General features: G+C 36.0%; 43 protein-coding genes. 12 read left to right on the top strand and 31 right to left on the bottom strand.

What is annotated here, in order from left to right; translation table 11 throughout:
- Positions 1-115: 115 nt before the first annotated feature.
- Genes CDOM15925_RS08485 through CDOM15925_RS08465 form a run of 5 tightly spaced genes read right to left on the bottom strand, consistent with a single transcriptional unit; the run spans position 116 to position 4,725 of the window.
- Positions 116-1,447 (bottom strand): DUF945 family protein, encoded by a 1,332-nt coding sequence (locus CDOM15925_RS08485; RefSeq protein ID WP_169942984.1) that lies wholly within the window; start codon positions 1,445-1,447, stop codon positions 116-118.
- The gene (locus tag CDOM15925_RS08480) at positions 1,444-2,013 is read right to left on the bottom strand and encodes a DedA family protein (protein WP_169942983.1); all 570 of its coding nucleotides are present in this window, start codon (positions 2,011-2,013) and stop codon (positions 1,444-1,446) included. Before CDOM15925_RS08480 ends, CDOM15925_RS08485 begins: the two co-directional genes overlap by 4 nt.
- Before the next feature lie 9 nt (positions 2,014-2,022).
- Complete coding sequence (locus tag CDOM15925_RS08475) at positions 2,023-2,613, bottom strand: lipid-binding SYLF domain-containing protein (RefSeq protein WP_169942982.1); 591 nt, start codon at positions 2,611-2,613, stop codon at positions 2,023-2,025.
- An 8-nt stretch (positions 2,614-2,621) separates the two neighbouring features.
- On the bottom strand, positions 2,622-4,175 hold the full coding sequence (gene rny, locus CDOM15925_RS08470; protein WP_169942981.1) for a ribonuclease Y: 1,554 nt from the start codon (positions 4,173-4,175) through the stop codon (positions 2,622-2,624).
- Positions 4,096-4,725, bottom strand: a complete 630-nt coding sequence (locus CDOM15925_RS08465) for a 5-formyltetrahydrofolate cyclo-ligase (RefSeq protein ID WP_169942980.1) — start codon at positions 4,723-4,725, stop codon at positions 4,096-4,098. The genes rny and CDOM15925_RS08465 overlap by 80 nt, the downstream gene beginning before the upstream one ends.
- Positions 4,726-4,796: 71 nt before the next feature.
- Here CDOM15925_RS08465 and CDOM15925_RS08460 point away from each other — a divergent pair, with 71 nt between their 5' ends.
- Positions 4,797-5,450: a TlpA family protein disulfide reductase gene (locus CDOM15925_RS08460; RefSeq protein ID WP_169942979.1), complete on the top strand. Its 654-nt coding sequence runs from the start codon at positions 4,797-4,799 to the stop codon at positions 5,448-5,450.
- On the top strand, positions 5,450-6,319 hold the full coding sequence (gene ftsY / locus CDOM15925_RS08455; protein ID WP_169942978.1) for a signal recognition particle-docking protein FtsY: 870 nt from the start codon (positions 5,450-5,452) through the stop codon (positions 6,317-6,319). Before CDOM15925_RS08460 ends, ftsY begins: the two co-directional genes overlap by 1 nt.
- A gap of 287 nt (positions 6,320-6,606) precedes the next feature.
- Here ftsY and brnQ read toward each other — a convergent pair whose 3' ends face one another.
- Positions 6,607-7,938 (bottom strand): branched-chain amino acid transport system II carrier protein, encoded by a 1,332-nt coding sequence (brnQ, locus tag CDOM15925_RS08450; protein WP_169942977.1) that lies wholly within the window; start codon positions 7,936-7,938, stop codon positions 6,607-6,609.
- A gap of 231 nt (positions 7,939-8,169) precedes the next feature.
- Between brnQ and radA the strand changes: the two genes are divergently transcribed.
- Entirely contained in the window at positions 8,170-9,510 is a 1,341-nt protein-coding gene (gene radA / locus CDOM15925_RS08445; RefSeq protein WP_169942976.1) for a DNA repair protein RadA, read from the top strand.
- 40 nt (positions 9,511-9,550) lie between these two features.
- On the opposite strand, the gene CDOM15925_RS08440 is transcribed toward radA, so the two are convergent.
- From CDOM15925_RS08440 to CDOM15925_RS08410, 7 genes are read right to left on the bottom strand one after another with little or no spacing between them, the layout of a single operon-like run.
- Positions 9,551-10,078 (bottom strand): PaaI family thioesterase, encoded by a 528-nt coding sequence (locus tag CDOM15925_RS08440; protein ID WP_169942975.1) that lies wholly within the window; start codon positions 10,076-10,078, stop codon positions 9,551-9,553.
- An 8-nt stretch (positions 10,079-10,086) separates the two neighbouring features.
- Positions 10,087-10,980 (bottom strand): tRNA 5-methoxyuridine(34)/uridine 5-oxyacetic acid(34) synthase CmoB, encoded by an 894-nt coding sequence (gene cmoB, locus CDOM15925_RS08435; RefSeq protein ID WP_169942974.1) that lies wholly within the window; start codon positions 10,978-10,980, stop codon positions 10,087-10,089.
- Positions 10,977-11,147, bottom strand: a complete 171-nt coding sequence (locus CDOM15925_RS08430) for a hypothetical protein (RefSeq protein WP_249934722.1) — start codon at positions 11,145-11,147, stop codon at positions 10,977-10,979. Before CDOM15925_RS08430 ends, cmoB begins: the two co-directional genes overlap by 4 nt.
- 19 nt (positions 11,148-11,166) lie before the next feature.
- Positions 11,167-11,394 (bottom strand): hypothetical protein, encoded by a 228-nt coding sequence (locus CDOM15925_RS08425; protein ID WP_169942972.1) that lies wholly within the window; start codon positions 11,392-11,394, stop codon positions 11,167-11,169.
- Positions 11,391-12,413, bottom strand: a complete 1,023-nt coding sequence (locus CDOM15925_RS08420) for a DHH family phosphoesterase (protein WP_169942971.1) — start codon at positions 12,411-12,413, stop codon at positions 11,391-11,393. The genes CDOM15925_RS08425 and CDOM15925_RS08420 overlap by 4 nt, the downstream gene beginning before the upstream one ends.
- Positions 12,414-12,422: 9 nt before the next feature.
- Entirely contained in the window at positions 12,423-14,585 is a 2,163-nt protein-coding gene (gene flhA / locus CDOM15925_RS08415) for a flagellar biosynthesis protein FlhA (protein ID WP_169942970.1), read from the bottom strand.
- A 2-nt stretch (positions 14,586-14,587) separates the two neighbouring features.
- Positions 14,588-14,992, bottom strand: a complete 405-nt coding sequence (locus tag CDOM15925_RS08410) for an RrF2 family transcriptional regulator (RefSeq protein WP_169942969.1) — start codon at positions 14,990-14,992, stop codon at positions 14,588-14,590.
- A 138-nt stretch (positions 14,993-15,130) separates the two neighbouring features.
- On the opposite strand from CDOM15925_RS08410, the gene rpsO reads away from it, so the two are divergent.
- Both rpsO and CDOM15925_RS08400 read left to right on the top strand, forming a co-directional pair.
- Positions 15,131-15,403: a 30S ribosomal protein S15 gene (gene rpsO / locus CDOM15925_RS08405; protein WP_169942968.1), complete on the top strand. Its 273-nt coding sequence runs from the start codon at positions 15,131-15,133 to the stop codon at positions 15,401-15,403.
- A gap of 153 nt (positions 15,404-15,556) precedes the next feature.
- A complete protein-coding gene (locus tag CDOM15925_RS08400) occupies positions 15,557-16,504 on the top strand; it encodes an acyltransferase family protein (protein ID WP_169942967.1) in 948 nt (315 codons plus the stop codon).
- Positions 16,505-17,244: 740 nt separating this feature from the next.
- On the opposite strand, the gene CDOM15925_RS08395 is transcribed toward CDOM15925_RS08400, so the two are convergent.
- A complete protein-coding gene (locus CDOM15925_RS08395; RefSeq protein ID WP_169942966.1) occupies positions 17,245-21,699 on the bottom strand; it encodes a DUF4214 domain-containing protein in 4,455 nt (1,484 codons plus the stop codon).
- Between the two features lie 337 nt (positions 21,700-22,036).
- Here CDOM15925_RS08395 and CDOM15925_RS08390 point away from each other — a divergent pair, with 337 nt between their 5' ends.
- Genes CDOM15925_RS08390 through CDOM15925_RS08375 form a run of 4 tightly spaced genes read left to right on the top strand, consistent with a single transcriptional unit; the run spans position 22,037 to position 27,405 of the window.
- Positions 22,037-23,131, top strand: coding sequence for a SapC family protein (locus CDOM15925_RS08390; RefSeq protein ID WP_169942965.1), 1,095 nt, complete (start codon positions 22,037-22,039; stop codon positions 23,129-23,131).
- Positions 23,128-24,852, top strand: a complete 1,725-nt coding sequence (locus CDOM15925_RS08385) for a type I secretion system permease/ATPase (RefSeq protein WP_169942964.1) — start codon at positions 23,128-23,130, stop codon at positions 24,850-24,852. The genes CDOM15925_RS08390 and CDOM15925_RS08385 overlap by 4 nt, the downstream gene beginning before the upstream one ends.
- Positions 24,849-26,132: an HlyD family type I secretion periplasmic adaptor subunit gene (locus CDOM15925_RS08380; RefSeq protein WP_169942963.1), complete on the top strand. Its 1,284-nt coding sequence runs from the start codon at positions 24,849-24,851 to the stop codon at positions 26,130-26,132. Before CDOM15925_RS08385 ends, CDOM15925_RS08380 begins: the two co-directional genes overlap by 4 nt.
- Positions 26,122-27,405, top strand: a complete 1,284-nt coding sequence (locus CDOM15925_RS08375; RefSeq protein ID WP_169942962.1) for a TolC family protein — start codon at positions 26,122-26,124, stop codon at positions 27,403-27,405. Before CDOM15925_RS08380 ends, CDOM15925_RS08375 begins: the two co-directional genes overlap by 11 nt.
- Here CDOM15925_RS08375 and CDOM15925_RS08370 read toward each other — a convergent pair.
- From CDOM15925_RS08370 to ybaK, 12 genes are all read right to left on the bottom strand, one after another.
- Complete coding sequence (locus CDOM15925_RS08370; RefSeq protein ID WP_169942961.1) at positions 27,398-28,567, bottom strand: glycosyltransferase family 4 protein; 1,170 nt, start codon at positions 28,565-28,567, stop codon at positions 27,398-27,400. The genes CDOM15925_RS08375 and CDOM15925_RS08370 overlap by 8 nt on opposite strands.
- On the bottom strand, positions 28,557-29,429 hold the full coding sequence (locus tag CDOM15925_RS08365) for an NAD-dependent epimerase/dehydratase family protein (protein ID WP_169942960.1): 873 nt from the start codon (positions 29,427-29,429) through the stop codon (positions 28,557-28,559). The genes CDOM15925_RS08370 and CDOM15925_RS08365 overlap by 11 nt, the downstream gene beginning before the upstream one ends.
- On the bottom strand, positions 29,419-30,450 hold the full coding sequence (gene gmd / locus CDOM15925_RS08360) for a GDP-mannose 4,6-dehydratase (RefSeq protein WP_169942959.1): 1,032 nt from the start codon (positions 30,448-30,450) through the stop codon (positions 29,419-29,421). Before gmd ends, CDOM15925_RS08365 begins: the two co-directional genes overlap by 11 nt.
- On the bottom strand, positions 30,450-33,191 hold the full coding sequence (locus tag CDOM15925_RS08355; protein ID WP_169942958.1) for a glycosyltransferase: 2,742 nt from the start codon (positions 33,189-33,191) through the stop codon (positions 30,450-30,452). Before CDOM15925_RS08355 ends, gmd begins: the two co-directional genes overlap by 1 nt.
- Before the next feature lies 1 nt (position 33,192).
- On the bottom strand, positions 33,193-34,212 hold the full coding sequence (locus CDOM15925_RS08350) for a class I SAM-dependent methyltransferase (protein WP_169942957.1): 1,020 nt from the start codon (positions 34,210-34,212) through the stop codon (positions 33,193-33,195).
- Positions 34,209-35,411 (bottom strand): ABC transporter ATP-binding protein, encoded by a 1,203-nt coding sequence (locus CDOM15925_RS08345; protein WP_169942956.1) that lies wholly within the window; start codon positions 35,409-35,411, stop codon positions 34,209-34,211. The genes CDOM15925_RS08350 and CDOM15925_RS08345 overlap by 4 nt, the downstream gene beginning before the upstream one ends.
- On the bottom strand, positions 35,408-36,178 hold the full coding sequence (locus CDOM15925_RS08340) for an ABC transporter permease (protein ID WP_169942955.1): 771 nt from the start codon (positions 36,176-36,178) through the stop codon (positions 35,408-35,410). The genes CDOM15925_RS08345 and CDOM15925_RS08340 overlap by 4 nt, the downstream gene beginning before the upstream one ends.
- 82 nt (positions 36,179-36,260) lie before the next feature.
- A complete protein-coding gene (locus tag CDOM15925_RS08335; RefSeq protein ID WP_169942954.1) occupies positions 36,261-36,887 on the bottom strand; it encodes a sugar transferase in 627 nt (208 codons plus the stop codon).
- The gene (locus CDOM15925_RS08330; protein ID WP_169942953.1) at positions 36,875-38,005 is read right to left on the bottom strand and encodes a glycosyltransferase family 4 protein; all 1,131 of its coding nucleotides are present in this window, start codon (positions 38,003-38,005) and stop codon (positions 36,875-36,877) included. Before CDOM15925_RS08330 ends, CDOM15925_RS08335 begins: the two co-directional genes overlap by 13 nt.
- An 8-nt stretch (positions 38,006-38,013) precedes the next feature.
- A complete protein-coding gene (locus CDOM15925_RS08325) occupies positions 38,014-39,357 on the bottom strand; it encodes a mannose-1-phosphate guanylyltransferase/mannose-6-phosphate isomerase (protein ID WP_169942952.1) in 1,344 nt (447 codons plus the stop codon).
- Positions 39,358-39,361: 4 nt separating this feature from the next.
- Positions 39,362-40,732, bottom strand: coding sequence for a phosphomannomutase/phosphoglucomutase (locus CDOM15925_RS08320; RefSeq protein ID WP_169942951.1), 1,371 nt, complete (start codon positions 40,730-40,732; stop codon positions 39,362-39,364).
- A gap of 70 nt (positions 40,733-40,802) precedes the next feature.
- Positions 40,803-41,276, bottom strand: coding sequence for a Cys-tRNA(Pro) deacylase (gene ybaK / locus CDOM15925_RS08315; protein ID WP_169942950.1), 474 nt, complete (start codon positions 41,274-41,276; stop codon positions 40,803-40,805).
- 53 nt (positions 41,277-41,329) lie between these two features.
- Here ybaK and fliL point away from each other — a divergent pair, with 53 nt between their 5' ends.
- Genes fliL through CDOM15925_RS08300 form a run of 3 tightly spaced genes read left to right on the top strand, consistent with a single transcriptional unit; the run spans position 41,330 to position 42,641 of the window.
- The gene (gene fliL, locus CDOM15925_RS08310; RefSeq protein ID WP_169942949.1) at positions 41,330-41,851 is read left to right on the top strand and encodes a flagellar basal body-associated protein FliL; all 522 of its coding nucleotides are present in this window, start codon (positions 41,330-41,332) and stop codon (positions 41,849-41,851) included.
- Entirely contained in the window at positions 41,848-42,192 is a 345-nt protein-coding gene (gene acpS, locus CDOM15925_RS08305; protein WP_169942948.1) for a holo-ACP synthase, read from the top strand. The genes fliL and acpS overlap by 4 nt, the downstream gene beginning before the upstream one ends.
- Complete coding sequence (locus CDOM15925_RS08300; protein WP_169942947.1) at positions 42,189-42,641, top strand: hypothetical protein; 453 nt, start codon at positions 42,189-42,191, stop codon at positions 42,639-42,641. Before acpS ends, CDOM15925_RS08300 begins: the two co-directional genes overlap by 4 nt.
- Here CDOM15925_RS08300 and CDOM15925_RS08295 read toward each other — a convergent pair.
- From CDOM15925_RS08295 to CDOM15925_RS08275, 5 genes are all read right to left on the bottom strand, one after another.
- Positions 42,631-43,500: a fumarylacetoacetate hydrolase family protein gene (locus tag CDOM15925_RS08295; RefSeq protein WP_169942946.1), complete on the bottom strand. Its 870-nt coding sequence runs from the start codon at positions 43,498-43,500 to the stop codon at positions 42,631-42,633. The genes CDOM15925_RS08300 and CDOM15925_RS08295 overlap by 11 nt on opposite strands.
- Positions 43,497-44,489: an SAM-dependent methyltransferase gene (locus CDOM15925_RS08290; RefSeq protein WP_349644344.1), complete on the bottom strand. Its 993-nt coding sequence runs from the start codon at positions 44,487-44,489 to the stop codon at positions 43,497-43,499. The genes CDOM15925_RS08295 and CDOM15925_RS08290 overlap by 4 nt, the downstream gene beginning before the upstream one ends.
- Positions 44,473-45,636: an acetylornithine transaminase gene (locus tag CDOM15925_RS08285; protein WP_169942945.1), complete on the bottom strand. Its 1,164-nt coding sequence runs from the start codon at positions 45,634-45,636 to the stop codon at positions 44,473-44,475. The genes CDOM15925_RS08290 and CDOM15925_RS08285 overlap by 17 nt, the downstream gene beginning before the upstream one ends.
- Before the next feature lie 11 nt (positions 45,637-45,647).
- A complete protein-coding gene (locus tag CDOM15925_RS08280) occupies positions 45,648-46,265 on the bottom strand; it encodes a trimeric intracellular cation channel family protein (protein WP_169942944.1) in 618 nt (205 codons plus the stop codon).
- Between the two features lie 189 nt (positions 46,266-46,454).
- A partial coding sequence (locus CDOM15925_RS08275) for a sensor histidine kinase (protein WP_169942943.1) occupies positions 46,455-46,926 on the bottom strand: 472 nt, incomplete at its 5' end.

Here is a 46,926-nt window from a genome sequence, read left to right as displayed (position 1 = left end):
AAATTTTAGTTTAATTGTTGTTATCCGTTTTTGTGAAGCGGAAATTGAAGTATATAGAAATCACGCTTAAACTAAGATAAAAAATTAGTCTAAGCGTGCAAATTTATAAAATTTATTAAAACATCGTAGCTAAAAAAGTTTTAAGAGAAATTTTATTGTTAAAAATAATATCCTGAGTGCGTTTATTGTAGTTAAATTTAGATTCATAGCTATTGCCGTTTTGGACAAAAACTCCGCTATCAAGTAAGCTTTGATCGATCATAGCTTTTTGATCCTGCAAATTTTTAAACAGAAATTCCCCAGGCGTAGTGTCTATCTTGATATATCCGCTTAAATTCAAAATTCTCATAATGCTATACATCATAGAAAAATCTTGCCCATTTGAAGGATCTAATGAAATTTCTAAATTTGACTCATAGGTTTTATTGTCACCATTCTTAAAATTTAGCTTTTCAAACACGAGCTTAGGTCCTCTTTGAAGTATCGCTTGAAACATATTTTGAAGCTCTTGAAAATACAGTTCGTCATCTTTAGCTTTGGAATTTAAAATACCTTCTATGGATTTTTTATCGATATTCTCAACTCTTGTATCCATAACAAAATCAACAAGCTCTATATCATCATACTTGATTTTAGAAATTTTAGTGCTATCAACCTGAGTTATAGTTTGGCTGTCTGTTATCAGTTTAGTATCGCTAGATATATCGCTTATATCTAGAGAATTTTGCATAAAATTTAAGCCTATTTTTTTGATATTGGTCTTAGCGACATCATTGGCAAAAGTATAGTTTGCAAGACTTGACATATCAAGAGGTTTTTCGTATTTAACATCATAATGAATACCTTCAAGGGTGATATTCATAGATTCGTCATTAACTTTTATAAAGTCATTTGAAATTTTACTCTGCAAAACTTTATAAGCATCGTCAAGCTTAAAATCCATAAAAGTATCAGCCATATTAAATTTAACTCCATCGGCTTCTTTGTCTATCTTAACAAGCTCGAAACGTGCGTTTTTGTCCCCGCCTATCTTTTCGATCACCTTAAATTTAAGAGGCTTGGCGGTGTCAAAAATTTTATTTGATACATCTTTTAAATTTTCGCTTGCTAGCTCTACATCACCGATAGTTTCAATTCCATTTATCAAATTTGAAACTCCATGACTTATAGAAGAGGTGATTTTGAGCTTTAAATCCTCCTTAAGACCATCTTCTTTATTAAGAGCAAAAAGATTGTTTATGCTATCTTTTTTGATAACAACATCAAAATTTCCGTTAGAAGCAAAAAATCCTCCGCTAAATTTCTCATTTTCTACCGTAACAGCTTCTACATTCTTTATATTATTAAGAACGCTATAAAATTTCTCCTCCACTTTCATAGAGTAAAATTTAAGCCCTCCAAATATCAAAGCAGCCAAAACCACCACAAATATTAAAATTTTCTTCAATTTTTTTCCTTTTTTTTAGTTACTTGTTGTAGATAAAACCAAATAGAACCCAAAAGCACAAACATAATAATAGGCATAATCCAGCCGTGCGAGCCGAAATATGAGCCTATGTTCATAAAAATTTCACCCATATAAAAGCTTCCCACGCCAAGCGCAATAGCCCAGAGGATAGAGGCAAGCAAATTTAAAACACCAAATTTAACCACAGGATATTTCGTAAGACCGATAGCGATAGGCACCAAGGTCTTTATGCCATAAACAAATTTTTGCATAAAGATCACTTTATCTCCGTGTCTTTTCATCAAAATATGCGAGTATGCAAGCTTGCGTTTATGATTTGCAAGATAGGGTATAACGGCTTGTTTGTTGTAGCGACCTACATAAAAAAGCATCATATCGCCTATGGTGTTTGCCGCTGTCGCCACCACGATACTTACGCTTAAATCCATTTTCCCGGCATAACTCAAAACCCCTGCGGCAATGATGGCAACCATACCGCCACCAAGAGAGTACAAAAACAAAACTATATATCCATAAGTGGATAGCGATGTGAGCATATCTTGCAAAGGCTATCCTTAAAATTTAGAAAAAGCGTTCATCAAAGATGAAAAGCCGTATGAGTCCATCTTAGGAGAGCTTTTGTTGCTTTTTGATATTACTGCCCCGCCAAAGCTTGCTCCTGCGAAAAATCCATCATTGCTTGCATAGGCATATATGCTGCTTGAAAAGCTAAAATCGCTCATCTTAGCGTAGTTATCGCCTATATCTCCAAATGCAAACGAAGCTCCCGCCTCTATGGTTATCTTTCCTTGCTTGATATCTTCTATAAGGCTATCTTTCATTATAAATAGCACTAAAGAGCTGTTTTCATAACCTATCTGAAGCCCTATGCTTCCGCCGCTTATCTCTACTGGCACAAGCTCGCTTGGCGAGTAAGGATTGCCCAATACCATTATACCCTTGCCGTGCATACCGCCAAGAACCAGACCTATTTTTTTCACACTAGGAAATACAACTACCGCCTTTGCGTTTTGCATAAGCGCCTTTGTCGGAGCGGAGCTGTTTTTTCTCATCGTTAAGGTAAATGAATTTGAGGCATCAAGCACAAGTTCATCGTTTGCAAAGAGCAAAATCGCACTAAAAATTATCAGTAAAATTTTCTTCATCAAATACCTTACTTAGCGTAATCAACCGCACGAACTTCTCTAATGACATTTACTTTTATCTCGCCCGGATACTGAACCTTATCCTCGATCTCTTGCGCTATCTCTTTAGCTACAAGCACCGCTTCATCGTCGTTTATAAGTTTTGCATTGGCTATAACGCGAATTTCACGTCCTGCGTTGATAGCATAAGCTTGCTTGATGCCCTCTTTGCTTTTTGCGATATTTTCTATCTCTTCAACGCGTTTTAAGAAGCTTTCAAGAACCTCTCTTCTAGCGCCCGGACGCGCCGCACTTAAGCAGTCGGCCGCACAAACGGCAGCGCTCTCTACGCTTGTTGCTTCTTCGTGACCGTGGTGAGCGTATATAGCATTTATAACGACAGGGTGTTCTTTGTAGCGTTTGCAAATTTCAGCGCCCAAATCAACATGGCTTCCCTCGTATTCGTGAGTTAAAGCCTTGCCTATATCATGAAGAATTCCCGCTCTTTTTGCAAGCTTCTCATCTCCGCCCGTTTCTGCAGCTATGATACCTGCAAGATGAGCCACTTCAAGACTATGTGCAAGTGCGTTTTGTCCGTAACTAGCTCTAAATTTGAGCTTGCCTATTAGCTTTACGATCTCAGGATGCATCTTGCTAAGACCAAGGTCTATTACTATATTTTCGCCCTCTTCCATTATGCTGGCTTCAAATTCTTCACATACTTTTTTATGTATATCTTCAATTCTTGCAGGCTGAATTCGTCCGTCTTCCACCAAAAGCTCGATAACCCTCGTAGCGATTGCACGTCTGTAAAGATTAAAGCTGCTTAATATAATCGCGTTAGGAGTATCGTCAATTATGATATCAACACCCAAAACCATCTCAAGGGTCTTGATATTTCGCCCCTCTTTTCCGATGATTCTTCCTTTTAACTCATCGTTTTTGATATTTACGACGTTAATTAGTCTCTCAGCCGCAAATTCGCCCGCAAAGCGCGAAGTAGCCTGAGCAAGGATGTAGTTTACCCTCTTTTTAGCTTCCCTTTTAGCCTCTTCTTCATGTTTTCTTACGATATGAGCGATATCTGCGCGACTCTTTTCTTCAACCTTCTTAAGCACAACTTCACGAGCCTCTTCTTCTGTTAAACCCGCCGCATGCTCAAGTACCTTAAGCGCTTCTTGCAGTTTAGCTTGATAGCTTACCTTTAAATTTACGCCCTCTTCGTATAAATTTTTAGCTTCGGTTTTTGATCTTTCAAGCTCGTCTTTGCTCTCTTTTAAAATTTCTTGTTCGTTTAAAAGAGCTTGCTCTCTCTTGCCAAGCTCGTCAAATTTCTGCCCGTACTCTTTTTGTAGCTTAATTGTCTTATCGTCATATTTTTTCTTGGCTTCAAATTCAGCCTCTTGAACTGAAATTTTAGAGTTTTTAAGCGTTAATTCCGCCTCATACTCGATCGCCTTTGCCTTTGCTTTTGCCTGCTCTAAAAATATATTATAGTTTGCGTCATTTATCTTTTTGGCGACAAGATATCCTGCGCCAACGCCCACCGCACCTGCTCCTAATCCTACTAAAACTTCTATCATAAGTTCCTCTTTTTATATAATTTTTGGTAGGGGTAATGTAAAAATCACCTTGGATATCGTGATTTTGAGTGATGATTTTATCGATAAAATTCTCTTTAATCTGAACAAATATCACAATAGGTCGGTAAGGTAAATCACTAAAAAATCTATCATAAAAACCTTTCCCGTGCCCTATCCTAGCCATATTTCCGTCAACCCCAAGGACGGGAACGATAGCTACGTCTATCCGCTTGTTTAAAAATTTAGGTGAGATAGGCTCTTTAATCCCAAATTTTGAACGCTTTAGCGGAAGTTTTGATTTTACCATTTTTAAACTAATATCAAACATAAACGGAATAAAAATTTCATATTTTTTACATAATTTTCTCTTTAAAATTTGCAAATTCGGCTCGGACGGCAGAGGAATAAATATCAAAATTCGCTTAGGTCTTAACTCGTCAAGCAAATTTAAAAGCGGCTCAAACATCTTATAATGCGATGATTTAGCCTTGAATTTAAGCTCTCTTTTTAGTCTTGTTCTGCTATCTTTTCTAAAATTTTCTTTTTGCAAAATTTAACACTCATTTTATGAAAGTAATGTATAATTCACGCTGAACTTCAAATTTAACAACAGGAAACTATATGAAATTCAGACTACTCATTATAACATTTTTAATATTTTTTGTAAGCGGTTGCAGCGATACGGATAAAAAATCAAGCAGCAATACTGCAAGTGTGCAATCAGCCAAAACAAGCGAATTCAAAGAGATAAAACAAAGCGATAACCAAATAAATCAAGAAGTAAAACAAACAGAAATCAAAGAGGAACAAAAACAAGAAGCCAAAAAAGATGACGCAACTTCAAATGATCCATTTGAGCTTACATTCTTAAACGAAGAGAAGATAAAACTTCAAAAATTTGATCGCGGAGTCAAGGTTGAAGGAAACGATCAGGCGATACTTTTTAACTTTTTTGCCACTTGGTGCCCTCCTTGTAAGGCAGAGATACCGCACTTAAACAACCTGCAAGATAAATTTAAAGGCAAGCTTAAAATCATAAGCGTTTTGATGGAGGATAAGGCAAAAGACGAGATTGAAGCGTTTGCTAAGCATTATAAGGTAAAATTTGATATAACTTACGGTGCGAACAACTTCCACTTCGCAAAGTCTTTAGGCGGAGTTGTCGGCATACCGTACATGGTGCTTTATAAGCCTGACGGGACATACGCAACTCACTACGTAGGGCTAGTTCCTGAAGAGATGCTAGAAAGCGATATAAGTAAGGTGATTAACTGATGTTTGGGTTTTTTAAAAAGGGGCTTGACAAAACACTTGAGGCGATTCGCTCTTCAAGACCGGCGGATAAAAAAATTTCAAAAGAAATTTTAGAAGAGATGCTTTTAGAAGCTGACGTAAGCTACGAGATAGTCGAAGAGATCATCTACTATCTTCCGCCTCAAGACGAGGTTAAAAAAGATGATCTAAAGAGGATTTTAAAGACTTATTTCATATACGAAAATGTCGCGGAGATAAAGCCGGATAAGCCATTTGTGGAGCTTATTTTAGGCGTAAATGGTGCGGGTAAAACCACAACAATCGCAAAACTTGCAAATTTATATAAAACTTCTAATAAAAGCGTTATTTTAGGAGCTTGCGATACATTTAGAGCGGGAGCCATCGAGCAGCTAAAACAGTGGGCAAAACGCATAGAAGTTCCTATCATAGCTACAAACCAAGGGCATGATCCTTCAGCGGTCGCTTTTGATACTATCTCTTCAGCGCTTGCAAAAAACATAGATAACGTACTTTTAGATACTGCCGGCAGACTTCAAAATCAGACAAATTTGGCAAATGAGCTTAGCAAGATAGTTCGAATAAGCGCTAGGGCTTATGAAAACGCGCCTCACCGTAAAATTTTGGTGCTTGACGGCACTCAAGGCAACGCCGGAGTTGCTCAAGCTAAGGCGTTTAACGACATAGTTAAGCTTGACGGCGTTATCATCACAAAACTTGACGGCACACCCAAAGGTGGAGCGCTGTTTGGAGTAGCAAGAGAACTTGAGCTACCTATACTCTACATCGGAGTCGGTGAAAGCATGAACGATCTGGTTAAATTTGAGCCTAACGACTTTGTAGATACCTTAGTAGACGGGATGTATAACTGAAATTTTAGCTATCAAATTTTGTGCAAAAAAATAAATTGAGGCTAATTTTATTTACATGCCAAAATTAATCCTTCCTCTGCTAGCCATGGCTGCAAATATCTAAATTTGACTATAAATTATATTTTACGCAAATCTAATTAAGATCAATAAAATATCAACCTACTAAGCTTGTTTTAAAACGTAATTAAATTTTTATAAAAAGATTAATAATCTAAAAAAATAGATGAAATTTAAAGTTGATAAATTAATCATAAGAAGTAAAATTTAGCCGACAAATCGGCTAAATTTTAAAAGCTTCCCTCTCTTTTTTCAAACATCAGATAAGCAACGTAACTTATAGCAAACATCACAAGGCTAGGCACTATCCATCCAAGCATTGCGTCATAAAAAGGCATAGTTTTTACAAACGGAGTTAAAAGCGGTATAGATACGCCTATGATATCAAGCCCGTTTACTAGCCCAACGACAACGCAAGTATAGACGCAAGAGCGATACACAAGCTTGCTTGAGTCGATAATAGGATTAATAAGAGAAAGAATTATCAAGATAATGGCTATAGGATATATCGCTACAAGAACAGGAATGCTGCCTTTTATAATGGTAGTAAGACCGAAATTTGCCACGCCAAAGCCTATTAAACACCACAAAACAACCCAAATTTTATATTTCACTTTGCCGTTTGTAAGCTCCTCAAAATACTCGCTCGCAGAAGTTATAAGCCCAAGAGTAGTAGTTAGGCAGGCTAAGAAAAACGCAGAGCCCAGTATAACGACACCTATCTTACCGAAGTAATAATCGCTGACTTTTGACAAAAGAGCCGCACCGTTTATTTCAGTAGTATCCTTAAATAACTCGGCTGAAGTTGCACCAAGATATCCAAGCATAAGATATATCACCATCAAAATAATTCCCGCCATCATTCCGGCCTTAATCGTAGAAACAACCATATGACGCTCATCGTGAACTCCGTTATCTTTGATAGCGTTAATTACGATGATACCAAAGGCAAGCGAAGCTAAAGCATCCATAGTCTGATAACCCTCCACAAATCCCTTTGATGCGGCGTGATTGGCATACTCTCCCACTGCCGTTCCGAATTCTCCGATAGGGTATAAAAACCCTGCCCCAAAAAGCAAAAGTATAAGTATCAAAAGCAAAGGCGTAAGGTATCTTCCAAGGAGCTTAACAAGCCTTGAAGGATTTAAACATACGTAGTAATTGAGCGCAAAATAAGCCGCCGAATATACAAAGAGCCAAATTTGAAGATTACTAGCCTCTATAAACGGCTTAATCGCTATATCAAAAGGCATATTAGCCGCTCTTGGTATGGCAAAAAGAGGCCCTATCGTAAGATACAAAAGAACTGTAAAAACTATCGCAAAAACAGGATCTATGCGCCTAACTAAATTTTGCAAACCCTTAGCTCTTGCTATGCCTGCAACCCCAAGAACGGGCAAAAGAACCGCAGTAGCGCAAAAAAACATAATAGCTATATAAAAATTCTCTCCCGCATCCTTGCCTAAAGTCGGTGGGAAGATGAAGTTGCCCGCACCAAAAAACATGGCAAAAAGAGTTAATGAGATAACCAAAAACTGATTTTTACTTAATCCGGGTTTCATAAAAACCTCCATTTCAAAAACTTTAACCGTTAATTTTATTTTTATTAAGTTTAAAATAAATTTATTTTGGTGCTATTTTATTAAAATTTATTAAAACTATGTTTCATTTTGAAATAGATAAATAAAATTCGTGTAAATTTTGATTAAACAAATTTAAGAATACAAAAATTCAGATCCGTTATTTTAGTAAATTTTATAAAAGGTTAAGTATAATCGACAAAAAGGATAAAAATGGCTAAAGCAAAAACTATTTTTGAATGTCAAGCGTGTGGGAATCAGCAAAGTAAATGGGTAGGCAAATGCCCTGAATGCGGCTCTTGGGATAGTTTTTTAGAGCTTAGTAAGACTCAGATTAAGGCACTGGATGAAATTTCAAAAACATCAAATTCTCTAGCTCTAGCAAAAGAGATAAAAGATATAAAAATAGAGCAAATTTCACGCATAAGCACTCAGGATAAGGAGCTTGATTTAGTGCTTGGAGGAGGTGTCGTGGAGGGTTCTTTGGTACTAATCGGAGGAAGTCCGGGCACAGGCAAATCAACGCTTCTTTTAAAAATAGCTTCAAATTTAGCTTCTCAAAATAAAAAGACCCTTTACGTAAGCGGCGAAGAGAGCGCAAGTCAGATAAAAATCAGAGCAGATAGGTTAAATGCCGTAAAAGACGGGCTTTTTCTGCTCACTGAAATTTTACTTGAAAACATTATGGCCGAAATCAGAAAAAATGATTACAAGGTACTTGTTATAGACTCGATACAAACACTATACTCCGAAAAGATCGCTTCGGCTCCGGGCTCCGTATCGCAAGTGCGCGAGATAACTTTTGAGCTAATGCGCCTAGCTAAAAACGAAAATATTTGCGTTTTTATCATCGGACACATCACCAAGGACGGTTCCATCGCAGGTCCTAGAATTTTAGAGCATATGGTTGATGTCGTGCTTTATTTTGAAGGCGACGCAAGCAGAGAGCTTAGGATACTAAGAGGGTTTAAAAACCGATTTGGCTCAACTAGCGAAGTCGGGATTTTTGAGATGAGTTCTCAAGGATTAATCAGCGCAAACGATATCTCAAGCAAATTTTTTACTCGAGGAAAAGCGGTTAGCGGCTCGGCGATAACTATCATAATGGAGGGTTCGCGCGCACTAAGCGTTGAAATTCAAGCCTTGGTATGCGAAAGCAGCTATCCTAAACGAAGTAGCACAGGCTATGAAAAAAATCGCCTCGATATGCTTTTAGCGCTACTTGAGCGAAAGCTAGAAATTCCGCTTGGTCATTACGATGTGTTTATAAACGTTTCAGGCGGAGTTAAAGTAAGTGAAACGGCAGCGGATTTGGCGGTAATAGCGGCTATCATAAGCAGCTTTAAAAATCGTCCGATCAGCAAAGAGAGCGTATTTATAGGAGAACTTAGTCTAAACGGCGAAATAAGGGAGGTTTTTAACTTAGATCAACGACTCAAAGAGGCAAAAACACAAAAATTTAAAAACGCCATCATTCCTTCAAAACCGCTTGATAATCAAGGTCTTAAATGCTTCACAACAAGCGATATCACACAGGTTTTAGAGTGGATGTAAAGATATCAACAAAGACTGTAAAACCATTTAGAAATAAAGTTTAGCCGTTGGGTTGATTTTTCATCTCCTCAGCTCTTCTTATAGCGCTTTGCTTTTGTAGATTGTCTTTGTAAATTTTAAAGATATGATCTTCTAAAACAACTATCTGAAAAGTTCCTTCAAAAACTTTTATGTCTTTAGTTCTTCCAACTACTCTTACTTCACGTTTCTTGCTCTCGCCAAAGTGAGCGTGAGCGTCAAATTCTATCATCTCGTTAAGTCTAGTCGGGGCATAGAAGTGAATTTTAGCTCCTATCATCACGCTGTGAGTTTCATTTACGGAAGCAAGCGCCGCATAGCTAGCCGCAGAGAATACAAATCCGCCATGTATAAGCCCTTCACTGTCCGCCACCATTTCGCTGCTAGCGAAAAAATTCGTCTTGGCGTGATTTGGCTCAAGTGCCGTAACTGTTCCGCTTAAATTTAGCTTGATATTTGGAGATGTTTTAAGCTCGTTGCGAAACGGATTTTCATCCTCGGGCAGTATTACGCTTTCTTGCACACTGTCATCAAATATATTTTCACTCATACTTTTCCTTAAATTCCAAGTTTTAGATAGACTCTTTTTGGCGCAGGATACCCTTCGATAGTCAAATTCGGATCGTTTTCATCTAAGAAATTTTCCAAGCTCTGACCCAAAATCCAATCCGTCTTTCTCTGCTCGCTAAAATCCGTATCCTTCGTAGCTAAAATTTCAATATCCTTAAATTTAGCTCTTTCGCACCAGCCCGTTAGCGCATCTATAGTCGGCACAAAATATATATTTGGTATCTTTGAATATGTCTTTTTAGGACTCAGCGCAAATTCGCCGCGCATATCTATATACATCGTATCCAAAAACACCTCGCCGCCTTTATTTAACGAGCCTTTTAGCTCTTTTAGCATTTTTACCGGATCACTTCTATGATAAAGCACTCCCAAGCAAAAAAGCGTGTCAAATTTATGCTCATAATACGGCAAATGCTCAACTCCAAGCAGCTCATAATAAATACTCGAGCGCACAAAACGATTGATAAATTTAAACTGCATAAACGTATTTATGCTAGGGTCAAAACCAATCAATTTTTTCGGCTTAAAAGGTAGCATCTTAAATAGATAATAACCGTTATTGCACCCTATGTCGCCTACGATTTTACCCTCTAAATTCATATGTGGCTTTAAGATGTTAAATTTCACAAAGCTTCGCCACTCAGAGTCGATAAAGATATCATCTATCTTAAACGGACCCTTGCGCCACGAGCGTAAATTTAGCGCCATATCCAAGATATCAACACGCTCGCTTTCATTTAAATTTGTGCGAATTTCTACACAATCGCCGAAATTTAGTTCGCTTTCACGCTCTTTCATATCACAAATTCGCTTCCAAATTTCAGCGTTTGTTTTGCTATGAAGCTCTTTTAAGCGTAAATTTCTGATTTCGTCTAAGTTCATTTTGGCCAATCGACTATATTTTTCGGACAATCCTTGCGGTAAGTGCCCGTCGCATCATAATACTCTTTGCAATCATTATAATAATTCGTAGAAACTCCGCGCTCATTTACGAATAAGCACCCACCAAGCAAAATTCCAGCCGATATCAAAAGCAAAATTTGTCTCATAAGGCTCATCTATTAAAACTTATTTAAAAAATTTGGCGTATTTTTTCTTCATGTATTCAATTACTTCGATGACTTCATCAACACCCTCGGCTTCACTTGTTTCAAGAGCATCTTCAATGCACTCTATATAAGTTTCGGCTGCATCTTGCAAGCACTCTTTTTTCACGCCCGCGTAGTAAAGCATGCCCTCAAGCATGACCGAAAGTTCGTAACTTAACTCGTCTATACTTAGCTCTTCTTCTCTCATTTTTGCTCCTTTTGCATAGTTTTTTTAGTTATAAGATCAACCATCTGCGCTTTGATATTTTCATAATTAAAGCTATCTTTAAACGCAGCAAACAGCCCGCCGCTAGCGTTTACGTGTCCACCGCCATTTACCAGATGCTTTGCCATCGCGCTTACATCAACCTTGCCGTTAGCTCTGAAACTTAGCGTTTTTTTACTCGTAACATCGATGAAAAAATCAATATCATCATTTGCAACCAAAAAATCATTGCCTATCACGGAAGTATTTCCGATATTATAGGTTAAAATTCCTCTAAATTCGTTGTAGTTAATCGTAAATTTTTCTTTGTTTTCGCTTAGTAGCTTCACAACATAGCTTGATATAAGGTTACTTAGCGTGTCGTCTTTGTCCGCTCTAAAAAACTCTTTTTTAAACCCAAACACAGCCTCATCAAGTCCGATGTAGTCGTTTTTGTCGTTAAAAAACCCTCTTGCTCTTGAGATAAGGTAGCTTATATACTCAAAGCTCGCTTGCTCAAACATCACTTTGTTTATCTCTTTTGCATTTGCAACAAGCCCCAAGCAGACCTTACCCATCTCAAAATTTTCATCATCTTTAAGCCATATATCAACGGCATTTACTACATCGCTAAATTTCTTAAGGCTCTCGTCAACTCCGTAAATTCCTGCAAAAAAATCATGCGTTATCTTAGTGGCACACCTTGAGCTATCAAGGAAATACCAGCCAAATTTGCTGGCACACTCCGCTCCGCTTTGGTGATGATCAAGCAAGATCAGCTTGGCGTTTTTACCGTCAAGCGCTTTTTCGAATTCTTCGCATTGAGTAATGGTTAAATTTAAATCCGTTATCAAAACAATCGCTTTTTCGTCATTTAAATTGGCCAAAATTTCACTAAATTTCTCATCGATCTCACGCCCGTAGTTTGAGTTATAAAATTTCACATCTTTAAAATAGTGCGCCGTGATAGTCTGCGCACCGTACCCATCAAGATCGGTGTGAGAGAGGTGGTGTATCGTCATCTTTTTCCTTTATAAATTTTCAATCTCAATCGTGCCAAGCGTTTCAAAAGGCGTATTTGGCGCAACCTCGGCGAAGCTAAGCACCACGATATCTATGCCAAAATTCGTGCAGATATCGGCTATAAATTTTCTAAGACTTGGCTCAACGCAAAGCACCATAGCTCCGTGCTCCGAAAGCGCACGTCTAGTCCTTGCATCCCTGAGGGCTTGAACGATAGCCGAAGTTTGAGCGACATTTATCATCAAATGATAAGCTCCGTCTTTATACTGCACGGCGTCTATTAACTTTTGCTGTGCAGAAGCTTCGATAATATAAAAATTTAGCCTTCCGCTCTCATCTACATACATCGAAGTTATCGCGCGAGCCAAATTTGAGCGCACATGCTCGATAATCATGTCGATATTTTTACTAACCTCGACTATATCACTAAGAGATTCAAGTATACTAAGCATATCTTTTATCGGAATTGAGTCTTTTAAAAGCGCTTTTAAAACCTTTTGTATAAGCCCGATAGGCGCTATTCTAAGCGTATCTTCAACGATAACGGGATACTCTTTTTTAAGCTTGTCAAGTAGGTTTTGCACCTCTTGACGGGTTAAAAGCTCGGCTGAATTTTGCTTGATAAGCTCGCTCATATGCGTTGATATCACGCTTGCAGGATCAACTATCGTATATCCGCTTAAGATAGCGTCTTCCTTCACGCTTGAATCAATCCACAGCGCATCAAGCCCAAATGCAGGCTCTTTAGTAGCGATTCCTTCGATAGTATCGCTAACCAGTCCGCTATCCATGGCTAGAAATTTATCCGCGTAAATTTCACCCTGACCTATCACGATGCCCTTTAGCTTAAAGCGATACTCGTTTGGCGGAAGCTGAAGATTATCTCTTATACGAATTTTTGGCATTAAAAAGCCAAGCTGGGTAGCGATATTACGCCGCATAGCACGAATTCTCTCAATCAGATCGTTATCGGCTAGTTTTAGTAAGCCATAACCAAGATCAAGCTCTAAAATTTCAAGCTTTAATATATCATTTATCTTTGCTTCCTCTTCGCGTGCTATCTCCTCATCACTCTTTTTAGGAATCTTTTGAGCAGCGGCTTGCTGAGCGGTTTGCTCTTGCGTGGCCTGTGTTTTTGAAGCAGGCAAGATAGAAATTTTACCCTCTTGCGTCTGCTTCATAATGTATCCGATACCCAAAAAAAGCAGTCCCATAAAGCCAAGCGAAAGCGTAGGAAGTCCCGGAACCAAAGCAAACATAAACAGTATAAATCCAACAATCAGCAAGGTTTTGTATTCGCCTAAGAGCTGTGTGAGAACTCCCTCTGCGAAATTTTCTTCATCTTTACTAGCTCTGGTTATGATGATAGCGGTTGCGGTTGATGTGATGAGTCCCGGAATTTGACTTACAAGCCCGTCTCCTATGGTAAGTATAGTGTATGTTTGAGCCGCGCTTGCCATGTCCATATCATGTTGAAAAGCGCCGATTAAAAAGCCGCCGATGATATTTATAAGAGTGATGATAATGCCCGCTACGGCGTCGCCCTTTATAAATTTAGACGAACCGTCCATCGCTCCGTAGAAATTCGCTTCGGCGATTATGGATTCGCGCCTTTCGCGCGCTGTTTTTTCATCGATGAGTCCCGCGTTAAGATCGGCATCTATAGCCATCTGCTTGCCGGGCATCGCATCAAGAGTAAAACGAGCCTGCACTTCCGAAACGCGAGTAGAGCCCTTAGTAACGACCATAAAATTTATAAGCACTAAAATAGTAAAAATGATAATACCGATTACGTAGTTGCCGCCTACGACAAACTGTCCGAAGCTTGAAATGATTTCGCTAACCGCGTCAGGACCGTTGTGTCCTTCGCTTAATATCATTCTTGTCGTTGCGATATTTAAAGAAAGCCGAAAGAGCGTAACGATAAGAATTAGCGTCGGAAAGGTGCTAAGGTCGGTAGGTTTTGGTATGTAAACCGAGATTAAAATTATCAAAACAGAGATGGATAGCGAAATCGCAAGGAAAAAATCAAGCACCGCACTTGGAAGTGGAACTATGATAATAGCTAAAATCGCCATTATCACGCCTACGATCGCTAGACCCTTAAGCCTTAATATAGGCTCAATAAACGGCGCAACTAGAGTTAGGATATTACGTTTTTTTTGAGCCAAGGCTACTTCTTAATGATATGTGACAGTTTTATCGTGTCTAAAAAATCATCGATTTGAATTTGAAGAGTGTTAAACGTCGACCAAATTTTACACATAGCGCCTTGATTGCTAGGGCAATCCTCAAGCGACGAAGAGCACTCAAATACTGCCGTTTTGCGCTTTTCCGCGCTTTCAAATATACGCTTAATACTTATATTTTCAGGAACATCGGCCAGCAAAAATCCTCCGTTTGCGCCTTTAAAAGATATCAAAATTTTCTCTCTGGCAAGCCCTTGTAAAATTTTTGCTAAAAAACTTTTTGAAATTCCAAGCTCGTTTGACATCGTATCGACATCCACGGGAGAGTCCTTTTGAGAGATGTATATAAGCGAGAGCAAAGCGTATTCACTGGCTTTTGTAAAAAGCACAAATTCTCCTTTTTTGGTTGTATTTTATAAAAAACTATCTGCAAATTTGATTAAATAGTAATTTTTGAGATATTTTAGCAAATTTTTAAATTTTATGATATAATCGACTTTTTTAATTTCACCAATCAGGAGGTCATTATGGCTTTGGATTCGGCTAAAAAAGCAGAAATAGTTGCGAAATTCGCTAGAAAAGAAAACGACACAGGTTCGCCTGAGGTTCAAATAGCGCTCTTAAGCGCGAGAATTGCTGAGCTTACAGAGCACTTAAAAGTATTTAAGAAAGATTTTTCTTCAAGACTTGGTCTTTTAAAACTAGTCGGTCGCAGAAAACGTCTTTTAAAATATCTTAAAAACAAAGACTATACAGCGTATTCAAAACTTATAGCTGAGCTTAACTTAAGAGATAAATAATTAATAAGCCCTTTTTAAAGGGCTTATCTTGCTTCAATTTAAAAATTACAAAATATCAAATTCAAATAACACGAGCAAAACTTAATTTCAAAGATAAATTGGTCGTAATATTGTATTATTTTACAAATAATCTCTACAAATGAGGACGCTTAATTGTTCGGATATATTAGATTTATACTGGCTTATATGGTACTTCTTTCTCACATGAATTATAAATTTTTAGGATACAATATCGGAGTATTTGCAGTTGTGTTTTTCTATATCTTAGCAGGGCTTGTTACATCCAAAGTATTTATCAAAATAGCGCCAAAAGATTCTCAGATTAGTTATTTTATCAAAGACAGATTTTTGCGCATATACCCTACATATCTATTTGCACTTTTAATTACGATTTTATTTTTTTGCGCAACCAAATATCTTGAGCCAAATTTTAGCTTTAAAAATTTATTTTATCACTTAAGTATTATCCCGTTAAATTATTTTTTCTGGCTTGATGTGCAAGTCTTTAATGCTCCTATAGGATTAAATTTCCTAATTCCTCCTGCATGGTCGCTAGGGGCGGAGCTTCAAGCATACTGCCTGCTTGTGATAGCAATTAAATTTAAAAGACTTGGGTTTATGCTAGCCTTTATATCTTTCATTGTTTTTTGCGTAGCAAATTTAGGCTATATAAACTCCGATATCTATGGCTATAGAACCGTTTGCGGCGTATTTTTTATATTTTACACGGGTTTTTTAATATACCAAAGAAAATATAAGACTTTGGCACTTTTTTATATTGGTATAATTTTACTGTTTACATTTTTGATTTATAAAAACAGATTTGGAATTTTTAGTATCGAGATCATTATTGGATACTTGCTTGGAGTTTTACTTGTGCTAACTCATGAAAAATTCAAATTCAAACTCAAATTTAATGAAATTTTAGGTTCACTTTCATACTCGCTTTTCATATCTCATTTTCTGTTTATTTGGATCAGTGAATATGTTTTTAATATACAAAATTTATATTTTATCACGCTTGGATCAATTGTGTTTGGACTTATAAACTACTATTTATTAGAAAACAGAGTAAATAAAACAAGATTTCACAATAGATAAAAAATTTAAGTCATTTTTTAAATAATTTATCCTATATTCCGTGTAAAATAATTTTACATAAATCCATTTTACCAAATATACCGCTATATTTTATACAAACAAGATTGTTTGTATAAAATATCTTTTTAATTATCATTATTGTAATTTTAATATTTCTTAAAAAATATCTAGTTGGCAAAACAGGGTATCAATCTTAAAAGCAAGCTTAATATGATTGTTACTCAAATGATTTATCTGATTTTATCGTATAAATTATGTAAAACTTAACTCGCTACCATCCAAATACTATATAATTCATAGTTAAAAACAAATCAAAATTATTAAATTTAGTAAAATACTATTTATCAATAAAAATAGTTGTAGCCAAGTATCGTTTGTTAATTCAAATAAATTTTTCAAATCTTAAAGCGATGATTTGTTTTATTCTCAGCAATCTTAATTACTTTGTCAAGTAATCTACATATAAAATATTTGCATAATTTGATAAATATATAATCAAATCTGAATACAACTTAGAAAACTGATTATATTTAATCCTAGTAAAAATAATAACCGCAACAAATCAAAGTGTGATATGGATTATTCTAATTATTAGATAAGCTAAAATTTCAAGAAGTTTTATTTGTGTATTTCACTTTTATAATATCTATATTGTAAATAATAAAATTTTAGATAGAAAATAAAAAGCCTCTCCATAAAGGAGAGGCTTAAAAGATCAAACTCTATAAGTTGTATTTTGATTAACCGATAGAGATAAGACCGTCAGCTGTGCCTGCAAGAGCTTGAAGTCCTGCTTTAGCATTTGTAAGACCGCCTGATTCCATAGTTCCTACAAGCTCAACTACAGTATCTAGGTGTCCATCTTGGAATACAAATATGCTGTCCGCATCTGTATATTTACCATCGCCGTTTCTATCGTAAGCGAAAGCCACGGTTTGGTTGCTTCCGTCAAAGAATTTAGCTAGGTAAGCTAAAGCGTCGGCTAGATTTTTCTCGTTGATTATCATAGCCTTACTTGCGGCATCATATTTACCGGCTGTTAATGTATTGTTAAGAGTTCCGTCGGTGGCAACTCCACTTGTACCAGCATTAACATAATTGCCTTCAGTTCCTGGATTGCCAACATCACCATTATCAACACTAAAGAATGTGATAAAGTTTGTAGCTGATTGAGCGTGAGCTTTTATCTTACCGGCATCGGCACCATTTATTACAGTATTTGCAGCATTTGCAGTAAGAGCCGTAAAGCCGTTATCAAGATCAAGCGCATCTCTGCCCGCTGTTCCTGCTTCACTAGCATCAGCTAAAATTGTAGCTGCAGTTGCGGTAGTTACGTCAAATCCATAAACTACGTCATGGCTTCCTGCAAGAGAGTCGCCGTCGGCTATTTTAACATTATCTACATATTTGTCTTGTACGGTTTTTTCTCCTTGATCATCTGTATCACCATCACTATTAAGATCCACTGGCAATTCTTTATTCTTCGTGTTTTGCATTACAAATACGTCGGCATCTTTACCGCCTATGAATAGGTCGCTCTTATCTCCGCCGACTGCAGCATCGTTACCGTCTCCACCGTTAAATTTAACCGCATTGCCGTTACCGAACTCTATAAATACATCATTTCCGCCATTACCGTTAACTACAAATTTGGTTGCAGTTCCCGTAACTTTACTAATGAATAGATTAGCATTAGCATCGCCTGTTCCCGTAGCGCTTGCATTAGTTAATTCTGTCGCTCTAGCGCCGTCAAGAACGGTTCCTTCAGCTTTTAGAGTAGAACCCTCCCATTGAACTTTAAGTTCTGAGCCCTTGCCTACAGCTATCCATTGGTCAACATCTACTGTATCATCGCCATCTATATCAAGCTCAATTGCAGCTGCACCAAATTCTTTTGTAACTGCCGTAGTAGCCTTAGTAGCATCAAGAGCTGTTCCTTTGTTGTCAACAAAGCTATCATAACCTTCGCCTAGAACTATGGTATCGTTACCGTCTTTTGCCTCAACTTTATCATCACCGTTTCCTACGGTTACTACGTTGTCGCCTCTATCGGCTTTAACAACGTTATGTCCGTTGCCTGTGGTTATAGTGTCTGATTGAGCAGAACCTTCGATTTCATTATCACCTTTTCCTGCTGCGATATTGATAAGTTTACCGGCTGAGTTAAGAGCGCTAAATACGTTATCTCCATCGCCTAGTTTAACTTCCGCATTGTCTCCAAGAGCTATAACATTAGCTTTAAAGTCTCCAAGAACTTTGGTAGCATCTACAAGAGTAATGCCTCTGTTTTGAGCATCCGCCGTAACTGTTTGAAGATCAAGGTTTCCTTTAGCGTTTGCAACCAAAGTCTTGATATCTTTACCGTAGATGTTGTGGATAAGAGTTTCAGAACCTTTTTTATCTTCGTCACCAACATTTATAGTGATATTTTTTGAACCGTGAACCGTGATTTGTCCAACTTCATAATTTGTAGCACCATCTTTAACACTGTCAAGACTTGCATTGATATTAATTGCAAGATCCTCGGCTTTGTTGTCTCTAAGAGTAACTCCGTTGAATTTTTGAGTCTTATCTTCATCTACAAACGGATCAGCTTCTGTTCCAGCTTGATCAGCACTATCAAGGTCACCGAAGAAGTTAAGTTCTTTTAAGTTAGAGTTTTTAAATGTAATTATATCAGTTACATCTACGTCCGCAGTGATGTTAAACGGCTCAGGAGTAAGTTTTGACTTATCCGCGCTAGGTTGTCCATCAACTGCCTTATCAGACATAATGATAACTTTCTCAACATTAGCCTTAGCCACGTCAAGCTCAACATTTTTAGTAGCTACTAAGTGAAGCTCTTCTATGCCATCAAGTGTAAGAGCGCTATCTTTACTAAATGCTGCTCTAACCACATCATGCCCGCCTGCATCAGTAAGAACGTCTTTTGCATCAAATCCATCAAGTTTAGAGAATGTAAGAATATCGTCACCTTTACCTAGCTTAATAGTTTGACCTATATCTGCAGGTTGATCTTGAACACTTAGTCTAAGATCACTTAGTTGCATACTTGCGTCTAAAGTTTTAGCGAAGATGTCGCCATCAACTGTGTAAGTAAGTTTTTCAGTGCCGCCTTTTAGGGTTATAGTTCCGATATGGTCAGAGACATCTAAAGCTCCTACTTTATGAGTAGCCATAAATTTAACTACGTTATCTTCAGTATCTGAGTCAATAACGGTTATGTTTTCAACTTTTTGATCTTTTTTCATACCGTCAGCGTTAATCTCGTAGTTGAAAATTTTCTCTGTATTGTTCGCATTTACAACTTCTACCGTAACAGTGTCATCTTTACCGCTAGCGTCTTTTAGATTAACTTCTAAATTTACGTCTTTGATAGCGCCTAGTTTCTTTTGGTTTTCATAAGCCTCGGTAGTGCCTGTAGTAGCAGAGTGCTCTATAACAATCTTGCCTTCTTTAGCAAATTTTTCTGTAACATTGTCAAGTTTAAATTTGGCAATTACAGTTTCATCTAGTGGAGTTAATGGATCATCTCCGACATTTGCGGCTTGAGTTTCATCGCGAACAACTACCGTATTTAACGCATCGTCAAAAGAATCAAAATCAACTTTTTGACTTCCTTTTGCCGCACCCTGTGTTCTTAGCTCCAAAACTTCTAAATTTGTAATTTTCTCACCGTCATTAGGAATGTCGGCAGAAATTAAAACAAATTTATCATTTCCGGCGCCGGTATTTAGTTTAGTGTTTTTACCCGGTGATTTTGTTGAGTAGAATACATCGTCGTTTCCACTTCCTATTATATCAACAGGGATATCTTTACCTGAGCTAAATGGATTTGTTTTAGGATTGATAACTTCTGATATATCAAGAGTTAATTTGCCGTTAAATCCTGATGCATCAAGTTTTGTAAGACCAGTAGAGCCTGCCGCAACTATACCACCAGCTTCAACTTTAGTGAATTCAGGTTGGTTGGCATCATTTATTTTAAGGTTAGCTATTTGAAGTTTTCCACTTCCTTTGATAGTAAGCTCTTGCAGTTGATTTACAACAAGCTTATCTATATCAACATTGCTCTTAGATGTTAGATCTAGTTTTTCATAGCCTTCCGGAGTTGCCGATTGGCTATCAATAATAACATCTTTGGCTAAAACTTGATTAAGTTCTAAAAGACCTTTATCTGCTGTTCCTGCCAGTACTCCTTCTTTAAACTGGAAGTTAATATTAGCAGTTTCTTTAGCAGCATTAGCTACTCTCATACCTTCAAGCTTTGTTCCTATGTTAAGAACTTTAACATTATCACTTGCGTTTAAAGTTACTTGATCAACATTAACTTTAGTTAAACTGTCAGCATATCTTAAGTCAAGTTTGTTTACATCGCCTGTTACTTTAGCATTAAGATACTGAATGTTTTTAAGAACCGGAGTTCTTGCGTCGCCTGTTCCTTCATTAGCATTTTGCATACCCAATGTAACGTTTAATGTATTGTCTGTTCTACCGGCAGTACCTGTCAATACGTCTTCATCTTGAAGAGAAAGAATTCTGTCTGTTCCTGCAGGATTGTATGTCATAGGAGCGTTAAACACGTTTGCAGTGGCTGTATCAGTATGGTTAGTAAGAGTGAAAGTCTCTCCCGGAGTTGCCGGAGTAGAAACCCAATCAGTGCTTGTATCTGCAGCAGCATCTGGTATAGTATCTACGAAAGCTTTAGCCGTAGCAATTGTAGCAGGATCATGAGTAACTTTACTTAATGCATCAACAAATGGTTTAAGATCAGCTGCTGAAGCCGATGCTACATTTTGTACTTTGCCAGCTGTATAGTCAGAAATAGCCACTTTATTGTTAAATAAATCTTGTGCTTGACCAGCATTTTTAGGATCTACAGCAGCCTTAAGAAGCTCAGAAGCTATAAAGCCACGAGAATTTCCAGCATTTAATGCATCAACCCAGAATTTAATACCTGCAGCATCCTCTGCAACAGTTTTATTTAGGGTATTTTTATAGATGTGCTCTATAAATTTTTGGTTGTCATCCATAGATGTGCCAAAATATGTCTTAGCAGCAGCAGTGTCTAGCATCATTTGCGCTGCAACCGCCATGTCTGACTGTGCTTGCCAGTATTTGTTTCCCGAACCTTCAGATGCTCTACCGAATAGAGTAACATAAAGTTGAGAAACTTGTGTTTGTGTTAAAGCCATAAGGACTCCTTATAAAATAAAATTTGGTAGTTGTAAAGACCATGTCTAGTAGAACCAACCGAGATAGGGTAATCGCAGATGAGCCTACTAGATTTGCTCTCTGTGCTACCTACTATCGATAGTACTTTTACAAATACTTAAGAGCTATTATAACACAAAAATTTATAAAATAGTTTAATTTTGAATTAAAAGTAACGTAAATTCAATATAAAGTATCAAAAATTTAATATATTTTTTAATTACTTTGGCACTTTTTAATTTAATATTAAGAATAAAGTATTAGAATTGCGTTTCTAGAAAGTATTTTTAATTTTAAATAAGGAAGATTGAAGCAAATATGGGAAGAAAACCAAGAGAGATATCATCAGGACTAGTTCTAATAAAACAGAGCGGTGATTTTTGCCAAAATGATGATGAAATAAAGATATATAAAACAAAACTTTTAGATATAGCGGATCGCTACGATACTAAAATTTACGGATACTATATAGGAAAAAACAATATAATACTATATATAGAAAGTAAAGACATAGTTAAATTTATGCAAATTTTAAATAGCTCTTTTGTAAGAGAGAGAAATAAAAATAGAGAGAATAAAGACGAAAACGGAAAGATATATAGATACAGTGTAACATTGGTTGGAGATAACGAAAAAGACGATATAGCTAAATTTATAGAGCAAAACGGCGGAACGATTTTTGTAAAAAGTAGCAAAAGCATAAGTATAGATAAAAAACATAATATAAAAAATATCAAAAAAAGGAAGAACGTGAATATAGTAGCTTTAAACTCACAAGAGCACAAAGACTTAAAATATCTAGGAGGAGATATACCAAATACTCCAGTAGCTAAAATAACAGTAGCAGAGATGAAAAAATGCGCTGAAAATTTCTGCATAGTATTTACAAACGAAGTAGTGCCTACCATGGTAGTTCTTTTAGGACAAACTGATAATGTTATGATAGATGAAAATTTCAAAGGATATGTGCCAGCTAGCCTTAAAAACTATCCGTTTTTATTGGGTAATGCTGACGGTAAAAAAGTTCTTTGCGTAGATATGGACTCAAACCAATTAACAAAGAGCAGCGAGGGTGAAATTTTATTTGACCAAGAAGAAAATAGAAGCGAATTTTTAAAAAGAGTTATATCCTCACTTAAAAACTATGATGCGGATTTTGCAAGAACGCAAAGCATGATGCAAGAGCTTAAAAAATCACGTATATTAGTTGAAAAAGAGCTAAATTTAAAAGTAGCAGATGAAGAGTATGTGCTTATAAAAGGATTTTGCATAGTAAGTAAAGCTAAATTAAACGAACTGGATGATAAAACTCTTGCGATGTTTGTAAGAAACGGATATATGGATCTTATCAATATCCATTTAAGCAGCCTTTCAAATTTTCAAACTCTTGCTACAAGGATACTTGAAAAATGAAAGATAAAAAAGAAAATGAACTAAAAAGCATACTTTTAAAATCAAAAAAGTGCCTTATATATGCGGGCATCTTTAGTATGTTTGTAAATATCTTGATGCTTACGCCGCCTTTGTATATGCTTCAGCTTTACGGGCGCGTAGTTACATCAAGAAGCCTTGATACACTTACTATGATTACGCTTATAGTGGTGTTTTTATTTGTTACGATGGGTGCATTTGAGATATTAAGATCAAGAGTGCTGATAATCTTTGCAAATCAGATAGATAGAAATTTGTCGGGCAGAATTTATGACGCTATATTTAAGCTAGCTGCAAAAAATCCGTCAAAGACTACATCACAGGCAATGAGAGATCTAAACACTATCAAGCAATATCTAAGCGCAAATGGAGTATTTGCATTCCTTGATGCACCTTGGATGCCTATATATATTGGCATACTTTTTTTGTTCCATCCTATGTATGGCTGGTTTAGTATATTTGCGGCAATTTGTCTTTTTATACTAGCGCTTCTTAACGAAAAGGCTACCAAGGATGGCCTTAAAAACTCAAATGATAGCTATTCTAAAGAGATGAGATTTGTAGATCTTAACCTAAGAAATTCAGAGACCATACAAGCTATGGGTATGAATAAAAATTTAAGAAAAATTTGGGAAGCCAAACACGACGAGTTTTTAAATTCTCACTCGGAAGCCAGTGCAATGGCCGGAATTTATGCAAACATCAGTAAAACAGCACGCGTAACATTCCAGTCCTTGATGCTGGGTCTTGGTGCCTATCTGGTTGTAAAAAATGAACTAACTCCGGGCATGATGATAGCAGGTTCTATCATCATGGGTAGAGCCCTTGCTCCACTTGATATACTAATAGCCAGCTGGAAAAACTATAAAGGAGCAAAAGAAAGCTATGAAAGGCTGGATAAATTCTTAACCGAATTTCCGGCAGAAAGCAACAAAACAAGACTTCCTGATCCGAGCGGATATATAGAATGTCAAGGTATCTCGGTGCTTCCTCCTAACTCAAAAAATCTCTCTTTGATAGATGTAAGCTTTGGCCTAAATGCAGGAGATATGTGTGCCATCATAGGACCAAGCGCTGCAGGAAAAAGCTCATTAGCGCGCGCCGTGCTTGGTGTATGGCCTTTGTTTAAAGGCACTGTAAGGATAGACGGAGCCGATATAAATCACTACGACAGTGATCATCTTGGAGAATTCGTAGGATACTTGCCTCAAGATATAGAGCTGTTTGAAGGAACGGTTGCTGAAAATATAGCAAGATTCGGCGAGCTTGACTCAGAAGAGATAATAAAAGCGGCAAAAATGGCAAACGTCCATGAGATGATACTAAATTTACCGGATGGATATGATACCAGACTAATAGGCGGAGGCTCGGGACTAAGTGGTGGACAAAGACAAAGAATCGCCCTTGCAAGAGCTTTTTATAAATCTCCAAAGATAATAGTACTGGATGAACCAAACGCTAGCTTGGATGAAGCCGGAGAAAGAGCGCTTCAGCAATCGCTTCTAAATATGAAAGGAAAGTCTACGATAATACTCATAACTCACAAGCTAAATATACTGGGTATAGTTGATAAGATAGCGGTACTTGCCGGCGGCAAGCTAGCGTATTTTGGCGCAAGAGATGCGGTCTTAAGGGAGCTTACCAAAAATCAAGCCCAAGTTAGACAAGAGGCAAAACCTGAATCCATAGAGGAGAGCAAATGATACTATCTGACGAAAGAGGAACGATTAGAGCGGGATTAGTCTTTATATTTTTGCTTGTCGTGGTTTTTGGTGGCTGGGCCGCACTTGCTCCGCTTAAAAATGCTGCCGTTGCAGTAGGCAAGGTAAGCGTGGTCAACGATAAAAAGGTAGTACAGCACCTAGAGGGTGGCGTGATAGATAAAATTCACGTTAAAGACGGAGACAAGGTAAAAGCAGGAGATGTGCTAATAGAGATAAAAAACGCAAGACTTCAAGCCGAACTTGAGATAGCCCAGAGTGAATTTTTGCAAAATAGCGTGGTAGAAGCCAGGCTAATAGCTCAAAGAGATGATGAAAAGGAGATAAAATTTAGCGATGAAGTAAGAGGCATGAAGGGGTTTGAAGAGGCTGCAAAAGGTCAAGTAAGCATATTTAAAGAGCAAAAAAAGTTGCTTGAAGACGAAAAAGAAATTTTAAATCAGCGCATAACTCAACTTCGTAAGCAGATCGATAGCTTAAATGCTATTATCGCTTCAAGAAAGCTAAGATCAAATTCTCTTGAAGAGGAGATAAAAGAGTGGGAGAGGCTTTATAAAGAGCAATTAAGTGACAAGATAAGGCTAAGGGATTCTAAACGCGAAAAAGTTGCGGTTGATGGCGAAATCGCTTCAAGCGTCGCAGATATCGCAAGGCTAAATGTGCAGATAACCGAGACAAAATCTCAAATCATTTTAAGAGAGAGGACATTCAAGGAAGACGTATTAAAAAAGCTTGAAGACGTTAAAAAAGTTATAACCGATCTTAGATCAAGATATATCGCACTTAACGATCAGCTAGACAGAACCATGATAAAAGCGCCAATCGGCGGTACCGTAGTAGGGATGACAGCTCATACTGTAGGCGGAGTTGTCAGATCAGGAGAGGTCATAATGAATATAGTGCCTGATAGCAGCGAATATCTAGTGGATGCAAAGATGAATTTGACAGATGTAGACAAGGTTACGATAGGATTGATTGCGGACGTAAGATTTAGCGCATTTGAACTCCAGCAAGCTCATGTAATAGAGGGCGAAGTGATATATATCTCTGCTGATAGCTTGCAAGATAATCAAGGGCATCAGTTTTACGAGATAAAGATAAAGCTTACCGAAGATGGCATAAAAGAGCTTGAAAGAAATAAATTCTTTTTAATCCCCGGTATGCCGGCAGAAGTAATGGTAAGAACGGGTGATAGAACTGTCTTAAGCTATATCTTAAACCCATTTACGAATATGTTCCAAAGGGCTTTCAATGAAGATTAAAATTTTAGCCTTTTTAGGTTTGCCTGCACTAATTTTAGCAGAAAGCATAAGTCTCTCACAGGCATACCATATGGCGCTTGAAAACGATCAGGAGTATAGATATTATATATATACGAATTTAGCTACGGCAGAGAAGTATAAACAAAGCGTTTCGCAACTATTTCCTACCGTGTCCGCAGATGCAAGCTATAGAGGAGACAAGTATGATAGATACAAAAAAGAGGTTGATGAAAGCTATAGAAGCTATGGAGTTACACTTAGACAGCAAATTTTTCAACCCTCTTTATACTATCAAAAAGATCAAGAAGCTTTAAGAAAAGAAGAAAGCAGGCTAAATTTAGAATTAAACAGGCAAGAGCTTGCCAAACGTGTTGCAAAAGCTTATTTTGATCTTGTTTATACAAGCGAGAATTTAAAACTAGCTCAAAGCTACAACGAGGCGAATAAAGCAAGACTTGAGCAGATGGAAAAATCTTTATCCTTGGGTCTTACGAACAAAATGGATATGCTTGAATCAAAGGTAAGATATGACGAGTCTATACTTGGAGTAAGTAAGGCTCAAAGAGACATAGATATAGCAAGAATCGCCCTTAATAAACTAATAGGAAAAGATGTAGAAGTAAAAAATCATCTTGCAAATTTGGATATAAATTTCTTTAAAAATATCGCTGTGGCTAAATTTAACGACACAAACAAAAACATACAATATCAGCAAAGCCTAATAGGAACCCAGATAGCTGAAAAAGAGTACTCGAAGAGAAAGAGCGAACATCTTCCGACGGTTGATTTTTCTATAGGATACTCAAAAAACGACTATATAGATAATAAAAATTTTGGAGACAAAGAAAACCGTGTGGAAACAATGATAAGGCTTAGTATCCCTATCTTTTCAAGCGGTCTTACGACATATAGGGCTCAAGAAGCCGAATTGCTACGACAAGCAAGCATCGCAAGACAAAACGATATCCAAAAGAGCGTTGATATCTCGCAAAGACAAAAGATAAGCGACTTTCAAAACTACATACAAGAGTATGATATAGTCTTGCAATCTCTTGAAAATGCTAAAATTTACGAACTTTCCATCGAAAGAGGATATCAAGAAGGCTTGAAAAATATAGTTGATTTGCTTGATGCCAAAGCAAGAGTACACAAGATCAGAAATGACGCTCTTACAACCGCTTATAACGTGGTGTCCTCATATCTTGAACTTGAAGGCTTAGTAAATAATATCACCTCTGAAAGCATGAATAATCTGGAAAATGCTTTCAAATAGAATTTTTCAGGCTTAAAAACAGATCGGAGTGCGCCTTAGCGGATTTTGCCCAAGTAAATTGCTTACAAAATTCTAATCCGCACTCCGCAAGCATTATTTGCTCATTTTTATCGTTTAATAAGTCACTCAATTTTAATTTCAAATCCAATTCATTTAACGTGTCAAAAAAGATTGCCTTAGAGTCATAAATTTCTCTAAAAACTTCTATATCAGAAAGTATCACCGGACATCCGCAAGCCATCGCTTCAAGCGGAGGGATACCGAATCCTTCATAAACGGAAGGATAGACAAAAACGGTTGCGGCACTATAAAGAGTGGCTAAACTCTCATCATCTATATAACCTAGAAATTTGATATTTTTATTTTGTTTTATAAGTCCGTGAATATCGGAATTTTGCCAGCCTTTAGCGCCTACTATAACCAAATCAAACTTATCTTGCAGGCTTTTATCCAAAATATTATACGCCTTAATAAGTGTTTTTAAATTTTTTCTAGGCTCGATTGAACCGACAAACAAAATAAACTCTTTTTTTAAATCAAGCTCATCTTTTAAGCTTGTTTGAGCAATTTTATCTCTTTTATAAAATACGTTTTCATCATAGCCGTTATATATAACCTCTACATCCTTGCTATCTATTTCAAGAGTAGCAACTATCTCTTTTTTAATAAAATTTGAAACAGTTATGATTTTATCGGCTTTTGAAATATTTTTCACAAAAAATTTATCAAAAAATTCAATTCTATCTTTTGGATGAAACTCTTTATGCTTGATAAAAGCAAGATCATGTATGGTAACTACTATAAATTTTGCATTTACGTCAAGCGGTATAAAATTTGGCTGAAAATATATATCAAATTTGTATTCTTTTAGTCTATATTCGTTTAATTTTTTTAGCACGACTCTTGTGATGGTCTTAAACCATGTCGGAAAAAAAATAAAAATAGCTTTTAAGGCTCTTGTAATTTTTTTTCTATATAAATCTTTTACAGACAAAGCATCTTGCTTCTTAGGCAAAATGATCTCTTGCGATATAAAACCGTAATTAAAATAAGCATCAAATTTATCCTTATCAAGACCTCTTGAAACCTCATAAGCATATCTTCCTACACCGGACAAAGAAGAAAGTAGTGACTTTGTATCAACTAAAATTTTAGCTTTCATACATCCACTTTAAAATCTCTTTTATATCGCTTTTACAAATATTTATACCAAGCTCTTTTAGCCTTGAAATATCGGCCAGCAAAATTTCAGCCTCATCGCTTCTTATAAATTTTGGATTTTGAAGGATATTAATGTTATGTCCTGAAATTTCTTGCATAAACCTTACTATGTCGCCCACGCCATATCCGACTCCAGAACCTATGTTAAAAATTTTATGCTCGCTTTTTGCATGAAGCAGTTTTTCATAAATTTTAACCACATCCAAAACGCTATTATACTCCCGCTTGGGAGTTAAATTTCCTAATTCGATAGTAGATTTTTTTTCTTTAAAATGAGATACTATTTTAGGTATCAAAAAGCTTATAGCTTGCCCTACTCCCGTATAGTTAAATGGACGGGTGATAATGATATCAAGGCTACTTTTTAGAGCCGTTTGCTCCATTTTAAATTTGCTCTTTGCATAAGCCGAAAGTGGATTTGGCTCTAAATTTTCAGATAAAATTTCACTACTTTGCGCCCCATAAACAGAAGCCGAACTTACCAAGATCACTCTTTTTGGTTTTTTTTCAAGCATCTCTAAACACTCAAGCAAATTCTCGCTTCCGCCAACATTCACTTTATCTATGAGATCCGGATCACTTGGAGCAAAGGATATTGCGGCGAGATGTATAACAAATTCAGGATTTGTATGATTAAGAGCTATCTTTATGCTCTCTTTATTACATATATCACAATACACAAAACCTTCTTTTTGTTTTTTTATTGAGGCTTTAATGACTTCATATCCTGATTTTTCCAGATAGTGTGATAAATAAAAACCTGTAAAACCATCGGCTCCCGTAATAAAAACTTTAGAACTCAAAACCGCTCTCGATCTTTTTAATATCCGCTTTTACCATCATTTTGCAAAGCTCTTCAAGTGAAGTTTGCGCCTCCCATCCAAGCTCATTTTTAGCCTTTGTTGCATCGCCTATTAGAAGATCAACTTCAGCAGGTCTATAAAATTCAGGGTTTACTCTTACCAGCACGTTGCCACTCTTGTCAAGCCCAATTTCACTCTCGCCCTCGCCTTCAAATTTAAGCTCTATGTCAAGCGCTTTAAATGCAAGCGATACAAAGTCCCTTACAGTAGTAGTCTTGCCTGTTGCAAGCACAAAAGTATCAGGCGTATGATGCTGTAAAATTTTATACATTCCTTGAACATATTCATAAGCATATCCCCAGTCGCGCTTAGCATCAAGATTTCCAAGCTCTAATACATTAGCCTTTTTTAACGCTATTTTAGCGGCAGTGTTTGTAATCTTTCTTGTTACAAATTCAAGTCCTCTAAGAGGGCTTTCGTGGTTAAATAAAATTCCACTGCTTCCAAATATACCGTAGCTTTCCCTATAATTTACCGTTATAAAATGTCCGTAAAGCTTCGCAACTCCATAAGGAGAGCGCGGATAAAACGGAGTATTCTCTCTTTGTGGAACCTCTTGAACCAAACCAAACATCTCAGATGTGCTTGCTTGGTAAAATTTAATATCTTTATCTACTATTCTTATGGCTTCAAGCAAATTTAATACTCCAAGAGCGGTTACATTTGCCGTATGAAAAGGCTCTTTAAAGCTTACTCCTACAAAGCTTTGAGCGGCCAAATTGTAAATTTCATGAGGACGAATTTCTGAAACTACGCTTATAATATTAAAAGCGTCTGTTAAATCCATCTCGATAATTTTCAAATTTGGATTTTCAAGCACTCCAAGCTCTTCAAGTCTCCACAAATTTAAACTAGCCGTTCTCCTACATGTACCATAAACCAAGTATCCAAGCTCTAGCAGATACTTTGCAAGATACGCACCGTCTTGTCCGGTTACACCCGTAATCAAAGCTTTTTTCATTAAAAATCTCCTGTTAAAATTTTATATGCCTGCATAGCACTTTCCTGCCACGAAACAAGTTCAACTCTATCTGATCTAATATGCCTTGACTCCTTAAAATCCTCCAACCATTTGGCTATTATGCCAGCCAAATGCTCATCGCTTGAGAAAAATGTAGCAGAGCCATTTGAAACTTCTTTAAAGACATCAAGATCTCTTGCTATTATAGGAATTTTATGCATCGCCGCTTCAACAAGTGGCAAGCCAAAACCCTCGGCTCTACTTGCGGCTATTAGGCAACTTGAGTTTTTATAAATTTCATCAAGCATCTCATCACTTACAAAATTTAGATAAATTAGCTTATTGTCTTTTTCGTGATGATTTAGCACCATGCTTTTCAAAGAATCGACCATCCAACCCATCTTGCCAACAATAACTAAATTTATATCATAACCTTTTTGCCATAGCATATCAAAAGCTTTAATTCCGGCATCATGCCCCTTTCTTGGCTCAAGTGTGCCTACCATCAAAAATGTAGGCTTTGATGATATCTTTCTTAGAATTTCTTTCGATTTAACATCAAGTCCTAGCGCAGGCAAAGATGATTTAATATCACATCCAAGCTTCATGCTTTTGATTATAGGCGGCATATTTAAATTATTTTCTTTTATATACTTTTTAACTTCTCCCGCCACACTTTCTGATATGCAAATAAGTCCATCTGCAAAGCTTGTTATCTCTCTTAACCACAAAACATGGTCTTTGTGTATTTCTGGCGGAAAGAAATAAGGATGAGATATAGGAATATTATCATACACAACAAAAAATACTCTTGCCCCCTTGGCTTTAAATTCTTTATAAATGCCATTTTTATGTGCATTAACAGAGTTTGCCGGTATATAATCAAGCCCATAAAATATATCGCCTTCATGAATATCTATGATCTCATTTTTACAATTTAACTCTTTTAAGCCGTAAATTTTCTTCATGAAGTCTCTTGCGTAAAAATAAGAAGAGTGTTTTTCATCATAATAGACAGGCTCAACTCTATAATCTTTAGTGACTTGTAAAAGCATAAGAAGTTGAGCTCTAACCACTCTTTGAATACCTGTTTTTAAGTCATGAGTATATACTGCCGTAATGTCAATAAAAATTGTTTTTTGTCTAAAAAGAGGTTTTTTAACTGACGATATGGCCTTTGAAAGCATTATCAAATCACTGTTTGAATCTTTAAAATCTTTAATCATCTCTTTTAAAATAGGCTTTTTTGCATAAATTTGCTCCACAGTCTCATAATACATTTTGGCACAAATTTGAGGATTGTGAACTTTATCAAGATACTCTTTTGAGTTGCTTGCAAGCTCTTCTCTTAAAGCACGGTCGGTATAAATTTTATTAATTGCTTCAGTAAGCTCATCTATACTAAACTTTTCTTCTATAAAATATGCGCTATCTCTTGGAAGATCTCTCATGGAACCGTGATTATTTATAATTGTAGGCAAAGAGTAGTTAAAACAATCAAGAACAGCAGCAGAGCTCTCTCCTCTAGAGTCGCTTCTTAACTGTATAGCCAAATCAGTAGCATTTAAATAATCTTTGTAGCTCTCGTTGTCGCTCCAGCCTACAAATTTAACATTTTCTTGTATTGAATTTTCAGCTACACTGTTTTTTATCATATCCATATAATGATCGCTCGTACTTTGACCAACTATAAGCAATAAAGAGTTATCTTTAACTATTGTATCTAATTTTGAAAATGCTCTTACAATCTCTAAAGTAAGCTTTGTAGAGCCTATATACCCAAAAGTTGAGATGATAAATTTATGCTGAGGTAAATTTAGCCTTTTTTTGCTCTCGTTTTTTTCAATACATTTAGCAGGTTTTCTTAATAAAGGAATAAATGAAAAAAAATCATCGCTAGGTCCATAAAGCGAATCAAAAATCCTCTTTGGCTCATTAGAGTGAGTTATTATGCCAAGAGAATTGTCGATAAGCATTAAATTAGCAGGATAATTTAGTATAGTTTGACCCAGCCCACTCTCTTTTAAAAAATCAAAAATTTTAAATCCGTGTGAGTAATAAAGCTCGTCATAAAATAAGTGTGTATACCGCAGATCCCCAGAATAATAAAGCTGAGACATATAAAAATCATGAAAAACAACAACACCTTCAAACTTTTTTATGATCTCATACATATAAAGATGATAGGATGAACCGCCTATTTGATAGATGATACGATCGAATCTATCTGCATTTTTTAAGAAATAGCCAACTTCTTGTACATTATATATTTTTTTTAAATCTTCTCTTATATTCGATAACTTTTCAACAATTATAGTTATTTGATAATAGTTGACAAGCTCTTCTAGCAACTCTTCACTATAAAGACTTACTCCTGTTTTTTCATTTGGGATTGGAGAAAAAAATGCAAGCATAGGCTTAATATTTAATTCTCTTTCAGTGTTTAGTATTATATCTTCTTGGATTTTTTTGTCTATAAATTCATCATATGAAACAATTGAAATCGAATTTGTATTTTTTAAAAAATATCTTTTTAACTTGTTTATTTCATTGATATCGCTTATATGCAATGTTGGTTCAAATATATACAATTTAAATTTTTTTAGTTTTTTTCTCAAATTTGAAGTATCGACATCTTTATTTGAACATATTAAAAACTCTATATCACTACTACTAAAATCTTGAAATTTTGACATGTCTATATCATTTTTAAAGCCTAGATCAATCAAGATAGACTGCATACTATTTCCTTTTTAGTCTCTTATAAATTTCAAGCTCTCTACTAGTTAATACATTAGAATAACCGGAGTCAAAAAAACTTTTTAAATTCATATTTTTTAACATAGCATAGCATCTTGCAGAATAACTTTTGGCTCTTGCTTTGGCAACTCTAGCAATACCGGCTATTGATCTTAGCGGCTTGGTTATGCGCCAAGACCTGCTATTTTTCATATCATTTATCTCTTGCTGAGTGGAGATAATTTTACTTTCAAATTCATTATATATTTGCCTAGTATAATTTCTTAAAGAATTAGAATAAACATGAGATATTTGATCCAAATTTATGCCGTAAGTCTCCAAAAAAGCATTATCAAATAGCTTTATACTATCGCCATCTTTTTGAGCTATAATCGCATAATCAGGGCTTACTTTTTCAAACACATCAAAAAGATCCATTGAGTTTTGACTTTGATCTATCTCTTTTTCATTTAATCTTAATATAAAATTTCTTTTAAATCCGTGATACTCGGTAGCAAAAGCAAGAAGTTGGCACGGGATGGGATTTTTATGTGTTGCATCAAGATAAAACCATTGAGTTGAAACCATTATATTTTCAGGATTCGGCGTCTCAAGAATTAAAATTCCGCATGGAGTTAAGACTCTCATAGCTTCTTTGCAAATTTCAAGCACATCATCAAATTCTATGTGCTCCACAACTTGAAAAGCACTAATAATATCCACACTATTATCTTCAAGAGATTTTAATTTCGAAATAGCATCGCTTTTTTCTACGTCAAATCCCTTGCTTAAAGATAGCTCGACCATATCATCATCTATATCTATACCTTTTGCTTTAAAGCCATTCTCTAAAAGCAAATCAAGCCATTCGCCTCTTCCACAACCTATATCAAGCGCATTAACTTCATTTTTTATATCCTTTAAAGGAGTAATAAATTTAAGATACTTTTTTTGTCTACTTTTTATAAGATCTTCATCTCCTCTAAATTTATTTTCAAAAGCCAGATAAAATCCCTTGTTCATATATTTTCCCTTATCAACACATTTGAATTTAGCCTGCAAATTCCTACAAAATCACGTTTATTCGCATTGACAACTTCAAATTTATATACATTATCTATCCAGTGATAACACTTGTCCATATGTGTTTCGCCTGCATGCAAAGCTACAGTTACCGTATATAAACCCGCTCCTATATTAAGATCAGTATTAAAATCTACAATGTATCTTTTGCCGGCTTGAGAATCAAAATTTAACCCTAACATCTTTGTATTGGCGCCATAAATATCTTGTCCAAATTTGTCTTTTATCAAAATTCCAAGAGAGATATCATTTAAGGTTTTATTAGCCATTACTTCTATCTGAAATTTAACTTTATCTCCCGATGTTGCCACCGATATCTCTTTATCTTGTTTTTTCATGCTAAATTTAACTATTTCAACCTCTTTACCACCATAATCCTTGTGATAACTCTTTACTTCATTATCGTCTTGCGATGCTTGAGATATAAGATAATTATACTTATCCATAACATCTTGAGGGTTGCCTTCCTCAACTATTTCTCCCGATTTTAAAAGTATAATGCGATCGCAAAGTAACTTCAACGAATTTAGATCGTGCGAAACAAAAATAATGCTTTTACCAAACTCTTTTACCTCTTTTAGCTTCTTAATGCATTTTTGAGAAAAGTGCGCATCACCTACGGAAAGTGCTTCATCTATTATAAAAGTTTGAGCATTTGAAAAGATCGCAATAGAAAAAGCAAGTCGCACGACCATACCAGATGAATATGTACTAATCGGCAAATCTATGAAATCATTCAATTCACTAAAATCTATAATGTTTTGCAAATTTTCATCTATATACTCTTTACTCATTCCAAGCAAGTAGCCGTTAAAATAGATGTTTTCGACTCCATTTAAATCATAATTAAAACCTGTACCAAGCTCTAATATCGCAGCAATGGAACCTGATTTTGTAACAGTGCCTGAAGTCTGAGCCAAAACTCCGCTTATAATTTTAAGAAGAGTCGATTTACCAGCTCCATTCATACCTATGATACCAAGACTCTCGCCTGCGTGTAAATCAAAGCTAATGTCTAAATTTGCAAAAAATTTCTTATGTAGCTGCTTTTTGTGAAAAATTTCTTTCAGTCTATCTCGCTGGCGCTCATAAATTCTAAATTCTTTAGTCAAATGTTTGACACTTAAAACAACACTCACAGATTATCTCTTACGGAATCAATTAATTTTACATAAAAAAACACCCCTATAAAAAGTGATGCAAAGGCTATAATTACGGGCGCTACAAAATCGCCAAATTTTATACTATTAAATAAAAATATGTCCTGATACGGTTTTATAAAATAATAAAGCGGATTTATATACAGCAAAAATTCGGCTTTTTTCTCAAGCACATACGCAGGATATACTATAGGAGTCGCCCAAAATAGTAGCTGAAGCATTATGGGCGTAATCTCTTTTATATCTCTAAAAAATACCGAAAATACGGAAAATAAAAGCCCGAGCCCAAAAACAAAGATAGTCTGAAGTATCATAAGAGGAATAATCATCAATAAACTAAAATTTACCTCTTTAACAATCAATAAAAAAACAATGCCAATCATCATAGAAAACATAAAAATTATAAATTGTATAATAAGCGGACTTAGCTCAAACACATAAAGAGGAGTATTGATTTTCTTTAAAATTCCAGCCTTTGCAAACGGAACCTCCATCATTATACTTAAAGTATTGGAAAATGCCGAATAGGCAAAAATTCCGGGAATTAAATAGATACTATACGAATAAGCGTGGTTGCTCACACCAAGTCTTGCATTCATGAAGTCAGAAAAAATAACCGTATAAATAAACAGCATCACAATAGGTGAAACAATATACCAAATTTGACCCAAGCCTGTCTTTGCATAGCGGCTTTTAAAATCAAATTTTACTAGTTGATAGATGCTAATAATATCTTTTTTAAACAATCGTTGCAAACCATAATATAAATTTTTATTATTATATCCAAAAGAGATTAAATAAATATTACCCATTACTTTAAAAACTTAATCAATTTTTAAAAATTATAAAAACAGTTTTAAAGATAATCAAGATATCTTTGACAATTGAGACATTCTCTACATATCCCACATCCATTTCAACTCTCTCTTTAAATGAAATATCATTGCGTCCGCTAACTTGCCAAAGTCCTGTAAGTCCCGGCCTGACACTTGTTATTTTTACAATATTTTTACCTATTTTTTTCTTTTCCGATATCATATAAGGTCTAGGTCCAACCAAGCTCATATCCAGCTTTAAGATATTAAAAAGCTGAGGCAACTCATCAAGAGAAGTTTTTCTTATAAAATGCCCTACTCTTGTTATTCTAGGATCATTTTTGTATTTATGATATTTTTTATAATGCTCCACTTCATCAGGGTTTTCTTTAAGATATTTAATTAAAATTTCATTGCCGTGCTTACACATAGACCTAAATTTATAGCAATCAAAAGGCTTGCAAAACCTTCCTATACGCTTCTGTTTAAAAAATACGCTCTCGTTTGGGCGCGAAATTTTTATAGCCATAGCTACTACCACCATAATCACCGACCAAATAGGTAGAGTAATTAAAATAATACAATAATCAAAAACAACCTTAAGAGCTACTCTATCTCTTAGCCTCATTATTTTCGCCAACCCTTACCGTCTATAAATTTCTCATATTCGATTTGCACAAACTCTTTTATCTCTTTTTCAAATCTCTCTTTTGAGAATTTTTGAGCATGCCTATAAATAAAACTAAGATCAAATTTATCAAACTCTTTTTCAAATTTATCAATGGCTTTATTTAAGCTTTGAACACTTTGATTTTCAAAATAAACTCCACTAAGTCCATTTAAAACACTCTCTTTTGCTCCACCTTGACCATAGCAAATTACCGGAGTGCCGCAAGCTTGAGCCTCAACAGGAGCTATACCGAAGTCTTCAAGAGCACAAAATATAAAAGCACGCGCCCTACTAAGCATCTGAGATATCTTTTTATCGTCTAAAAAGCCTAAAATTTCAACATTCGGTTTTGCTATACTCTTTATCTTTGACATCTGAGGTCCATCGCCTATGACGACTAACTTTTTACCGTTTATATTAAAAGCCTCTACGATAATATCAATCTTTTTATAAGGAACAAGCCTTGAAACGGTAATATAAAAATCTTCCTTTTGATCTTTGAACTCAAATTTTGAAGTATCTACAGGCGGATAGATAACGTGAGCTTTTTTACCGTAAATTTTGTCAATTCTTCCTGCGACATAATGAGAATTTGCAATATAGCTATCAACTCTGTTTGCACACATCAAGTCCCAAATTCGAATTTTATGCAAAAAATATCTAAGAAGAAGCGACTTAAGTCCTCTTTTTGCATTATTTTCTTCAAGATAGCTAAAATACATATCCCACGCATACCTCATCGGAGTATGAATATAGCTTATATGAAACTGATTTTGATGGGTTAAAACTCCCTTTGCTACAGCATGAGAGCTTGAAAGAATAATATCATAATCCCTTAAATCAAACTGTTCTACAGCAAATGGGAAAAGTGGCAAATAGTTTCTAAATTTACTCTTTGTAAATGGCAAATTTTGTATAAAACTAGTTTTTGCACTCTTGCCTTTAAGAATTATCTCTCTATCTTTCGGTTCTAAAAAATCAACAAGAGCAAATATATCAAAATCATCCCATATATTTGTAAAGCTCTCTACGCACCTCTCCGCACCCGCATATACACTAAACCAATCATGCACCAAAGCTTTTTTCATGAAAATGCCTAGGACCTTTTATAATCGTCATTAAGCCTTACGATATCATCTTCACCCAAATATTCGCCTGTTTGAACTTCTATAATGATAAGATCTGAATTTTCTTGATTTTCAAGTCTATGAATTTGACCCTTTGTTATATAAGTTGATTCGTTTTGTTCAAGATAAAATTTCTTATCGTTTATCGTCACTAAAGCTCTGCCGCTAACAACTATCCAGTGCTCATTTCGCTTAAAGTGCTTTTGCAAACTTAGTCTTTTATTTGGATGAACTATTATCTTTTTTATCTTGTACCCAAAACTACTTTCAAGCACTTCATAGCTTCCCCAAGGACGAAAGACCTTAGTATGCGAATCGCAAATTTCGGGCATATATTTTTTAAAGTATCCATAGACCTCTTTTACTTTTTGACTGCTGCCTTTCTTTGCTACCATTAAGGCGTCTTTTGTATTTACGACGATTAAATCATTTGCGTCTATTAAAGCTGTAGGCTTATTTGTAATAACAAAATTGTTTTTAGAGTCAATCTCGAATAATTCTTTGGAATTTTCAATCTTCTTGCCAAGCTCGTCAAAACTTCCCACATCGCTCCATCCTGCATCAAGAGGAACCATCTTTATCTTTGTGCTTCTTTGCATAAGAGCATAATCAATACTAATATCTTCTATCTCATCCATTTTGATCGGGTTTATCTTAAGAACATTATCTTCACTCCAAGAGTCTTTAATCGCACTCTCTACGCTATTTACTATATTTGGAGCAAATTTCTTCATCTCCTCAAGAAAAACTCCGGCTTTAAAGCAAAACATACCGCTATTAAAATAATATCCGCCTTCTTTAATAAACTTAACCGCGTTTTCTAAATTCGGCTTTTCTACAAAACGTTCAACATCCCCGTTGCTTTTTGATTTTATATAACCATAACCGGTATTGGGCTCGCTCGGATTGATTCCAAATGTTACTAAAAATCCATCCTGAGCATACTCTTTGGCTTTGCCAAGAGATTTTTTATATTCCGCCTCATCTTGTATCATATGGTCACTCGGAGTAACCAATAAAATTTCTTCTTTGTCACAATTTAAGGCGGCAAAAGTTATAGCAGCAGCGGTATTTTTGCCAAACGGTTCAAGTATAAATTTATATATCTCTTTACCGCTACATTCGTCAAGAGCTAAAAAATAATGCTCTTCATTACAAACAATAATACTCTTTTCAAATTCAAAATTTCTCTTAAGAGTAAGACTGAAAAGAGATTCACCGTTAAAAATTTTAACAAACTGCTTTGGCATAAGAGTTCTTGAAAGCGGCCAAAGTCTAGTGCCGGATCCTCCACAAAGTATCACATTTACCATAAATTTACACCCTATTTTTTATATTTTCTACTAAGTTTAAAAAAGCATTTTGAAGTTTTGCAAGCGTTTGCTCATCCTTAGCTTCAAATCTAGTAACGATAACCGGAGTAGTATTTGAAGCGCGCACAAGTGCCCAACCGTTATCAAATCTAACGCGAACACCGTCTATATCGATAATTTCTTTTATCTCAGGAAGCTCTTGCAAGTTATCTTGAAGTCTGATTTTTAAATTTTCAATTATCTTAAATTTTTCACTCTCTGTCGTGTTAATCTTAATCTCGTCCGTGCTGTAAACCTTTGGAAGTTTATCAAGCTCCGCGTCTAAATTTATGCCCTTTTGTATAAGTTCAAGCACCCTAAACATGGCATACAAAGCGTCATCAAACCCAAAATATCGCTCTTTAAAAAATATATGACCACTAACTTCCGCTGCCATATCGATATTTAGCTCCTTCATCGCCTTTTTGATATTGCTATGACCGGTTTTGCCCATAAAGCTTTTGCCGCCGTTTTTATCAATCTCATCATACATATTTTGCGAGCATTTTACCTCTCCCAAAACGCGTGGGTTTTTCATGGCAAGCGAGTATAGATAGGCTAGCTCATCGCCTTTTATGTTGCGATTTTTAGTAAGCACGGCTATACGATCGCCGTCCCCGTCAAAGCCAAATCCTATCTCAAATTCGCTTCTTAAGGCCTCTTTGATATCTTTTAAATTTTTCTCTTCACTAGGATCTGGGTGATGATTTGGAAAATTTCCGTCAGGGTTTGGGTATAAAATTTCAGCATCTAAATTTAAACTCTTGCAAATTTCAGGAAGCACAGCCCCTACGGCTCCGTTTGCACAGTCCATTATGATTTTTAGCTTCATATTTTTTAAGTGGGCAAACTGATCTATGATAAATTTCTTATACTCGCTTGCGATATCGAATTTAACGGCTCTAAAATCATCTTTTATCTTCGTTTTAGCCTCTATCGTAGAGATAACATCATCTTTTAGCCTCTGAAGATCGGCGCCAAAATAGCTGTCCTTAAAAATAGTAATCTTAAATCCGTTATACTCTTTTGGATTATGAGAGCCGGTTATCATGATATTTGCGTCAAATTTGTCGTTAAACACACTAAAATAACCAACCGGAGTAGGAAGCAGTCCAATATCAAAAACTTCTATGCCAGCACCGTTTAATCCGCTAACAAGCCAGCCGAAAATTTCATCCGCGCTAAGTCTAGCATCATATCCCACGCTTACGTTTTTAGCGCCTCTTTTTAGCATTTCGCGACCTAAATTCAGACCTATTGCTTTTACGCTAGTTTCATTTAAATCCCTATCAAAAATACCGCGTATATCATACTCTCTAAAAATTTCTTCCAACATCAATCACTTCTCTTTAAAATATAATAAATTTAAAAAATTAAAGCCGATTATATCATCTTTTTATTAATTATCATTTAGCTATTAAGGCTATTTTCATACTCACAGCCTCTATCAAGTCGCAAGGATTGAGCCGCAACTGCTTACCTCTAACGCCTGCGCTTATATAAATGAAATTTTGCTTTAAAGCTCGTTCATCGATAAATGTATCAAAGGTCTTTTTCATACCTATCGGAGAGCAACCGCCCCTGATATAGCCTGTTATTTTCTCAAGATCTTTTAAATTTAAAAGCTCGCAACGTTTACGCCTGCTAGCTCTTGCCAAAGCTTTTAGATCCAAGCTTAAATCACCCTGTATACAAGCCACCACAAAGCCTCTTGGCTCACACTCGCACACTATCGTTTTATAAACTTGAGTTATATCGGCTCCACATTTTAAAGCTACGTTAACGGCGCTTAGATCACTCTCATCAACCTCATACTCAAACAGCTCATACTCTACACTCTTACCGTCCAAAATTCTTGCCGCATTAGTTTTATGTATCATATTTTCTCATTTTTTAAATTTTGTTATATAATTATACAAAAAAAGGAGTATTAATGGCTGAAGAGATGGAAGAAAAGCAAGCCAAAAAGGGAAATAGCTTCATTCTCATAATAATAATTATAGTTTTGGTATTGCTTTTAGTTATAGGAGGTCTTATCGCGTATCTTGTATTAAGCGGTAACGATCAACCAAACAGTATGCAAGACGGACAAACCCAAGGACAAATGGTTTCTAAAAACGCTTCTATCAAGCGCTCAACCGACTATATAAACATGGGTCCTGTCTATCCGATGGATCAATTTATCGTAAATTTGTTAAGCGACAGCGGGTCAAGATTTCTTAAAACAAAGGTCGAGCTGGAGCTAAACGCCGAGGCATTAACCCCTGAAATAGACAAGAAAAAACCCCTCATCAGAGATATAATAGTAAGGACGCTATCGTCTAAAACTTTTGAAGAAGTAAGCACGATAAAGGGCAAAGATCGCCTAAAAGATGAGATCGTAGATCGTATAAACGAAGTGCTTGCCGACGGTCATCTTAAAAATATCTACTTTACCGACTTTGTAGTTCAATGATAGGGATTGATATCGTTGCCATAGAGAGAATTTCAAGACTTAAGAAGCGTTACGGCGAAGCCTTTGCTAAACGCTTTTTAAATGAAAACGAGATGATTTTAGCAAAAACCGATGCGACTTTAGCAGGGTTTTACGCACTTAAAGAAGCCGTTAGTAAGGCTCTTGGTTGCGGTATCGGCGATGAATGTTCGTTTTTTGATATAGAAATTTATAAAACTGAAAAAAACGCACCAAAAATCAAACTTTCAGAGAAAATTAAATCTAATTTTAAAATCTCACAAGCAGATGCAAGCATAAGCCATGACGGGGGCTTTGCTATTGCGGCAGTTATATTAAAATGAACTCGCAAAATAGCTCAAAGCTCTTATACAGGCTTGATAGCAGAAATAAAACTACTTTATTTATAGCTTGCGCGCCCATACTCTTACTTCTTATATTTCCGACATCCTTTATGCTCTTTAACGATGGAGCGAAGCTTGTCATGGGAGCAGTTTTAGCTACAGTTTTGCTTTATAATCTTTTTGATAAGTTAAATTTCAGATATATTGAAATTTACGATGACAAAATTATCATTGCAAAGCTTTTAAAGGAGATAAGCTTAGCAAAAGATGAAGTTGTCTCATGTCACTTCAAAAGCCTTCCTTTTATGCCGTATAAAGTTGATATCATAGTCAAACAAGATGGAAATAAACGCAAATTTTACTCAATAGACGGATTAAATTTTAGCCAAAGCAAGCATATATGCTGGTTTGTTTTATCATCCGGTAGCGAGCATAAATTTAGCTTATAAAATTTTCAAGCACTCCGATACCCTCTATCTCGCAACGAACCACATCGCCGCTTTTTAGAAATTTAGGCGGTTCAAGACCCATACCGACTCCGCTTGGCGTGCCAAGAGATATTATAGTGCCCGCTTTTAGCGTCATAGCGCTACTTAACTCCTCTATCACGTATCTTTCGTTAAATATCATATTACAAGTGTTTGAATTCTGTCTAAGCTCGCCGTTTACATAGCATTTTATGGTCAAATTTGAGCTATCCAGTTCATCAGCCGTAATAACCGCAGGACCCATCGCGCAATGCGTATCAAGCGACTTGCCGAAATAAAACTGCTTATGGCGAATTTGCAAATCTCGCGCACTAAAATCATTTAATATCATATAGCCAAATATATAATCCTTCGCGTCTTTTGCGCTTACATTTTTAGCATCTTTTTTGATTATCAAAGCTAACTCAACTTCGTAATCAAGCTTTTGCGTTACGCTTTCGTGAGCTAAAATTTCGCCCCCATGTCCCACCGCCTCATTTACTCTTTTTGAGAAATAAACGGGATATTCGCGCTTACCGTCAAATTTTTCGCCTTTGAATTTTGCAGATTCGGCTGCGTGATCCATGTAGTTTATGCCAAGACAGATGATATCTTGACGAGGCGTTATGATAGGCGCAAGAAGCTTTGCCTCGCCAATCTTAAGCCCGCGTGCTTGAGCCTCAAAACCGCTTAAAAGCTCATAGTCTTTATCGCTTGCACGCTCTATAAAGTCATTTAAATCTTTAAATTTAAGCCCTATTTCATCAAAGCTTATGAGCCCGTTATCACTACTTACTATGCCCGTTTTTACACAGCCGTCAAAAAATGTTACAAATTTCATCTCATCCCTTTGTCAAATTCTATCATCTTAAACCTCTCGCCTAAAAATTCAGGGCTAGTTAAAAATTTAAACTGCTTTAAGAAGCTTTTGTAAGCACTATCTCCGCCGTTTTTAAGCACATATTCAAGCACCTCAGCGCCGCCAAAATCAACTATCGCTGCGGACTGTTTTTTAAACCCTTTGAAATCAAAACCGCAATCTTTAAATTCCTGCCTAACCTGAGCGAAATTCAGATCATAAGTTATGTCGCTTACTCCAAAAAACTCTTTTAAATTTCCAAGCTCAAACGGACTAAAAACTCTATGCTCTTTATAAATTCTAAGCGTTATATCGCTCCTAGATCCCATATCTCCGTAATCAAAAGTTATAAACTTAAGTTTGCGCGCCGAATTTGCAAGATTTTTTGCAAATTCGCTTAAGCCGGTTGTGATCTCGCCTTTAGTGATTTCAAATTTCTTGCAAGCTGTCAAAATTTCCTTATCCGCGCTATCCCAAAATAACTCATCATCCTTAACGTAAAGCATCTTATCGCCATCTACTACCTCGCAAGCAAAGCAGTCAAATAGCTCATTTGAGATGAAAAACGCCTCATCAAATTTACACTCCTTTAAATGCAAAAAATGATTTATGATAACCTCGTCGCCAAATTTTTGCTTTAAATTTTGAGTTTGAATTTTGCGCAAATTTGCGTGAGGCTCTATGATGTTAAATTTCAAAGTTTTTAAAATTTCAGGCTGAAAAGTAAAAATTCCGCTTATAAAATCGCCCATCATAGAGCCGTCGTTTGCGCCTATCTCAACGATATTTGCATTTGGTGAGAATTCGCCCTTTTTAAGCAAATTTAAAAAATGATAAGCAAGCGTAACCCCAAAGAGAGCTCCTACGCTAACGGATGTGTAAAAATCGCCCTTTTTGCCTATATTAACACCGTTTTTATAGTAGTTTTTATTTAGCCAATTATCAAAATACGAGCTAAATTTTATACTCACTTATAACCTTTGTAAGCCTTTTAAATCCCTCTTTGATCTCGCTTTTTTTGATATTTAAAGAGGGTAAAAACCTAAGCGTTTTTACTCCTGATTTTAATATCAAAACACGGTTTTTATTTGCCAAATTTATAAGCTTTGATATATCAATTTCATCTTTTAAGCTAAGTCCTAGCATTAGTCCAAGACCCTCTTTTTTATCAAAAATTTGAGGAAATTTAGAGCACAGGGCATCTAAATTTTCATTAAAAATTTCTATCGTTTCATCTAGCTTACCGCTTTTTTTGATCTTTTTAAGCTCGCTTAAAACGGCAAGTGCTGTGCTAGTAGCAAGAAAATTACCGCCAAAAGTAGATCCGTGATCCCCAGGAGCAAATACACTATGCCTGCAAGCGCAAGCACCGATAGGAACCCCTCCGCCAAGCCCTTTGGCAAAGGTAATGATATCAGGCTTTATACCGTAAAGCTTAGATGTAACAAACTCGCCCGTTCTATACACTCCGCACTGAACTTCATCTGTTATAAGAAGTAGTTTTTTCTCTTTTAAAACTTTTGCAAGGCGCTTTACTTCGCTATTATCAAGAGCGTTTATACCGCCCTCGCCTTGAACAAGCTCTATCATAACTGCAACGGTTTTTTCGTTTATATTTTCAATTATCTCGCCAATACTGCCGTAAAATTTAAAGCCATCGATATAAGGAGCGTAAATTTCAGGATGAAATTTATCCTGTCCGGTTAGCTTCAAAGTAGCTAGAGTTCTGCCGTGAAATGAATTTTTAAGAGTTATTATCTCAAATTTTTTCTCTTTAAAATTTGTCGCACCATACTTTCTGGCTAGCTTTATGGCGCACTCATTAGCCTCTGCACCGGAATTACAAAAGAAACTAAAAGCCTTAAATCCAAGCTCCTTTGATATCGCTTTAGCAAGCTTTTCTTGAGGCTTTATAGCGTATAAATTTGAGCTATGAAGTATCTTTTGACTCTGCTCTTTAATCGCTTTTACTATGCTTTTATTTGCATGACCAAGAGAATTTACGCCGATACCCGAAGCAAAATCTATATAATCTCGCCCCTTTTTATCAAAAAGCGTAGAGCCGTTTCCTCTTTCAAATCCAAAATCAAATCTCGCATAAGTGTCTAAAAGATACATTTCATCCTCCTTTAATCAAGCCTTGGCAGGTGCCAACCTCTATAATAGGCCAAAAGCCTAAAAACAATACCGAAAGCAAAAAGCCCCATTATCCACCATATATTAGTAAATCCAAAATGATGCATCACAAAATAGACCGCACCGACTACGATGCTAACGGTCGCGTAAAGACCCGTTTTTAAAAACCAAGGAACTTCGTTAAATAAAACATCACGCAAAATTCCCCCGCCTACGCCGTTGCAAAGCGCAAGCATAACAACTCCAAAGATATTATATCCATATTGCAAAGCAATTATCGCTCCGACGATAGAAAAGCTTACCAGATCCACGGCGTCTGTCGTTACAAAAAGGAATTTCTTCTCTATATCGCTACGCTTGTGAATCCTAAAAAGAGCGGAGAGAACAAGCATGGCTATAACTATAATGCAAGGCATGTAGTGAGTAAATGAGTATAGCGGTCTAGATACTATGGTATCTCTCATAAATCCTCCGCCAAGTGCCGTCAGTAGCGCTGAGACAAATATGCCAAGCCAGTCGCAATTTCTCTTAACCGCAAACAAAAACCCGCTAACCGCCGCAGATGCGATACCGATATATTCGGGTATTAAAAAAATTTGTAAATCGTCCATACAAGCTCTAAAGTTAAAATTTAAAGGCTATTTTACATCTTTAAGCTATAAATTTGGTTGAATTTTAACCCTTAAGCAGCTAATTTCATCGCCAAAAACGGTCTTTAAATTTAGCCAAAACAGCCAAAAATATCATATAAATTTCACCCTGACACCTGCTTAAAAATACTTGAAATTTATCTAGCCGTATCAAAAGGCGACTTTAAATTCCGTTGTGCCGTTACCGCTCTTACAGCTTATTTTAAATTTCAGCTCGTCGCAAAATTTCTTAACGATATTAAGCCCTATGCCAAATCCTCCGTTTGCCTCGTCAAATCTCGTGTAAAGATCAAATATATGAGGCAAATTCTCTTTTGATATTCCCTGTCCGCTATTTGTGATAACAAGAGCTTTTTTATCAAGCTTCACGCTTACATCTCCGCCTTCGTTTGAGTATTTCACGGCGTTGCTTAAGAGGTTATCAACTATCTTTCGCACCTTAAATTTTGAAGTTACAAGCGTGACATCCTTGATATCGGCGGTTAAATTTATGCCTTTTTGCTTTAAATTTAGTGAGAAAAACTCAAGCCTCTCGCTTACTATATGAGCTAAATTTACCTCTTCATTCTCTTCGTATTTTTTATTTAATCTTAAGATCGTAAGATCTTCGTATAAATTTGAT

Origin of the sequence: Campylobacter sp. RM15925 (assembly GCF_012978775.1) — a bacterium.
In the GTDB taxonomy this organism is placed as follows: domain Bacteria; phylum Campylobacterota; class Campylobacteria; order Campylobacterales; family Campylobacteraceae; genus Campylobacter_A; species Campylobacter_A canis.
The sequence above is the reverse complement of the archived record's forward strand: the minus strand, read 5'-3'. Positions and strand labels throughout refer to the sequence as shown.

Coding starts and splice junctions, on each gene's coding strand:
- CDOM15925_RS08280 (WP_169942944.1), bottom strand. CDS start 46,265: ATGGACGATTTACAAATTTTTTTAATACCCGAATATATCGGTATCGCA.
- CDOM15925_RS08285 (WP_169942945.1), bottom strand. CDS start 45,636: ATGTATCTTTTAGACACTTATGCGAGATTTGATTTTGGATTTGAAAGA.
- CDOM15925_RS08420 (WP_169942971.1), bottom strand. CDS start 12,413: ATGACGATACACCACCTCTCTCACACCGATCTTGATGGGTACGGTGCG.
- CDOM15925_RS08320 (WP_169942951.1), bottom strand. CDS start 40,732: ATGTTGGAAGAAATTTTTAGAGAGTATGATATACGCGGTATTTTTGAT.
- CDOM15925_RS08295 (WP_169942946.1), bottom strand. CDS start 43,500: ATGAAATTTGTAACATTTTTTGACGGCTGTGTAAAAACGGGCATAGTA.
- CDOM15925_RS08375 (WP_169942962.1), top strand. CDS start 26,122: ATGAAGATTAAAATTTTAGCCTTTTTAGGTTTGCCTGCACTAATTTTA.
- CDOM15925_RS08430 (WP_249934722.1), bottom strand. CDS start 11,147: ATGAGACAAATTTTGCTTTTGATATCGGCTGGAATTTTGCTTGGTGGG.
- CDOM15925_RS08390 (WP_169942965.1), top strand. CDS start 22,037: ATGGGAAGAAAACCAAGAGAGATATCATCAGGACTAGTTCTAATAAAA.
- ftsY (WP_169942978.1), top strand. CDS start 5,450: ATGTTTGGGTTTTTTAAAAAGGGGCTTGACAAAACACTTGAGGCGATT.
- CDOM15925_RS08325 (WP_169942952.1), bottom strand. CDS start 39,357: ATGGTAAATGTGATACTTTGTGGAGGATCCGGCACTAGACTTTGGCCG.
- fliL (WP_169942949.1), top strand. CDS start 41,330: ATGGCTGAAGAGATGGAAGAAAAGCAAGCCAAAAAGGGAAATAGCTTC.
- rpsO (WP_169942968.1), top strand. CDS start 15,131: ATGGCTTTGGATTCGGCTAAAAAAGCAGAAATAGTTGCGAAATTCGCT.
- brnQ (WP_169942977.1), bottom strand. CDS start 7,938: ATGAAACCCGGATTAAGTAAAAATCAGTTTTTGGTTATCTCATTAACT.
- ybaK (WP_169942950.1), bottom strand. CDS start 41,276: ATGATACATAAAACTAATGCGGCAAGAATTTTGGACGGTAAGAGTGTA.
- CDOM15925_RS08330 (WP_169942953.1), bottom strand. CDS start 38,005: ATGAAAAAAGCTTTGGTGCATGATTGGTTTAGTGTATATGCGGGTGCG.
- CDOM15925_RS08385 (WP_169942964.1), top strand. CDS start 23,128: ATGAAAGATAAAAAAGAAAATGAACTAAAAAGCATACTTTTAAAATCA.
- rny (WP_169942981.1), bottom strand. CDS start 4,175: ATGATAGAAGTTTTAGTAGGATTAGGAGCAGGTGCGGTGGGCGTTGGC.
- CDOM15925_RS08370 (WP_169942961.1), bottom strand. CDS start 28,567: ATGAAAGCTAAAATTTTAGTTGATACAAAGTCACTACTTTCTTCTTTG.
- acpS (WP_169942948.1), top strand. CDS start 41,848: ATGATAGGGATTGATATCGTTGCCATAGAGAGAATTTCAAGACTTAAG.
- radA (WP_169942976.1), top strand. CDS start 8,170: ATGGCTAAAGCAAAAACTATTTTTGAATGTCAAGCGTGTGGGAATCAG.
- CDOM15925_RS08350 (WP_169942957.1), bottom strand. CDS start 34,212: ATGAACAAGGGATTTTATCTGGCTTTTGAAAATAAATTTAGAGGAGAT.
- CDOM15925_RS08440 (WP_169942975.1), bottom strand. CDS start 10,078: ATGAGTGAAAATATATTTGATGACAGTGTGCAAGAAAGCGTAATACTG.
- CDOM15925_RS08475 (WP_169942982.1), bottom strand. CDS start 2,613: ATGAAGAAAATTTTACTGATAATTTTTAGTGCGATTTTGCTCTTTGCA.
- gmd (WP_169942959.1), bottom strand. CDS start 30,450: ATGAAAAAAGCTTTGATTACGGGTGTAACCGGACAAGACGGTGCGTAT.
- CDOM15925_RS08395 (WP_169942966.1), bottom strand. CDS start 21,699: ATGGCTTTAACACAAACACAAGTTTCTCAACTTTATGTTACTCTATTC.
- CDOM15925_RS08460 (WP_169942979.1), top strand. CDS start 4,797: ATGAAATTCAGACTACTCATTATAACATTTTTAATATTTTTTGTAAGC.
- CDOM15925_RS08300 (WP_169942947.1), top strand. CDS start 42,189: ATGAACTCGCAAAATAGCTCAAAGCTCTTATACAGGCTTGATAGCAGA.
- cmoB (WP_169942974.1), bottom strand. CDS start 10,980: ATGAACTTAGACGAAATCAGAAATTTACGCTTAAAAGAGCTTCATAGC.
- CDOM15925_RS08425 (WP_169942972.1), bottom strand. CDS start 11,394: ATGAGAGAAGAAGAGCTAAGTATAGACGAGTTAAGTTACGAACTTTCG.
- CDOM15925_RS08355 (WP_169942958.1), bottom strand. CDS start 33,191: ATGCAGTCTATCTTGATTGATCTAGGCTTTAAAAATGATATAGACATG.
- CDOM15925_RS08380 (WP_169942963.1), top strand. CDS start 24,849: ATGATACTATCTGACGAAAGAGGAACGATTAGAGCGGGATTAGTCTTT.